The organism is Spirosoma lacussanchae, from assembly GCF_005870035.1.
In the GTDB taxonomy this organism is placed as follows: domain Bacteria; phylum Bacteroidota; class Bacteroidia; order Cytophagales; family Spirosomataceae; genus Spirosoma; species Spirosoma lacussanchae.
This window is the reverse complement of sequence record NZ_SWJG01000003.1, coordinates 403,701-461,371: the sequence shown is the minus strand read 5'-3', so window position 1 is coordinate 461,371 and position 57,671 is coordinate 403,701. Positions and strand designations below refer to the sequence as shown.

The following is a 57,671-nucleotide window of genomic DNA, read 5'->3' as shown; positions in this document are numbered from 1 at the left end:
AGAAACTCGCCAATGAATCCGTTGGTCAGCGGCAACGCTACGCTTCCCAGCAGCATGATCATGAAGTAAACGGTCAGTTTCGGCGTTGTGCGGGTAATGCCGCCCAGCTGATCGAGCTGGCGGGTATTGGTCCGCGAGAAAATGACATCGGCCACGAAGAACATGCCCACTACGTTGACGCCGTGAGCCAGCATCTGAATCAGGGCACCCTGCATCCCGGTTTCGGTCTGCGAGAAAACACCAGCTGCCATCAGACCAACGTGCGAGAACGACGAGTAAGCAATGAGCCGTTTCATGTCGCGCTGGCGGATGGCGATAATCGATCCGTAAACGATACCGATCACAGACAGAATGATGGCCGTTTTCCCCCAGGTTTCGACGCCAAGCGGCACGATGGGCAGAATGAACCGAATCAGGCCATAAACGCCCATTTTCAGCATGATCCCGGCCAGCAGCATCGTAGCTGGCGTTGGCGACTCCACGTACGTATCGGGCTGCCAGGTATGAAACGGGAAAACCGGCATCTTGATAGCGAACGCAATAAAGAACGCCCAGAATACCCAGCCCTGGGCTGCGGGGGTTAATTTAAGCTGGTAGAAATCAGCAATGGCCGAGCTGTGGTGCCCATCGGTTACGGGTGTCTGATAATACAGGTACACCAGCGCAACAAGCATGAACAGACTGCCAAAGATTGTATAGACGAAGAACTTGAAGGTGACCGGCACGCGGTTCTCCCCACCCCACATAGCGGCCAGGAAGTAAATTGGAATCAGGGCCACTTCAAAGAAGAAGTAGAACAGGAAGCCATCGCGGGCCGTAAATACGCCCATCAGCGCAGCCTGCATAAACAGCATCAACGCGTAGAACAGCGCTGGACGGTCGTACTGCCGATTAAAGGTCGACAGTATAATAAACGGAACCAGCAACCCGGTCAGCAACACCAGCAAAACGCTGATGCCGTCGATACCGGCGCTGAAACGGATACCGAGTGAGTTGATCCAGGCATAGTCAAAACCAAACTGCGAACTGGCATCGGGCTGAAACTGCGCAAAAGCGGCAACGGCGCCAACCAGTTCAACCAGCGCGGCTACCAGCGCGACCTGTTTCACCCGTTCGCCTTTCACGATCAGAAGTAACGCAGCAGCAACGGCAGGGTAGAGAATCAGGAATAATGTGAGCATATCTCAGATTAGAATCGAACGAAAAAACGCAGCGCGAAGATGGCAACGATACTGACAACCATCGCCAGCACATAAAACCCGATCGAACCACTTTGCATCAGCCGCAACTGGGCCGAACTCTGCCGGACCAGCCAGGCCACTCCGTTGACAACACCATCGACCAGGCCTTCGCCGAAGCTGTAGAGCGCATCGCCCAGGCCACGAATGGGCCGAACGATGATGGTATCGTACAGCTCATCGATGTAGTATTTGTTGTAGACCACCTGCTCGGGCAATGAGCGCTCGGCCGTTTCGGGAGCCGGAACGGCCCGCCGGCTGACGTACATCACATACGCCACAACCAGCGCCAGCAACGCCACCCCCGCCGATACCGCCATGAGCGTATACTCGGTCGAGTGATCGAGTTCCAGCGTCAGCGCCGTTGGGTTTACCTCCCGCGAGAACATGAATACAGGATCGAGGAAACGGCTCAGCCAGCCCCCGCCCGGCAGGTTAAGCAACCCGCCCGCTGCCGATAGTATAGCCAGAAAAACAAGCGGAGCCGTCATTGTTGCCGGTGATTCGTGCAGATGATGCCGTTGCTCTTCGGTACCGCGGAATTCTCCGAAGAAGGTCAGGAACAGCAGGCGGAACATGTAGAACGACGTCAGTCCCGAACCCAGCACGCCCAGCGCCCACAGCACCTTGTTGTGTACGAACACGTGCGCTAGGATTTCATCTTTCGAGAAGAAGCCGGCAAACGGCGGTAAACCCGAAATAGCAATAGTCCCGATCAGGAAGGTGATGAACGTTATGGGCAGCGCTTTCCGCAGGCCACCCATTTTCCGGATATCCTGCTCATCAGACATGGCGTGGATAACACTCCCTGCACCCAGGAACAGCAGCGCTTTGAAGAAAGCATGGGTTACAACGTGGAACATGCCCGCCGTATAGGCCGTAGCACTCAGGCCCAGGAACATATAGCCCAGCTGCGATACCGTTGAGTAGGCCAGCACCTTTTTGATGTCGTTCTGCAACAGACCAATCGAAGCGGCCAGCAGAGCCGTAGCGATGGCGATACCGCCGATGATCTCGAGCGTCAGGGGGGCCAGCGTGTAGAGCACGTTCGAGCGAACGACCATGTAGATACCCGCCGTTACCATGGTTGCTGCGTGGATCAGAGCCGACACCGGCGTTGGACCAGCCATAGCATCGGGCAGCCAGGTGTAGAGCGGAATCTGTGCCGACTTACCCATGGCCCCCACGAACAGCAGGAGCGTGATGATCAGAATCGTGCTGTCGCCCACGGGTAGGCTCGTAGCCTGTTTGAAAATATCGATATACTCAACCGTACCGAAGGTGTTGATGAGCATGAAAATGCCCAGCAAAAAGCCCAGATCACCAATTCGGTTCATTACGAAGGCTTTGCGGGCTGCGTTATTGTAGCTCGTGTTGGTGTTCCAGAAGCCGATGAGCAGGTACGAGCACAACCCAACCCCTTCCCAGCCAATGAACATGATGACGTAGTTGGAACCCATCACCAGCAACAGCATGAAAAATACGAACAGGTTCAGGAAAGCCATGAACTTACCGAATCCTTCGTCGTGCTTCATGTAGCCGATGCTGTAGAGGTGAATCAGCGTACCAACTCCCGTTACGACCAGCAGCATCAGCAGGCTGAGCTGATCGATCTGGAACGAGAAGTTGATCTGAAGATCGCCCACGCTGATCCAGTTGAAGAGCGTAGCAACGAGCGGTCCGGCGTCATCGCGGAAGGCCGCCTGCCCTATAAAGGCACCGAACAGATAACCGGCGGTCAGGAACGAGGCCAGCGCGGCTCCAACCGCAATGGCCCCGGCAGCCCCTTTCGGAATATGCCGAAAACCGATACCGTTGATCAGAAAACCAATCAGCGGAAAGAGAGGTATTAACGCACAGAGTAGTTCAGGCTTCATAATGTAGTCAATAGTCAACAGGGGTCAGGCGTCGGGTAGTGAACCGGGTAGCCACGAAGGATCACCGGCGACGCCAGCCTTTTTCACCACTTTAACTTGTTCAGCAGCCCCACGTCGATAGAGCGGGTGTTGCGGTAAATCATGACAATAATAGCGAGCCCCACCGAGACCTCGGCGGCCGCAACAGCCATGATAAAAAAGACGAATACCTGCCCGGCCGAGTCGGAGCGGTACGAGGAGAAGGCGATCAGCAGCAGGTTCACTGCATTCAGCATAAGCTCGATCGACATGAAAATGATAATGGCATTGCGCCGGGTCAGCACACCGATGATACCGATCACGAACAGGGCCGTGCTGAGAATCAGATAATAGGTAAGCGGTATTTGCTGAATTACGTCCGGAATAAGTACGTCCTGCGTGGGTTGCATGGGATGCCGGTTAGTAGAAAGTGCCGCAAAGGTAAAGATTATTCGATATTGGTGGAACTCCCAATGAAGCAGTGAAACAGAAGTTTATACGCTATTCGTCGAACCTGACGGGCCGGGGGGCCTCTGCCGGTCTGTGATCAGCTACCGTTTCCCGTTCACATTGCTGAACATCCTGAGTTTTATTTCGGTCAGGCGTCGTTTGGTATCAAGCGGAAATTCGCCCTTCAGCATCCAGTCGTAGAAAGCTGGTTCTTTCTGCAAAACGTCCAGAACGGGCCGATCTTTGTGCTTGCCGAAGTTGAATACTTCAATGCCTTCGCTGTTGAGGACAATCCGTCCGGCCAGGTCTACGTTTCGGTTGGCGGTCAGGCTGTGAAGCATATCCATGTCATTGTCGAACACGACATCCTGCCCGCTATCGGTCCGGGCCACCCGTCCCGAGTACCGCTGTACCTGCGCGTTGAGCACCTCGAGCGTGGCGATGGTGTCTGCTTCGGCACCATGCGCGCCGATCAGGTCCTTGTCGCAATAGAATTTGTAGGCAGCCGTAAGATTACGAGGCTCCATGAGATGAAAAATCCGCTGCGCATCGACCAGCCGGCGGTTTTTGACATCGAAGTCTACACCAGCCCGCAAAAATTCTTCGACCAGCAGCGGCACATCGAACCGGTTGGAGTTGAAGCCAGCCAGGTCGCAGCCTTCCAGAAACTGGGCCAGCGTGCGCGCAACGGCTTTGAAAGGAGGGGCATCTTTGACGTCATCGTCGTAGATGCCATGAATCATACTGGTTTCGAGCGGGATCGGTATACCGGGGTTAACACGCTGCGTTTTGCTGACAACCTCGCCACCGGGTAATGCTTTAATGATGCATATGTCGATGATGCGGTCTTTGGCGGTATTGATACCGGTTGTTTCCAGATCGAAGAAAGCAAGCGGCTTACGAAGTACAAGTTGATGCGTCATAACCAAACCGATTCACGGTAAGGCTACAAAGGTAAGCCGATTGTCAGGCTTTTTTCAACTCACTGGTCCAGTTTACCCCGGCCCGGACCGACGCGACCGACGGCAACCGCCCCAGTTGCATCAGTTCCCGGATAATAGCTATATCGACGTCGCGTTTCAGCCCGGCCACGGCCAGAATCTGATCACCGGCGACGTAGAACGCCAGAAACGCGTCGTCTTTTTCGGGATCGCCGTCGTAGATGATGTCGTCAAACGAGTCGGCATGACCAATATAGTTAATTCGCTTTCCGTGTTGGTTAGTCCAAAAAAACGGGACTTGCTGGTAGGCCTGCTGTTGACCGGCCATGTTCAGACCGGCCACATACCCCTGCTGGCCCGCCACTTTCCAATGCTCGATGCGCTGTGCCCCGTCGCCGATCGGGTACACGGCCACGTCGCCGGCGGCATACAGGTCGGGCGCAATGCGGAGATACTCGTCGGTCCGTATTCCTCCATCGTCCTGCCGGTCTACGCCCCGCACAAACGCGGTCTGCGGCTTAACGCCCAGCCCTACCAACACTATGTCGGCTGCCAGCGACTCGCCCGATTTCAGCACAACCTCCCGAACCGTAGTGTCGCCGGTCAACTGCTCCACTTCAGTACCGAGGTGAAACCGGATGCCTGCCTCTTCGTGCCATCCCTGGATAACCCGGCCGATCGCTGGCCCGAGAATTTTCTGAAAAGGAATGGTATCCCGGCCAACCACATCGACTTCGCAGCCAAGTTTGCGCAGGCTCATGGCCGCTTCCAGCCCTATAAACGAACTGCCAATCACGACCACCCGTTTGCCGGGCTGCCCCGCATCCCGCAACAGCTGGCTGTCGTGCAGGCTCCGGAGGGTATAAACGCCCGCCAGCCCGGCGCCGGGTACCGGCAAGGGATTGGGAGAGCCGCCCGGGGCGAGCACTGCCTGCTGGTAAGTTAGCGTTTCGCCAGATGCCAGCTCTATGGTCTTGGTAGATGGGTCGAGCGAAACGACCCGCTGGCCGGTACGGATCTCGATATGATGCGTCTGGTAAAATTCGTCAGTCCGAAGCGGCATCCACTCGTCGGGTGCTTCGCCCTGGAGGTAATCTTTTGAGCAGTTGGGACGGTCGTAAGGGGCTTCCTCGCTGGCCGTCAGCATCACGATCCGGCCGGTGAAGCCGCCTTCGCGAAGCCCCTCGGCCGCAAACGCACCCGCTCCGCCACTACCCACAATGACGCAGGTGTCTGTCGATGCCGGATCGGGCTCAGCCATGGGGTTTTCTACGCTCTCGCTGTCGGTCGTGAGCTGAACGATGACCTGACCGTTCTCGATACGCACCGCATGTTTGGGCAGTCCGTTCAGGGCGGGGGCTTCGAGCCGGTGACCCGTACGAACGTCGAAGCAGGCGTTATGCCAGGGGCAGACCAGCCGGTTACCATGCAGCAACCCTTTCGCCAGCGGAGCCTGGTAATGAGTACATTGCGGATGCAGCGCGTGATACTCTCCATTCACACGGGCGAGTAAAACGGCTTTGTCGCCCACCTGAACTTCTCTCATGTCACCATCGGCCAGATCATCGACCCGGCATACTGCAGCTTCGGCGTAGTTGGTTGTCATATCCTGAACGTTTGCCCTAATAACTAGCTGTTAGTGCCGAATGGTTAAAAAAAAGTCGGTGCCGCTATAAGCGGCACCGACTTCAAACTATCGATTTGTGTGATTATTTTGAGGTGGCCATGACCATCCGTATATTCAGTTTAGCGCCCGTTTGCAGCACATCGACCAGATCCTGAACCGTTAGCGACTTATCGAACCGCACCACCACGGTTGGTTCGGCAATACCGGCCATGATCGTCTTCAACTCATTTTCGAGGTTGGCCGGATCAACTGGTTTTTTATCGATGTAATACTGTTTCTTGTCATCGACCGAGAGGGTTACCTGTTTCTTGCTGAGCTGCTGAGACGAAGCCGCCTTGGGCAGCATCAGCTTGATCACGTTTGGATTGGCAACCGTTGAAATGATCAGGAAGAACAACAGCAGAAAGAACATGATGTCGTTCAGCGACGAGGTTGCCACTTCGGCCGCAAACTTATTTTTTCGTCGGAGTTTCATACACGTAATGCCCGATCGGAAGAACTGGCGGTGAAAGAAGTTAGGTAGCCGCTGGTCCGTACCGAATCTGACGATTCGATGTGCCAGCCGGTGCTACGGATTAGCGCATCCGGGCGGTTTCGGCCGTAGGTTTCTGCAGAACCTCGATGAACTCGAAGGCGTTCATTTCGAGGGTGAGCGTAAACCGTTCGATCATCATGTTCAGCAGGTGATAGCCAGTGTAGGCAATTACCCCTACGATAAGACCGGCCCCCGAGGTAATCATTTTCTCGTACAGACCGCCGGCAATGATACCGACGCTGATGTTGTCGGAAAGGGAGATGTCGTAAAAAATCCGGATGATCCCCGAAATTGTTCCGATAAACCCGAGCATGGGCGCAATACCGGCAATGATACCCAGGTAGCCCATGTTCCGTTCCAGCCGGGCCAGTTCGATCTGCCCAACGGTTTCAACGGTGCTTTCGATCTCTTTGATCGGCGAGCCGATCCGGCCAATAGCTTTCTCGAACACACGCCCCATGGCAGTCCGCTGGTTACGGGCAAACGACTCGGCCGACTTCACATTCCCCTGCGCTACCATGTCGCGGATGTTGTCGATGAAATTGGAATCGGAGCGGGTCTGCGACCGAATAACGAAAAGCCGTTCGAAGATCAGGTACAACGCAGAGAAGAACAGGAACGCAATAGGAATCATGACCCAGCCGCCTTTGGCAACGAGATCGAATAATTGCAGACTTTGGGGTTGAGCAGCCGCCGAGGTGGCCGAGAGCGATGCGGCCGTGGTGTCAACAGCCGGAACCTGAAGCAGGAGCATACGGTCTTTGTGAGTAAGTGGATCAGACTGACCGGCAGTCGTTTCAGGAACAAACGCCCCGGTTTCGTCCAATATTGTTGTCAAAGATAACGAAGGCTGTAGAAAGTGGTTCAGCCTACAATAGACTTTGTCCGTTTTTCATCTATACGGACCAGAAACCGGGTCGAATAGCCACCGGTTTTACGGTGCTGCGCTGACCAGAACACCCCTGGCCGGGTTGTTGACCACGGCCAGGGTGTGCATGAGTCATTACGGCTTGATGAGTATCTTACCCCATCGCCCGGGCCGGTCGGCGTGGGCAACAGCTTCCGTAATCTGATCGAGTGAATAGGTCGCTTCGACGGGTAGCTGAATTGCACCCGATGATAGCAGCGAGATCACGTTCTGCGCCACCTCCTGCCGGGTCGCGCTGTCTACACGGCGCATCCAGTCCGTCAGCCAAAATCCTTTGATGGTCAGCTCGCGGAAGATCATTAACCCTACGCTGATAGTCGGGTCTTGCCCGCTGAGCAGGCCGTAAACCAGCATAGTTCCGCCTTTACCCAGGCAGGTCAGGGCCTGCGAGGCCGTATGACCACCGACCGCGTCGAGCACGCAGCTCACACCGGCGCCCCCGGTAATCTGTTTTACCCGGGCGGTCAGATCATCCGTTTCAGTATTGATTACTTCGGTCAGTCCCAGGGTTTTCAGCTCGTCGTTGAGGTCGTTACGCCGAACCGTACCAATGGTCTTTATACCCCGCATGGCGCAGAGCTGAATTACCATTTTACCGAACGCCGAACCGGCCGCCGTCAGCATCAGCCAGCCACCCTCGGCTACACCCGAGTCTTTTACCATAGCATAGGCCGTAAAGGGATTGACGAACAGCTGAGCCGCCACCTCGTCGGTCATGGCATCGGGCACCGGAATCAGGCTGCGCTGGTGTGCAATGGCATACTCGGCCCAGGTTCCGACGCCGGTAAAGCTAACCCGGACGCCGGTGCGCATCTGTACCCCTTCGCCGACGGCATCCACGACGCCCATCCCTTCAAAACCCGCCCCCGACGGCAGCTGTGGCCGAATGCCGTACAGGTTCTGTACGAACATGATATCGGACGGATTAATGGGGCTGGCAACGACCCGGATGCGTACTTCGTTGGGTCCAGGCTCAGGTATGGCGACGTCTGTAACGTTGAGAATATCGGCGGGCTTACCCGTTTGTTCGAATAGGATGCTTTTCATACGCCAAAAATATCACTTAATTCGCACAAACTATTCCTAAACTCAGTCGCCAGTCGGTACCAGCTCCTTGTTCATGAGTCTCCTGCTGTCGGCTCCCAACTACCGTCTGAATGACAACCTCTCCTTTTCTGGGTGAATTAATTGGCACGATGGTGCTTCTGCTGCTGGGCAACGGGGTCGTGGCCAATGTGGTTTTAAAACAAACAAAAGGAAATTCCTCGGGCTGGATCGTGATTACCGCAGGCTGGGCATTTGCCGTAACTATCGGCGTCTTTGTGGCCAAAGCCTTCGGCAGCGTCGATGCGCACCTGAACCCGGCCGTAACCGTTGCCTTTGCCGTAGCCACCAGTGATTACAGCCACGTATTGCCCTACATCTCGGCCCAGCTGATTGGTGCCTTTCTGGGCGCTACGCTGGTCTGGCTACAGTACCTGCCCCACTGGGCCACCACGCCCGACCCGTTCGACAAGCTGGCGTGTTTCGGTACGGGGCCGGCCATCCGGAGCCTGGGTGCCAACTTCTTCAGCGAAGCGCTCGGTACGCTGGTACTGATCCTCGGCCTGGCCGGTATTTCGTCCAAAAATCTGGGCGAGCTAGCTATTGGTGTCGGCCCTTATCTGGTAGGTGTACTGGTCTGGAGCCTTGGTCTGTCGCTGGGGGGTACAACGGGATACGCCATCAACCCCGCCCGCGATTTTGGGCCGCGCCTGGCGCATACCGTACTACCCGTGTCGGGAAAAGGCTCGTCAGACTGGGCCTATGCCTGGATTCCGGTGGCCGGACCGCTGGCGGGCGCTCTTCTCGGTGGCTTGCTGATCCGGTGGTACGCCCTGTAGCACCCGCATCTACCCTACCTGTCTTTTTTTTATCGTTGTAATCTCAGCCTTCTCATGCCTACCTACGTAGCCGCTATCGATCAGGGTACCACCAGCACCCGCTGCATTGTTTTCGACCGGCAGGGTCAGATCGTTTCGCTGGCCCAGAAAGAACATAAACAGATTTACCCGCAGCCTGGCTGGGTCGAACACAACCCGGAAGAAATCTGGCGAAACACGCTCGAAGTGGTGGCGCTGGCGCGGATCAAAGCTAAACTGTCGACGCAGGACATCGTGGCCGTGGGCATCACGAACCAGCGCGAAACCACCGTTGTCTGGAACCGCCGAACCGGCAAACCCTATCATAACGCCATTGTCTGGCAGGATACGCGCACCGGCGATCTGGTCAATCAGTATGCGGCTGCCAGCGAACTCGGTCAGGACCGGTTTCGTGAACAAACAGGCCTGCCACTGGCTACCTACTTCAGTGGCCTGAAGCTGAAGTGGCTGCTCGATCATGTGCCTGGTCTGCGGGACGATGCCGAGCGGGGCGACGCCCTTTTCGGCAACATGGACTCGTTTGTAGTCTGGAATCTGACGGGCGGGCCGCAGGGCGGGCTACACCTCACCGACGTTACCAACGCCAGCCGGACCCAGCTGATGAGCCTGCATACCCTGAACTGGGACGACGCCCTGCTCGACGCCTTCACGGTACCCCGCGCCATGTTACCCGACATCCGGCCCAGCAGCGCCGTGTATGGCACGGTGGCTTCGGAGGTCCTGCCGGGGGTTCCGATTGCGGGTATCCTGGGCGATCAGCAGGCGGCTCTGGTTGGGCAAACGTGCTATGAACCAGGGCAGGCCAAAAACACCTACGGCACCGGCTGCTTCCTGCTCATGAACACCGGCACCGAGCTACGCCCCTCTACCTGCGGCCTGCTGACTACGGTAGCCTATCAGTTTGAGAACCAGCCAACCCAGTACGCGCTCGAAGGTTCGGTTGCCATCACCGGCGCCCTGGTGCAGTGGCTGCGCGACAACCTCGGTATCATCAAGAAAAGTACAGATATCGAAGCCCTGGCCCGCTCGGTCGATGACAATGGCGGGGCTTATTTCGTACCGGCGTTCTCGGGCCTGTACGCTCCCCACTGGAAAGCCGATGCACGTGGCGTCATTGCCGGCCTGACGCGCTTCGTGACCAAAGGCCACCTGGCCCGGGCCGTGCTGGAAGCGACGGCCTATCAGACCGTCGACGTAGTGCGGGCTATGGAACAGGATGCGGGCGTGTCGCTCAAATCCCTGCGCGTGGATGGCGGAATGGTTGTCAACTCCCTGCTGATGCAGTTCCAGGCCGATGTCCTGAACGGCCCCGTCATCTGCCCACGCATGACCGAAACCACAGCCCTCGGAGCCGCCTATGCCGCTGGACTGGCCGTTGGGTATTGGAACGGACTCGATGATTTACGGCAGAACTGGGGCATTGCGCACACCTACGAAGCGACCATGGCCGACGACCAGCGTCGGAAACTCATGCGCGGCTGGCAGAAAGCCATCGAGCGGTCGTTCGGCTGGGAAGACCCCGCCTGACCAGCTCGCATCGGGTGCAGATACCCAGGGTATCTGCACCCGATGCGAAAAATTAATGCAGCGGCATACTTTTCACCTTTCCGTTCGACACGTCGTTGATGCCGTACTGGATCACAAAAGCGTTGGGGTCAAGTTCGTTGATGATGGCTTTGAGCCGTCCTATTTCCAGCCGGGTAATTACCGTATACAGCACGTCCTGCGCCTGTTCCCGTACGCCATGTTTGCCATAACCCTGATGGCCAGCCAGCACAGTAACCCCCCAGCCCATCTCGGCCAGCTGATCATGAATAAGCAGGTGCTGGGGCGAAACGATCATCACAGCCGTATACTCCTCGAGACCGTGCACCAGGAAATCGATCATCTTGGAAGCGGCAAAGTAGGTGATAATGGAGTAGAGCGCCTGCTCAATGGTCAGAAAGAAAGCGGCCAGGCCGAAGATTACCACGTTCATCAGCAAGATAACATCACTGATCTTCAACAAATTACTGGTTCTACTGATCAGTAAAGCCGCTATTTCGGTACCGTCCAGCACGGCCCCGCCCCGCATGGCCAGACCAATACCCAGCCCGATAAAGAAGCCGCCAAAGACAGATGTCAGCAGCAGGTCGGGGGTAACGTCGGGGTAGGGTACCACGGCCACGCACACCGCCAATCCGGCAATAGCTACGGCGCTTTTGATGGCAAAGGGACCACCGATCTGTCGGTAACCGAGCACGATAAAGGGTAAATTGATGGCTGGAATCAGCACCGCCAGCGGCAGGCTGAGTATATCGGCCAGTAACATGGAGACGCCCGTAACGCCCCCGTCAATGAAGCGGCTCGACAGCAGAAAGCCCTTGAGACCCATACCGGCACTCAAAATACCGGCTACAATCAGGATAAAATTTTTCACGGGTGCAAACCAGGCGGGGCGTTTTTTCATTGGTTAGTCAGCATTGTTCATCTTTAAAAGACCCGAACGCTTATTTAGGTTTGGGAATCAGGAGAAATAAGACAGGAACCGTAAACGTTTGTTTAGCATTGCACTTCTTATGAAACACCTTCGCTCCTGCTTATTGTTTGGGTTTCTGCTCGTACTGGCAGCCTGTGGTACCGATAGGTCTGATTCCTACGTACCCAAACCCAAAGGGTATCCCCGCATCGATCTGCCCGTTGCGCGTTATCAGCCGCTGCCGCCAGCCCACCCGTACCAGTTTGACTACAATAAAATAGCCCGGATTCTGCCCGATACGTTTGCCCGATCAGAACCACACTGGATATTTATTCATTACCCGGCTTTTCAGGCCAGTGTGCAGCTGACCTACAAACCGGTTGGCCATGACGTAAACCGCCTGCGGGCCATGCTCGAAGATTCGTACAAGCTGGCCGCGCGGCATAACATCAAAGCCTACGCCATTGAGCAGCGCAAGATCCGGCTCAAATCCGGCATGGAAGCCAGCCTGATCGATCTGTCGGGCGAGGTGCCGAGCCAGGTACAGTTTGTCGTTACCGATTCAACAACCCATTTCCTGCGGGGCGCGTTATACTTCAACACCGCTACCCAAAACGACTCGTTACAGCCCGTCATCCAGTATATTCGCAAGGACGTTCTGCACCTGCTGAATACCCTGAAATGGCGCTGACCGGGCTAACCAGCTGCGGTAATCGACACAACTATGAAACAACGGCTTGCTTTTCTTTTCTGCCTCCTCGTATCCGGGGTTATGGCCCAGACTACCAAACCAGCTTCAACGGCCAGGGTGGCTACCAAAACGCCCGGCCAACTGCTATACGAGCAACATTGCCTTACCTGCCACCAGGCCAACGGCTCAGGCGTACCGAACCTGAATCCGCCCCTGCGCAATACCGCCTGGGTCACGGGCGATAAAACCCGGCTCATCAACGTATTGCTGAACGGCTTACAGGGCCAGGAGATCGAAGGCGAGGTCTACGACAACGCGATGCCCGCCCACGATTTTCTGAGCGACCAGCAAATTGCCGATGTGCTGACTTACATCCGCAGCAGTTTCGGCAACAAGGCCGAGGCCGTAACTGCCGACCAGGTAAAAACCGTCCGGGCTAAAAAATAGGCGGCTTTTTCCGGTTGAGGGCACCTGCTCCACCGGGGTCGCTTACCGGGACTGAATCCGGGCGCGGTGCTGTATCCCCCAAATACAAAGTTCCTGAATGATACCGTCGAGCGAGCGGCCGTACTGGGTCAGCTCGTACTCGATCAGGACGGGTGTGCTGGCGTATACCTGACGTTTCACAAACTCGTTCATTTCCAGCTCTTTCAACTCTTTCGACAGCAGCTTAGGCGTAATGTCGCCGATAACTCGCTGCAGTTCACCAAATCGTTTGGGTCCCGCGTGCAGCGCAATAACGATGGGTAGCTTCCATTTTCCGCTGAGCACATACAGCGCGTCATGAACACCACCCAGCTTATGCTTGCATTCGGCCTGGCTAATCGTTTGTCCGTGTTCGGCTACCATAATCCTGGTTTTTAAGGCATGATCACTATCCCAAAGGATACCGGTATCCTTTGGGATAGTGCTATCTTTTGCATATCGGGCATACATAATTTTGCAGGCAAATAGTTTCAAACTTTTAAATATATAGATATGAATTTTGCCGATGCACTCCACTGGCGCTATGCCGTCAAGAATATGAACGGGCAGGTAGTAGCTCCGGAGAAAGTAAACGCCATTCTGGAAGCAATCCGGCTATCGGCCTCTTCGGTTGGCCTCCAGCCTTACGAAATCCTGGTGGTGTCAGACCCGGTCCTGAAAGCCAAAATACACGAACTGGCGTGTCCGCAGCCGCAGATCGTCGACGGATCGCACATCCTGATTTTTGCCTCGCAGCTGACGGTAAGCGCCGACCATATCGACACCTACATGCAGCGCATTGCGCAAACCCGCGCTATACCCGTCGAGTCGCTGAACGGCTTTTCCACGTCCATAAAAGGATCTCTGCTGACCCGAAGTGCCGATGAACTCAGGAACTGGACCGCTCGCCAGGCCTATATTGCGCTGGGCTTCGGACTGGTAGCGGCCGCCGTTGAAGAAGTGGACTCCTGCCCCATAGAAGGTTTCAACGCCACCGCCCTCGACGAATTGCTGGGCCTGCCCGGAAAGAACCTCACCAGCGTGTTGGTGATGGCACTCGGCTACCGCGACGAAGCCAAAGATTTTCTGGCTAAAGCACCGAAAGTACGTAAACCACACGAGGAGTTATTCACGGAACTGGTATAGCCTGCCCAGCCAAAACAGGTACGCTGAACGGCCGGGTGCTGGCATAGTTCGATCAGGGCACCCGGCTGTTTCAGGTTGCAGCCGACAGATAACGAAAAGTTACCTTGTAATAAATATAGTATAATAAAATCGTGGCGGTGTTGCGTTAGAGGGCTAAACGCACATCATGAAAAAAGCCCTGCTCCTTTGTTTTCTATGCCTGTGTGGTTCTTTGCAGGCTCAACAGCCATCAAAAACCGGCAACGCGTTTACGTCCGCTTACGCGAAAGGGAGCTGGTCAGTGGGTATACACGCGGGGTATTCAAAAGGTCTCATTCTGGAGAATAACAGTACAGCCCAGTTGTATGCCGGCTATTTCATTGCCAACCGGCTTCTGCTGGGACTGGGTGCGTCGGGCAGTCAGGAATGGTTCAGGTCGGTTCGCAGCCAAACCTATACGGTAGGGCCGATAGCTCGCTACCAGATCAGCCGCACCCGTTTTTCGCCATTTCTGACGGCCTCCTACCAGTTTGGGAGCCGATCGTTATCCGGGGGCGAGAGCCAGACCACAACGAGTATAGTCAACACCCCAAATGGTCCTGTAACCATAAATGGTACGGCCCGTATACGCGGAACAGGGGTATCCAGATCAGTAGGTGTTTTTTCGGGCGGAGCAGGGGTGAGTGCCGGTATAAGCGCCACACTCCGGATCGATCTGGCCCTCAGCTACCAGCAATGGCTGGATCAGCCGCTGATTCAGCCGCAACTGGGGATCAACTATCTCATCGGTAAGAAATACTAAATTCTCCTGAGAATAGCCTAGCTTGCCGGCCAACCCATCAGCCAGACACAGCGGCATAACCGTCTTGTATCGTTGACAGGTCTGAGTTTGGGATGTCTATTTACCAGCAAGCTGACATGGAAGCTCCAACTGAACAACCCGATCGGTCATCGCTGCCGCAAGAGCGGTTCGATGCAGCCAATGACTTTCTCGAAACCTGCGACCGTATGAGCACCGGCTACGAAAGCGGGTTCTACTGGGAGGATACCCAGCGAGCCCTGCGCATTGCGGCCGGTCTGGAAACCTGGCCGACTCAAACGCACTAGCCAGCCTTGGCCTATCAACGGCTTTCCTTCATAACACAGCCGCCTGGTTATCAATCAGGCGGCTGTGTTGTGAACGTAACTTCACATCGGTACCAGGCGGTTTTTACAGACGACCGAGGTCGTGCCGGAACCGCTGGATGAGTTCCAGCTCCCGCGCAGATGTGTTATTGTGCGCTTCGGCAATTTGCAGCAGGATCTTTACAAAGCGTTTTTCCATTGGCGCAGTCAGAAATTTTCGGTGGTTGACAAACCGCCGTAGCGCAAAATCATAGGCTTCCTCTACCGGAACGGCGCAGTTCTCCAGCAAAAAAAACGTGTGGAGCGCTAGCTCGCCGTAAGGTTGTTCGCCCAGCAGCTGACGGGCCAGCCTGGTTTCTTCGGGATCAATACGCCCGTCTACTTTGGCCAGCGCGTAAACAACGTTACCCAGGCCCAGGTACAGATCGGCGGGCGCAGCGGTCAGGGGCGCTGCTTTACTACCTACTTTGTTAGCTTCCATATGATTAAAGGTTTATGTGTTGTTTACTGAACGCTGCCTGCCGACAGCATCAGGGGGGAGTTACCGTTGGTGATAATCACTTTACTATTAGGCGAGGTCGACAGCTTGTTGAAGGCTTCGATGGCCTTGAACTGAATCAGCATGGGCGTTAGCCCTTCGTTGATAATCCGCTGAGCGTCGCGGGTGCCTTCGGCTTCGATGATTCGGCGCTGGGCCTCCTGCCGTTCTTTGTCCAGCACAAACTGCATGCGCTGCGCGTCCTGCTCAGCCGCGAGTTTGTCTTCAATGGCTTTGGTCAGGCCCGCGGGTAACGAAATGCTTTTGAGCAGCACCGACTCGATCAGAAAGCCCCGATCTTTGAGCTGGGTCATCATCACCTCCCGGATAGACCGTTCAATATCGGCCCGTTGTCCGGTATGCATATCCTTGGCGAAGTACCGCGACGATACATCCGCTACGGCCGAGCGAAACACGGGCAGTATGACCACTTCGGCGTAGTCGGGCCCGATCTGCTCCACGATCCGGGGCGCATAGCTCCCTTCGACGCGGTACAGAATCGACACTTCCGACTGTACCGTCAGGCCTTCTCTGGAAGGCAGCGGAGCACGCACTTCGAGATTGACGGTTCGCGTCGGAATTTTGATGACCCGCGTCAGAATCGGGTTAAAAAGCTGTACGCCTTCGGGCAGGGTTTGCGGGTTTATTTTCCCAAGCGTTCGTCTGACGCCCACTTCGCCCTGCCGGACGATGGCGCAACTGCTCAGGGTTAGTACCGCCAAGCCAATAGGCAGAATGATGGTCGGTTTCATGGCTGTTGTGATAAATTGATGGTCTGATTAGATGAATCGGCGCCTGCCGGATACACACGACCGAAAACAGCCGGTGGTCAGTCTCGGCTGGGTGCGTAGCGCACGCGGTCGGTTCGGGGCTCGAGCGACAGCCGGCGGTACACCTTGGCCAGCTGCTGATCTACTTCCAGCTTGGCGGCCAGCAACGAGTCGTACTGAATCAGCTGCGCATCGTATCGCTGCTGAATCAGCTGCGTTTCGGTACGCTGATGGGCCAGGCTGAGCAAAGAGATGCCACAGACGAGGCCGCTCAGCAGCATAAGCATCCGACGATAGACCCGATACATGCGCAACCGCGCCCGGAAATTGCGGCCAGAACGGCGCTTCGCTCTGCCTGGATTGGAGTAATCGAGAATGTATTGGTTCATGGCTACTAGCGGTCGGTTGCGGAAACAAAGGTCTCCAACCCGCTTTAGAGCCCCATTAACCCCGTGTTAGAAAGCCATTAGAAAGTAGGCAACACCCGCTTCAGGCGCGTGGGAGCATCAGCTGAAAGGTGGTGCCGCGCGCTGCGGTCGACTCGACCGTGATGCGGCCCCGGTGCAGCTGGATAATGCGCTGAGTCAGCGACAGACCAATGCCGTGGCCAGGTACAGCGCGGCCATTGGTACCCCGCCGGAAGGGTTTGAATATATCAGGCAGTTCGCTGGGGTCGATGGGAGTGCCCTGGTTCTGGACCGTCAGCTGGATCATGTGCCGGTCGGCCGTCAGCTGCACGTTCACCTCGTGGCTGGGCGAAAACTTGCCGCCGTTCTCCATCAGGTTGAACAGCGCCGTTCGGAGCAGGGGTTCGTTACCCGTTACCCAAAACCCATCGGTACCCGACGCGGCCGGCCCGGTAACGACCTGTACGCTGTAACCAGGCCGAAGCCGAAGCAACTCTTCCCTGACCTGTTCGGTCAGTTCGTCGAGTGCTACCGGGCCCGTCACCACCGCTTTTTCGTCCAGGCTGACATTAGCCAGTGCCAGCAGGCCGTTGGTCAGCTGGTTCAGATCACGCACGTCGTCTAGTACCGAGGCCACGGTTGTGCGCAACTCGGTCAGGTCATCATCGGCCAGCAGCGACACCTCAAGCTGTCCGGTAATGGCCGTCAGGGGCGTTCGCAGCTCGTGGGATGCGTGCGAGACAAAGGTACGCTGCTGCTGAAAGGCATCTTCGAGCCGGTCGAGCATCCGGTTGAAGCGATGGGCCAGTTGGGTAAGCTCATCGGGGTTGGGGCCTTCTTTCAGCCGCTGGTCCAGCTGCGAGGCCGTGATGGTATCGATGCGATCGATAATCCGGCGAATCGGCTGCAACGCCCGACCGGCATAGACCCGGCCCGCCCCAAATACGACGGCCGTGGCCAGCAGCCAGCCCACCGTCAGCAAACCGGCCAGATTCCGCTGCTTACTGACTCCGTACTTGTCTACGCCCGACGCCAGCACCACCAGCCGGTGGTAGCGGTCGTAATACCGGACACCCACCACTTCGCGCGGGCCTACCCGCCAGTAAAGGCTGTTGTGCAGCCGCACGTCGTCGAGTTGTTTTTTCGATACTGTCAGGTAGTCGGTTCCGCTTTCAAAAACGATCTGGTTCCGGTGGTTGTAAATTATAATTTCTTCATCGTTCAGAACGGTCATATGGTTCTTGTCCAGCAGCTTATACAGCTGCCGCCCCATCGTATCCGGCCCAAACAGCAGTTCGGCAGAGGTTCGTGCTTCGGCATGCAGGCGCTCGCGGAATTCGTTCTCCCGATGCCGTTCGGCAACCAGGTAGATCGTAGCGCAGAATACCAGCAGTAAGCCCGATACGATGGCCGTAAAAAGCAGCGTCAGTCGATTGCGGATGGTCATTGCGCAGTGATCATTTCTGTTTCAGCACGTAGCCCAGGCCGATTACGGTATGAATCAGTTTAACGGGGGCGTCTTTGTCGATTTTGTTGCGCAGGTAGTTGATATAGACATCGATCACGTTGGTACCCGTGTCGAAGTTGAGATCCCAGACCTGCGAGGCAATGTCGACCCGCGACACGACCCGGCCCTGGTTACGCATCAGGTACTCGAGCAGAGAAAATTCACGGGCGGTCAGATCGATACTTTGTCCCATACGACGGGCTACTTTCTCGCGCAGGTCCAGCTCAAGATCGGCCATCTTCAGTACGGCCTCGCTTTCGTCGGGGGGCGTGGCCCGGCGCAGCAAAGCCCGGATGCGGGCCAGCAACTCCAGAAAATCGAACGGTTTGACCAAATAATCGTCGGCCCCCGCTTCAAATCCCATCAGCTTGTCGGTCGTGGAGTCGAGTGCCGTCAGCATCAAAATGGGGAGCTGTGTATTTCGGGTACGGATATACTGCGCCAGTTCAACCCCGCTCAGCACCGGCAGATTGACATCCAGGATAACCAGATCAAAATGTTCGGCCCCGACCAGTCGCTTCCCCTCACGCCCATCGGCCGCCACAGTCACGCTGTACGACTGGGTTTCCAGGCCTTTTTTGAGAAAAAGCGCCACTTTCGTTTCGTCTTCGACAACGAGGATGTTGGGTTTCGACAGGCTCATAACCAATTCAGTTTGACGAGGTAAAGGTACTACCAAACCGGAATATGATAGTATTACTTTCAAAATATCCCACTTTACTCACCTGTCGCTTACCCCACCGAAAAAAATTTAACAAATATTCTACTAAATCCATGTTACATATCTCATAAATAGACGTCTTAGATAGGCAGTGACTGCAACTACCCATGTGGTAAGATTAGGCAACGCCACCAGCAGAACGCGTTTTCGGTTGCTACGAACCAGCCACGACGCATAGTTAACTGATAGTCAACTAGTCAATATCACTTTACACGGGTCATCTCCTCTCACGTACGGTTTTTACAGCCATGAATCTGCCTGTTTTCGTCATCCTCTCTATTCTGGGTCAGCTCATCATGACCGTTAGCTTCGCGCGGGAAGCGCTCACTACCGACCAGGGCACCTTTTGCCGGGTGAAGTGCGCCATTGCCGGTTTCCTGTACCTGTTCGTCGCTATTCTGCTTGCCTGGTTTCTAATTGAGACGCCCGTCCTGCCAACGGTCTGAACGGGCGCCAGGGCTGTTGGCAGGACGGGCCCAGGGTCGTAATGAGCCGGCAAAAGCCAGGGTTGAACCAGCTAGGTTTGAATAATACCCACTGAAAACGGTTTGGTGATGGGGGCCTGGTTGGCAGCCGCGATGCCTTCCGACAGAACCTGTCGGGTCTGGAGCGGGTCTATGACGGCATCGACCCAGAGCCGGGCGGCTGCGTAGTAGGGTGATAGCTGGGCATTGTACTGGTCGGTGATTTTGTCGAGTTGGGCCTGTTCCTGCTCCGGCGTGAGTGGCTGTCCTTTGGCTTTCTGCGCAGCCACCTGAATTTGCAGCAGGGTTTTGGCAGCCGATGCCCCGCTCATAACGGCCATCTGGGCGGTGGGCCAGGCTACCATCAGGCGTGGGTCATAGGCGCGCCCGCACATGGCGTAGTTACCCGCGCCGTAGCTGTTGCCGATCACTACCGTAAATTTCGGTACCACCGAGTTGGCCATAGCGCTGACCATCTTGGCCCCGTCTTTGATAATTCCGCCCTGCTCGGCCCGGCTGCCGACCATAAATCCCGACACATCCTGCAGAAACACCAGCGGAATCCGTTTCTGATTGCAGTTCATGATGAACCGGGCCGCTTTATCGGCTGCGTCGCCGTAGATAACGCCCCCCATCTGCATTTCTACGGGCTGGCTCTGCGCCCCGCCCTGACGCGGCACTTTAGCCTTCACCACCTTGCGCTGATTAGCCACAATTCCCACCGCCCAGCCATCGATACGCGCGTAGCCACACAGCAGCGACTGGCCGTAGGTTGGTTTATAAGCATCGAACTCCGACTTATCCACCAGTCTATCCACAATCTCGCGCATATCGTACGGTTTAACCCGGTCCGACGGCAGCAGCTGGTAAATATCGGCCGGCTCTTTGGCGGGCGGAGCCGATTCGATGCGATCGAAGCCGGCTGTTTCGCGCTGGCCTGTCCGGGACAGGATCCGTTTGATGGCATCGAGGCAACGCTGATCATCGGGATAGCGGTTGTCCACGACTCCCGAAATGTCGGTATGGGTTACGGCGCCACCGAGGGTTTCGGCATCCACATCTTCACCAATGCTGGCTTTTACGAGATAGGGTCCGGCCAGAAAAATAGAGCCAGTACCCTCCACGATGAGCGCTTCGTCGGACATGATCGGCAGGTAGGCGCCCCCCGCTACGCAGCTTCCCATAATGGCTGCCACCTGTAGTATCCCCATGGCCGAGAGCTGAGCATTGTTCCGGAACGTTCGGCCAAAGTGTTCTTTGTCGGCAAACACCTCGTCCTGCAGCGGCAGATAAACACCCGCACTGTCGACTAGGTAGATGATGGGTAGGTGGTTCTCCATCGCGATTTCCTGGGCGCGCAGGTTTTTCTTGGCCGTTATCGGAAACCAGGCCCCCGCCTTCACTGTAGCATCGTTGGCCACAATGACGCACTGGCGCCCCGAGATGTAGCCAATACCCACCACCACCCCTCCCGACGGGCAGCCGCCATGTTCGGCATACATGCCCTCGCCCCCAAACAAGCCGATCTCTACGAAGGGACGGTCAGAATCGGTCAGGTAATCGATGCGCTCGCGGGCGGTCAGTTTGCCCTTGCGGTGCTGGTCATCTATTTTCTTTTGTCCACCGCCCAGCTGGGTTTTGGTGGTGCGCTGCGTGAGTTCGTCGAGAAGGGTTTGCATGAATGAAGAGTAGGCCAGATCGGCTGTTAGAAAACCCTAAAGTAAGCGAGTTGTTGCCGTCTCCAACACCGGCGGTCCGTAACGATGTACGTTCAACAATAAGCCGAGCCGCCAGACCGACAAGCATCATATTTTGATTTTTGTAGATTTTTCAATATAAAATAATGAAATACAGATTAATTTCAGATTAAATTATCGACAATCAGTAAGTTTAGGAAAATTACAAAGGCCACCTCTCTGTGAGCCATTTATGACTTTTTATCCTCAATCTATACGTCCTATGAAGCCACCTTTCCTCTACGTTTTCTTATTGCTGTTTGTTAGCCAGTTTGTTTACAGTCAATCGCCAAAAACACCGGCAACGGTCTCCTTCGACCCGGCCACCTACGAGGGGCTGCGCTGGCGGGAGTTGGGTCCGTTTCGGGGTGGGCGCTCCTGTACCGTTACGGGCGTGAGCAGCAACCCTAATCTCTACTACATGGGCACCGTTGGCGGGGGCGTCTGGCGAACAACCGACGGCGGCCAAACCTGGGGAAACATCAGCGATGCCTACTTCGGCGGGAGCATTGGCGCGGTGGCCGTGGCCGAGAGCGACCCCAACGTGATCTACGTGGGCGAAGGCGAGCAGACCCTGCGCAACAACGTGGCTTCGGGTACGGGCATGTGGCGATCGACCGACGCCGGCACCAGCTGGAAACGCATCGGCCTGACTGACTCGAAACACATTGCCCGCATCCGTATTCACCCCAAAAACCCCGACCTGGTCTACGTAGCGGCTATGGGGAACCTCTGGAAACCCAATGAGATGCGGGGTATTTTCCGCAGCACCGACGGGGGGCAGACCTGGAAAAAAGTCCTGTACATCAACGATCAGGCGGGCGCTGCCGATCTGGTGCTCGACCCCAACAATCCACGCATCCTGTATGCCAGCACCTGGAATATGAAACGCAACGGCTACCGGATGGACAGTGGCGGGCCCGACTCCAAACTCTGGAAAAGTACCGACGGTGGCGAGACCTGGGAAAACCTCTCCGACAAGTCAGGTATGCCCTCGGGTATCAACGGCATCATCGGCGTAACGGTATCTCCCAAAAACTCCAGCCGGGTTTGGGCCATCATCGAAAACAAAGACGCTGGCGGGGTGTATCGGTCCGACGATGCCGGCAAAACCTGGGCCCGCATCAATCAGGACCGCGCTTTGCTACAACGGGCCTGGTACTACTGCCGTATCTATGCCGACTCGCAGAACGAGGATATTGTCTACGTCATGAACGTCAGCTACGGCGTATCGAAAGATGGCGGTAAAACCTTTGAGCTGAAAAACGCGCCCCACGGCGACCACCACGACCTCTGGATCGACCCGACCAACAACCAGCGCATGGCGATTGCCGACGACGGGGGTGCTCAGGTCTCGACCGACGGTGGCAACCACTGGACAACCTACCACAACCAGCCAACGGCGCAGTTCTACCGCGTTTCGACCGACAACCATTTCCCATACCGCATCTACGGCGCCCAGCAGGACAACTCCAGCGTCCGGATTTCGCACCGGACGGGCAGCGCTTCCGTGACCGAAAAAGACTGGGTAGCGCTGGCCATCGGCGAAAGTGCCCACCTGGCGCCCGACCCGCTCAACAGCGAGGTCGTTTTTGGGGGCGATTACAAAGGCTACATGACCATGCAGGATCTGGCTACCGGGCAGGAGCGGTCTACCAACGTACACCCCGACCTACCTGCCGGTTCGGGAGCCGACGCCATGAAATACCGCTTCAACTGGAATTACCCGGTCTTTTTCAGTCCGCACAACCCGAAGAAGCTGTACGCCGGCTCGAACCATCTGCACGTCAGCTATACGGGTGGTGAAAGCTGGGAGGTGATCAGTCCCGATCTGTCGCGGGGAGAGCCCGAGACCATCAAATCGTCGGGCGGGCCGATTACGCAGGACAACACGGGTGCCGAATACTACGCCAACGTGTTTGCCGCTACCGAGTCGCCCTATACCGAAGGCGAAATCTGGACGGGGTCCGACGACGGACTGATCCACGTCACCACAGATGGCGGCAAAACCTGGAAGAATGTTACCCCCTCCGTGTCGCCGAAGTACAACATGATGAATTCGGTGGAGGTCAATCCGTTCGTGAAAGGGGGCGCTTACGTGGCCGCTACCTCGTACAAGTTCGGCGATTACACGCCCTACATCTACAAAACGCTGGACTACGGCAAAACCTGGACGGTGATGACCAAAGGAATTCCCAAAGACGAGTTTGTTCGGGTGGTCCGGGCCGATCCGAAGCGGAAAGGATTGCTCTATGCCGGCACCGAGCGGGGCGTCTGGGTATCGTTCGACGATGGCGAGAGCTGGTCTAAACTTCAGCTCAACCTGCCTCCGGTACCCATCCATGACCTGGCCATCAAGAACGATAACCTCATTGCCGCCACCCACGGCCGTAGCTTCTGGCTGATCGATGACCTGACGCCCCTGCACCAGCTCAAGAGCGACCTGGCCACCAAAGAAGCCATTCTCTACCAGCCGATGCCTACCTACCGCATGGCCGGTACCAGCAAACGCGACGCGCAGCTCGAAGGCGAAAATCACCCCAACGGCGTCCTGATTCATTACTTCATCAAAAAAACTGACCCGGCTGCGGAGGTCAGGCTCGACATTCTCGAAAGCAACGGTACCCTGATCCGCTCGTTCAGCACGAAAGCGAAAGAAAAAGCCGACCTGCTGAAGGTCAAATCCGGGGGCGACCGTTTCGTGTGGGACATGCGCTACCCCGGCTATAAAACCTTTCCCGGCATGGTCTTCTACGGATCGCCTAACCTCGGCCCCAAAGCCGTTCCGGGCAATTATCAGGTCAGGTTAACGGTAAACGGGCAATCGCAGACCCAGCCGTTCGAGATTCTCAAAGATCCGCGCCTAAAAACGACACCAGCCGATTACCAGGCCCAGTTCGATTTCCTGATGAAAGTGCGGAACAAGGTAACGGAAGCCAACGAAGGCATCATCAACCTCCGGAAGATCAAGGAAGACCTGACTTATCTCAAAAACAAGATGGGTTCCGACGAGAAGAACAAAGACATAAACGACGTCATTAAGAAGTTTGAAGACGAGCTCAAGACCATTGAGAACGACATTCACCAGACCAAAAACATGAGTGTGCAGGACCCGCTCAACTATGGTATCAAGCTCAACAACCGGCTGGCGCACCTCATGAGTGAGCAGGCCCAGGGCGACTTCCGCCCAACCAAACAGGGCGAAGAGGTTCGTAGTCAGCTTACGCAGGAAGTAGACGCCCAGCTGGGGAAGCTCAAAATGACCATAGAAACCAACCTCATGCGCATTAACCAGATGGCAAAAGATAAGGGCGTTGTCCTGGTCAACTAACGGATTTCCGACCGTCCGCAAGACCATGGTCTTGCGGACGCTGTCATACCGTCGACCCCTACCGACGCTATATGGTAGAGATCCTGACGGGCCAAGGAATGGGCGGCATGATGGAACGGCCTTTGCTTTACTTTGTAGAATCGGCCTGGCTGGTGACGTCTGTTGTGCTGGCGGGCTGCGTCCCGGTGGCCGCGCCGGTTTTGTCTTTACGGCCGAAGAGCGAGAAATGAACGTAGCGCTTGGGGTTCTCGCGCAGGTCGGTCAGGAGTTTTTCGAGGCTGGCGGTCGTAGCGTTTACATTCCGGTAAAGTTGCTCGTCAGACGCCAGTTTACCCAGCGAACCTCGACCTTTGTTGATGTCGCCCAGAATCCGCTGCAGGTTGTCGACGGTTTTGTTCACGCTGCCGAGCGTCTGCTTTAGCTGCAGGCCCTGCAGCGAGTCGGCAAACGTATCGGCTTTAGCCAGAATAGGCTTAAGCTGGCGTTCCGTCTCGATCAGCGAAGCCGACAGCCTGTTCACATTGGCGAGTGTGGTTCGGAGGCCAGCGCGGTTTTCGGCAATGGTCAGATCGAGCGTACCAACGGCAGCATTGGCGCTGGCCAGTGTCTTGTTCAGCACAACGCCCGTCTGGTCAAACTGAGCCACTACCCGATTGAGCTGGTACGTCAGCGAGTCGACATTATTGAGCACCGGTAGGGTTTTTTCGCGAATAAGGGCTGTAAGGCCGGTTTCTTTGGTAGCAACCAGCTGACCGCCCTCTTCCAGCTGGGGCGTGCCGGGTTTAACGACCAGCCGAATCGATTTGCCGCCCAACAGCCCATCGTCGGCCAGAATAGCCTGCGAGCCCTGCGTAACCCGGATGTCGTTTTTCAGCTCCACCGTTACCAGTAGCTTATTACCCTGATCCTGAAGAATATCGATTGATTTGACCTGCCCGACCGACAACCCGTTGATCCGTACGGGATTGGAGGATGTCAGCCCGTCTACGTTGTCGTAGATAACCTGATAGGTCCGGTTATTGGAGAAGAAATCGGACCCTTTCAAGAACTCGAATCCGAAATAAAGCATCATCAGCGAGACGACAGCCAGTAAACCCACTTTTACTTCCTGCGATAGTTTCATGCGTGTGAAGAAGGTGAGCCGCCTTGCTCGGGGTACACCTGCCAATTAGACTTAACGTATAACCATCTTCGGCGCCTGTTTGTGCCCCTGAACGCCGAAAAAAGGACGAACGGCAATTTTACGCCATTCGTCCTGTGTCTTGTCAGGAGGCTTCCGCCCGGCTAACCGTTGGTTTACCCGTTCGCTTCAATTTCTTCTTTGTACTGCTCAAACGCCTTGTAGATCGCGTTGACCATGGTTTTCTGGCCTTCGTCCGACTTCAGATACAGCTCTTCGGCCGGGTTGGTCAGGTAGCCACTCTCGATCAGAACGCTGGGCATGGTGGTTTTCCAGAGTACAATAAACCCGGCCTGTTTTACGCCATTGCTTTTCCGGTCGGCATTACGCCGAAAACTGCGCTCTACCTTTTCGGCAAAGTTGATGCTGCTTTCCATGAACGCATGCTGGTAATTGGCCAGCATGATGGTGGCCAGGGGCGAGTTGGGGTTGAACCCTTTATAGGTCTGCTGGTAATTTTTTTCCTGCAGAATTACGGCGTTTTCGCGCCGGGCTACGTCGAGGTTACTCTGGGTTCGGTGCAGCCCCAGGGTGTAGGTTTCGGTGCCATAAACCCGGTTGCTGGATGGGCTGGCGTTGCAGTGAATGGAGATGAACAGGTCGGCCCGATTCCGGTTGGCAATAGCCCCCCGCTCGTATAAATCGACGAAGTGGTCCGAAACCCGGGTGTAGATAACGCGAACGTCTGGATGATTTGCTTTAATTTTCCGGCCTAATTGCAATATGAGTTCCAGGTTAATGGTTTTCTCCTTGGCATATCGGCCGTGCGTACCGGGGTCTTTACCACCATGACCGGCGTCGAGCACGATGGTGCGGAGCCGGTTGGGGGCGGCAGACTCCTCGCTGCTTTCCCGGCTGGTGCGAATGGTATCCTGATTCAGATCAGCCTGAACAACTTCCGGAGACACCACGGTCATGGCCAGAAGCGGCAGCGTTATCAGCAAACCGGTTGTCATTTTTCCGGGAGCCAGCAACAACGCCCGAACACCGGTTGATTTAATAATTTTTAACGGCTGAAAACGTTTCAAAGCGATAGTGGGATAATTGTTCGTGAATACCTTTGTAAGCCATAGGCTTAACGGCCTTTTGGCAAATGTAATTTTTTTGATAGAACTGAAAAAAGGATACTTTATTTTGCGGCCCCTTCCAGCACGTCCGGCATGGCTTCGAGCCGCACTTTGTTTACTCCTGCTCTTCGGCAGCTATGTAGCACTGGCCCAGGCAACAACCTCACCGCAGTCAACGTCGGTACAGCCCGATAAGGGTGGACTTCCGCCCGCAACGGTACCCGCCCAGCGCGTGCCGAACGCAGCCTCCGGCGTGCCGTCGGTCGCGAACCCGGCCACCCGCTCCAACAACCCGGCCTCCACCACATCGACCGGCGCGACAAACACTACGGCCACTACCCCAGCCTCCCAGACCAGCACCCGCGGACGCCTGCAACCCGGTCTTGTATCGCCCAGCACCGTTCGGCCCCAGCGCCGGGTGAGTGGTGACTCGCTGCGCGTAGCCGCCGGTGATACCGCCCTGTCCGATACGACCCAGGCCGATCAGTTCAGTACAACGGTCAAGTATCAGGCCAAAGACTCAACCATATACGCTGCCGATGGCCAGACGGTCGAGCTGTTCGGTGACGCCAGCGTTGAATACGGTGACATCTCGCTAAAAGCCGACTATATCCGTCTAAACTATCTTACTAACGAAGTATATGCCAAAGGTCGGTATGATTCGACAACAAAGAAGACAATTGGGAGACCCATTTTTCAGGATGGCGAAGGAAAATACGATACCAAAGAGATTCGCTACAACTTCAAAAGCAAGAAAGGGCGCATCCAGGGCGTCATCACGCAGCAGGGCGAGGGCAACATTCGGGGCACCACGGTAAAAAAAGACGCCGAAGATAACCTCTACATCGGCAAGGCGATCTACACCACCTGTAATCTGGCAACGCCCCACTTCCACATCAATGCCAGCAAACTGAAGGTAATTCATAACCGGCAGGTTGTGGCCGGGCCTTTCAACCTGGTCATCAACCAGATTCCGCTTCCGATCGGGCTGCCGTTCGGTTTTTTTCCGTTTCCGAAGCGAAAAGAAATCGGGGTATCGGGCGTTATCGTGCCGCAGTATGGCGAAGAACCCAACGGACGCGGTTTTTACCTGCGCGACGGCGGCTATTACTGGGCCGTGAGCGAGAACCTGGGGCTTCAGTTCAAAGGACAGATTTACTCGCGGGGAAGCTGGGGGCTGGGCGTCGCTTCGGCCTACAACAAACGGTATCGCTACAGCGGGGGCGTTGACCTGCGTTTTAACCGAAACCGCTCCGGCGACCGGGTCGATACCACCCAGACCCCGCGTAACGACTTTGCCTTTACCTGGTCACACTCGCCGGTACCACGCGGGCGGGGTAGTTTTTCGGCCAACGTAAACGTCAGCAGCAACAGCTACAACCAGTTCAACTCCTTCAACCAGCAGCAGTACATCTCCAACGTAGCGGGTTCGTCGGTCCAGTATAGCCGCACCTTCGGGCAGTTTGCACGGGCTGGGGCCAACGTCCGGGTGAACCAGCAGTTCGGACAGGTAAACCAGCGCACCGGCGTGCGCGAGAACGGCAAAACCGACGTGTCGTCAGATTTCAACTTCGGCATCAACCAGATCTCGCCCTTCGCCCTCAAAGGGGGCACAGGTCGCTGGTATGAGAGTTTCCGGGTCGGTCTCGACGTCAGCGGGTCCATCACGATCAACAACACCATCCGTCGGCAGGTCGACACTACGGGACTGGGTTTTCCGGTTATCACTGGCATCCCGACCATCAGCGCCATTGACCGGATTCTCGACAGCACCCGCCGGGCCAACAACATCCGGCTGGGCATCGTTGAGTCCGACCCGAACCTGATTGCCTTCAGTCTGGCTAACGCCGACCGAATCTGGGAAAACCGGGTTGTACAGGCCCGCTACAGCATTCCGATTTCGCTGCCTAACCTGAAGCTGTTCCGGTATATCAACCTGACGCCGGGCTTCGCCCTGCAGGGCGATATCTACAGCAAACGGCTCGATTATGTGTACGTTCAGGAAAACGATGCGGTTCGGATCGATACGGCCCGGGGCTTTTTTCCGTCGTATAACTTCTCGGTCAACGCCAGCATGAACACGCGCTTTTACGGCACGTATTTTATCCGGGGCAAACGCGTAGAGGCCATCCGCCATACGGTAGCTCCGTCTATATCGTTCAGCTACATACCCGACTTTACGAACCCTTCGTTCGGCCAGTTTCAGGTACTGCCGGCTGTAGGAAGCCTGGCCGCCCTGCCCGACTACCGCCGTACGCTTTCCCGGTTCAGGGGGCTGGGCGGCAGCGGTGGCAGCGGCAGTACCGAGTCGGCCTTTATTTCGTTCGGCATCGTGAACCAGCTGGAGATGAAAGTCAGAACGCGGGGCGATACGACGGGGCAGGACTTCAAGAAGGTACCGATCTTCGATAATATCAGCCTGACGGGCAGTTATAACATCCTGGCGCCCGACTACCAGCTTTCGCCCATTTCGGTCAACGCCAACACGCAGATTTTCAAGAACATCAGCTTCAACTTCTCGTCGACCTTCGACCCGTATGCCAACCGGGGCTATGGCGGCACTCCGCAGTATCTGCTCCAGGCCTACACGTTCGGGACCATACCCGTTCCGCCCCTGACCTATTCGCCCCTGATCCTGAACACGACCAAATACGTCGACCAGCAGTACGTCCGGGTGCCTAACCTGTATGCTTTTCAGGCCGGGCAGGGTTTACTGCGGCTCACCAACATACAGGCGTATCTGAGTGCTCGGTTCGCGCCCAAACAGGCCGACAAGCCCAAGACCAGCGCCAACGCCAGCGAGGCTCAGATGAAGGCCATCAACAACAACCCCGAGCTGTACGTCGACTTCAATATTCCGTGGTCGATCAACATGAGCTACACCTTCGGGCTTACCAAACTCACGCCGGAGCTGTCGCAGGTGGTTCAGGCGCTGACCCTGACGGGCGACCTGAGCCTGACGCCCAAGTGGAAAATAACGGTGCAGACGGGTTACGATTTCCAGTTCCGCAGCCCGACCCTTACGACCATCGGTATCAACCGCGACCTCCACTGCTGGGAAATGGCCTTCAACTGGACGCCCTACTCGGGCAGCAACATCCGGGCCGGTAACTATTCCTTCGACCTGCGCGCCCGCTCGTCCATCCTCCAGGAGCTGAAACTAAGCCGCCGTCGCAGCTTCTACGACCGGGGCGGGTTTTAACGAGTAAAACCGTACCTTTAAGAAAAAGAATGGCTATGGTACTGCTTCCCCATAAAGACCGACTGGCGGGTATTAAGCTACCGATGCGCATTATGACGCATGATGAGTTCTACCATTTTTGCCAGGACAATCCTGATTTCAAATTTGAGCGTGACGCAGATGGTACCATTATAACTATGGCATTAACCGGCGGTACAACGGGGCGTAGAAACACGGATCTTACAGTTGACCTCGGCCTTTGGAACCGATCGGCCAGGGCGGGTATTGTTTTTGACTCCTCAACCGGGTTTGCGCTACCCAACGGCGCTGACCGTTCGCCCGATGTTGCTTTTGTTTCCATAAATCGCTGGAACACGTTGACAGCCGAAGAGCAGACAAAACTTCCTCCGCTCTGTCCTGACTTTATTGTTGAACTGATGAGCGAGACAGACAATCTGCGTGAAGCCGTGGCTAAAATGCAGGAGTACATGGAAAATGGGTGCCAACTAGCCTGGCTCATTAATCCTAAAAATGAAGAAGTGCGCCTGTATCGGCCCGACGGTTCGGTACGGGTGGTTCAAGGGTTCGACAACACGCTCACCGGCGAGGACGTCCTGCCCGGCTTCTCCTTTGATCTACGTCTCCTTCGTTGACGTTACACCACGGCTTCTACAACTGGAGCGCGTTTTATCGTGAATGCGAGAAAGAGCGTTTAGGGACGCATCAATCTAGCACGCCTGTCAATCACTCAACAGAACGCCTATGTCTAGACGGCACTATTTCCAAATCGGCCGTTGACAAGCTGCTACTTTTAGATAGACTGCTTTATGAGCCGATCACTTCACCTAGTCATTTTTATTCTGGCGGTAGCCAGCCGACTATACGCTCAGCACGACACAGGTATAAACAAATCTCTTAAATCAGCTGTGGTTATTAAGATAACACCGTTACCCTTTCTGTTTGAAAGTGCTGTAGCTGGAACGCTGCAATTGACTAATGAATCCTTGTCGTTTATACCAAAAGAATGCACAGAAAGAGATAAAAAATTTTCTGCAATTTTTCCGTGTAATAACCACCTCATCAATACAATTCAGTTGAATTTCAGCGAACTATCTACTATTAGACGCCGTAATTACCTACTGATTTTCCCGAACAGAATTATAGTCAGAAAACCGAATGGAGAGACTTACCTATTTTTTACCTACAAACGAAAAAGAATAATTGATGCTTTCAAAAAGTATACGTTTGAGCATGCATCTGTTAGCATAAACGAACGATAACAAATGGCGGTAAAAAGGGTACTGACTCAGTTTATTACACAGGAGCCAGCAACTCGTCTGCAGAAACTATTTCCAAATTTCTCTACATACTATTTTTGTCATCCTGGCTACAGAAAAAATAACAAAATGCACTTATTGAGTTTACATGCCATCCATAATTCGCGGTAGGCTACATATCCATCATAGCTCGGGGACCGAAACCGGTGCGGGGACGGCACTGCTTTCGAGCAGCTTCTTAAACTGCCGGATATCTTCCTGAATCATCAGCCCAAAGGCTGGATTAAGCAGTTTGGCCACCGCTTCGCCCACAATGCCTTCGGGTGCGCGGTACTTGATAATGGCGTGTACCTGAGTGCCCTGCTGGCCGGGTGCATCCATAAACCATACCTCACCCGAATTATCGACGGTAGCACCGGGTACCGACCGCCAGACCAGACGGCTGTTTTCCTGCTCCTCCACAATTTCAGCATCCCATTCGACGGCTGGCAATGCTCGGGTTAGGGCGTTGCCGGTGCTCACTTTAGCCACCCAGTGCGACCGGAGGTTGTCGGTTTGAGTAACCGATTCGAGGTGCTGCATGAACAGCGGCAGATTCTCCAGCTGACGCCAGAAGCGGTACACTTCTGGCGGGGTTTGTTGATGGTAACGCTTTTGCTAATCTCGATCACGTCGGTTTCGGTCTTCTCGCCCGACGTATCGCGGCCAATAGCGCTGTTGACAGGGCAGTATCCGGTAGCGCCCCGATACGCTAGAACACCACCCAGCGCGGCTGTCAGCAACCCGCCCAGGCCTCCGCGTCGAAGACCTACAGTGAGCAGCAACGCACCGGCGCCGACCGACAAGTAACGCTCATTGGGTCCGACATTGATCAGGCTCGATCCGCTCGGAATCGGGTCGACAGGGGCTACATTGAGCACACCACTTCTTGCTAAATCCGTTGTTTTGGCCATGATAGTTAGGGAGCCAGTTTACTCTATTCTTCAACAAGAGTACTTAAATAATGTTAAGAAGAGCGGCTAAATATGAGCCTGAGGGATACCCAGATTACGGCGATGGGCGAAACAGCCCGGCAGGTGACACACGCTAAAATCCCGTATCTTGCCCGCCAGAGCCCTACGTAGAGACGCGATCCCTCGCGTCTCACACGCGTCAGCCACTGTTTCGCGGAAATATTGACTGGCGCACAGGAGACGCGATCGCACCGGCCCTCGCGTCTCTACGGGGGAGACAGTTTGGGGATATTTGTTCGTTACTCTAGTTGTATGAAATCCGCTTCGGTACAAACGCTTTTGATTGTGGCGGCTCTGGTAGCCGTCAATGTGCTGTCTGCTTTTGTGTTTTTCCGGCTCGATCTGACCGAAGAGAAACGGTATACCCTCTCCGACGCTACCCGCACGCTGCTGGCCGAACTCCCCGACGACATTCACGTCGACGTATACCTCACCGGCGATCTGCCACCCGCATTTAAGCGACTCGAAAACGCCGTACGCGAAACGCTGGACGAGTTTCAGGTCCAGGCGGGCAAAACCGTTACCTTCCGTTTCATCGACCCCGACGTAGTCACGAACGTCGACGAAAAGAACAAACTCATCGATCGGCTTCAGCAGCGCGGTCTTCTACCCACCAACCTGGTCGCCAACGAAGGCGGCAAGCGCACCGAGAAACTGGTTTTTCCGGGGGCCATCGTCTCCTACAAGGGTAAAGAAACGGCCGTACTGCTGCTCAAAGGCAACAAAGCGGCCTCGAAAGAAGACCAGCTGAACCAGTCGTACGAAGGGGTGGAATTTGAACTGGCGTCGGCCATCCGGAAGCTGACCCAGACCGAAGGCAACCGCCGGCGGGTGGGGCTGCTCTACAGCCATACGCAGGTGCCACCGTCACGTTTTGCCGACCTGCTGGCTTCCGTACAGCAGAGCTACGACCTGTTTTTTATCGATCTGAGCAAACCCGGCCCCATTACTGGCCTCGACGCGGTGCTGGTTCCCAAGCCCGACCGCCCCTTTTCCGACGACGAAATCTTTAAGCTTGACCAGTACGTGGTCAACGGCGGGCGGGCCTTGTTTTTTGTGGACGGCCAGCGCATCGACAGTGTCAGCAACGAAGGCAACTACGCCCAGCCGCTGAACCTCAACCTCGACGAGCTGTTTTTTCGCTGGGGTGTACGCGTCAACCGCGATGTGGTGAAAGATATGTATTGCGCCCCTATCCCGCTCAACGTGGGTAACCTCGGCGACAAACCCAATATTCAGCTGCTGCCCTGGCGATTTTTTCCGCTGCTGAACAACTTCGGCACCTCCGGCAATCCCATTGTCCGAAACCTCGATGCGGTGCTGGGCCGGTTCATCAGCACACTGGATACGGTACAGGCGCCGGGCATCCGCAAGATTCCGCTGCTGATGACCTCGCCTTACACGCAGGTGCTGAAAACCCCCGCACTGATCTCGTATAACGAAGCCCGGCAACAACCCGATCCGCAAACGTACACGGGTGGGGTTCGACTGGTGGGCTGCCTGCTCGAAGGCCGGTTCCAGTCTGTATACGCCAACCGGATTCTGCCGGGCGATGCGCGGGCGGCCGGGTTCAGGGCCAGTGGCGAGCCGAGTCGGGTGCTGATCTGCTCGGATGGCGACCTGGTCGTGAACGATGTCGACTACAAACGAAACACGCCCTATCCGCTCGGTTTCGACCGGTTCACGCGCAGCACGTTTGCCAATAAAGATTTCGCGCTCAACGCTATCGATTATCTGGTCGACCCGAACGGCGTCATCGCGGCCCGTACCCGGTCGGTGGCCCTGCGCCCACTCGATAAAATTCGGCTCAACGCGAACCGAACAGGCTGGCAGTTGCTGAACCTGCTGGGGCCGCTGGCGCTGGTCGGTCTGGTCGGCCTGGCCTGGCAGGTAGTTCGTCGACGTCGGTATACGCACTAATTCGCTATGGCAACCAACACCTTTCTGCTTTACGGCGCCAACGGCTATACGGCCCGGCTCATGCTCGACCGGCTTGCCGCCTTTGGCCTAAGGCCAGTCCTGGCAGGGCGTAGCGAAGCCAAACTCCGCCCCCTGGCCGAGCAGCATGGGCTCTCATACCGAGTAGCTGATCTCAGCGATGCCACATCCCTCGATGCGGTCTTAGCCGATATGCCGGTAGTCCTGCACTGTGCGGGGCCCTTCTCCCAAACGGCAGCTCCTATGCAGGAAGCCTGCCTGCGCACCGGAACCCATTACCTCGATATTACGGGCGAGGTGGCCGTATTCGAACACGGATTCACGCTGCACGCAGCGGCTTTAAAGCGCAATATTATGCTGATGTCGGGCGTGGGTTTCGACGTAGTACCGACCGACTGTATGGCGCGTTACCTGCACGAGCGGCTACCCGATGCTACCCACCTTCAGCTGGCTTTCGCCAATGCAGAGGGTGCCCTATCGCACGGTACGGCGCAAACGGCACTTGAAGGGCTGGGCGCGGGCGGTATGATTCGGCAAAACGGCCGACTCGTTCCGGTACCCTACGCCCACCAGACGCTGACTGTCGATTTCGGCAACGGTCAACCGCAGCCCTGCATGGCAATTCCGTGGGGCGACCTCTCGACGGCCTACCGTACGACCGGCATCCCAACTATCGAAACCTATATGGGCACCACAACCCAACAGATCCGGATAGCCCGGCTGGGGAATTACCTCGGCTGGCTCGTGCGCCTGCCGTGGGTTCAGTCGTTCCTGCGTCGGCAGATCACCAGCCGCGTCACCGGCCCCGACGAAACGGTTCGGCAGCGCGCCCGTACGCACGTCTGGGGCCGCGCTCGCAACGCACAGGGCCAGACCGTAGAAGCCCGGCAACATGGTCCCGAAGGCTATACGCTCACAGCCGATACCGCGCTGACGATTACCCGGCATGTTCTGAACGGAAACTGGCAGGCTGGCTATCAAACTCCCGCCGGGCTGTACGGAGCCGACCTGATTCTGAAAATACCCGGAACCTCACGCGAATAAGCCTACGTCTGTATGCACCACGGCCGCAGCCAGCTCCTAAACAGGATCTGGCTGCGGCCGCGCAAGTCACAAGTTCGTTTACTGAACCCGGTTCAGCTGCGGAGCGGGCTGCATGGCGTTGACAATGGGCCAGCCCACTACGGTGTCCACCGGAGCATCGGCCCCTTCGCCCTGGCTCAGGAATCCCCTGCAGGTAGCCCCCAAGGCAATACGGGTGCCAAATTCAGGCGCGAAGGTGCGGTCAGGTACATGCCGGAGTGCGGCAGCAATACAACCGTCTGATCGGAGCGACGACCGCAGGGACCAAAGTATGAATCCGCGCGAACCACAACTTGGTCCGGTTTTTAGGCCAAAGCCTCTTCTACGGTTGATTTGGCGTTGTGGTAGGCGCCTTTCACCGAATCGGTAACCGCGCCGATCGCGTTCTGCGCTGACCGGCTGGCCTTATGCGCTTTGTAACGGTACCGGGCTTTGTCGTACGAACTGACGGTTGGTACCGACAGCCGGTTACTGCGCGACAACAGCCAGATACCACCTACTACAGCGACCGCTACGCCCAGCGCAATAGCAATGGTTTGCTTCTGCTGTTGCTCGGCTTCGTCTTTCGGAGTCATGTCCCTGCGAACGCCAGCCGCCAGCAGCGGATCGGGCAATACGTGGGCCATGGCTACACGGGCCTTGTTCATCCAGCCCGCCACCACATGATCTTTACCAGCCATGAGGGCCTGATAGCCTTCTTTGGCGACCGCAGCCGGGTCGGCCGTTTTCTGCGGATCGGCGCCTTTTACATCGGCTGCGCCAGCCACGTTGAAGAAGTTGGTGTTCGTAGCACCCGGCATCAGCACCGTAACCGTTATGTTGGTGTCTTTCAGCTCATCCCGGATCGCTTCCGAGAACGACTTGATAAACGCTTTTGTGGCTCCGTAAACCGCCATCATCGGATTCGGGAAGACCGATACTTCAGACCCCAGCATCAGAATTTTGCCATCGTTGCGGCTCACCATGTCTTTCAGGTACAACTTGGTCAGGTGCATGAGCGCAATGGCGTTGACCTGCACCACGCTCAGCTCTTTCTGCAAATCGGTCTGGGTAGCAAACTGGCCATATTCACCGAATCCGGCATCGTTGACCAGCACGTCGATCTGAAGACCCTGTTCGCTGGTTTCGGCGTAGATCTCTTCCGGTGCGTTCGGATCAGCCAGGTCTTTCCGGATGATCGTAGCGGTGGTGCCGTACTGATTTTTGAAGTTGTAGGCTTGCTGCTGCAGCGTTTCTTCATCGCGCCCCACCAGCACCAGGTTATAACCATCTTTGGCAAAAAGTCGCGTCAGTTCACGGCCAATGCCGCTCGATGCGCCCGTAATCAGGACTGTTTTTCCATTTGTCTGTGTTTCCATAGTTGAGTGTAAGTAAGCGGACGCCCGGGCCACACCATTAGGACAAGCCGCCGTGACCCGAGTGATGTCCAGTCAGTATTAAGGCTTCAGAATTACTTTCGTACAGTCGTCTTCTTTCTTCTTGAAGATGTCGTAGGCGCGGGAAATCTCGGCCAGCGGCAGCACGTGCGATACGATATCGTCCAGCACCACTTTGCCCTGCACGACGAGATCGAGCAGATGATCGATATTCTTGTGCACCTGCGACTGTCCGTACCGAACCGTCAGCCCTTTGTCGAAAATACGGCCAACGGGGTAGTTATCAGTCGGCGAGCCGTATACGCCCACTACCGATACGATGCCCCCGCGCCGAACGGCCCGAAAACATTGCTCCAGCACGCTGGTCGTTCCTTTTTCGAGATTGATAACGGCTTTGGCTTTATCCAGTATCGTACGGTCGGCTTCCATACCGACGGCATCAACACAGAGGTCGGCCCCGCGGCCTTCGGTCATACTCCGAATCGCTTCGACTACGTCTACATCGCGGGGATTCAGCGTTTCTACGTTGTTGACCCGCCGGGCCCGCTCCAGCCGATAATCGACCGGATCGATGGCTATGACGCGGCCCGCGCCCTGTATCCAGGCCGATTTTTGAGCCATCAGCCCAACCGGACCCGACCCGAAAATCGCTACGGTTTCGCCCCCGCGCAGCTCGCCCCACTCGATAGAGCTCCAGCCGGTCGGGAAGATATCGGACAGAAACAGCACCTGCTCGTCTTTCAGCTCCTCGGGCACGTGGCGCAGACCATAATCAGCATACGGTACCCGAACGTATTCGGCCTGCCCGCCATTGTAGCCGCCGTAGAGGTCCGAGTAGCCGAACAGGCCGCCCCCCTTCTCGCTCAGCAGACCACCGTCGGGCCCGTAGAACTCGGGGTTCGAGTGTTCGCAGTGCATCTGCAGCTCATGCTGACAGAAATAACACTGGCCGCAGGCAATGGTGAACGGCACCACCACCCGATCGCCTTTTTTCAGGTTCGTAACCCCGGAACCAACTTCTTCAACGATACCCATGAACTCATGGCCAAGGACCTCGTTGCGAAGCTGGGGCAGAAACCCGTCGTAAATGTGAAGGTCAGAACCGCAGATGGCGGTAGACGTAACCCGCAGAATAACATCCCGCGATTCTTCGATTGTAGGGTCCTCCGTTGTTTCGTACCGGATGTCACCCATTTTGTGGAAGACTGCTGCTTTCATACCATAACGTTGTTGAATCGACCCGAACTGCTGATATCGAATCCAGGCCGGTTCATTGGCTAACAGCTCCCCTTGCTATTGGTTTATTTAATCTTTTAAGTGGACAGATATAGTAGATTAATAGCCAATTACCAACACCCCACCTGCCAATGCGCTATCGGGTATGCGAGCGGAGGAGTCCGGCGGGAACCATCAGCTCGCCGGTATGGAAATCGATCAGGCCGTTCTGCTCTTCTTCAATGTTGGTGGCCTGCGTGTACACATCGCCCGCAATGGCCCGCTGGCGTAATTCTTCCTTGAAAAGCTGGATGCGCTCGACCCGGTCGTCGGTATCGGTAGGGCCGCCGTAATTGACGAACCCAAAGCCACCCCACTCACTGACGACCAGCGGCACCTGCGTGCGATAAAAAAACGGATCGCCAACCACCAGCGGGAATGCGGCCACGCCTTCGGTATCGCCCCGGGTCAGCCGATCGAGCAGGTCGCGCCAGTGATTGATGTCGGGGGTGTACAAATGGGCCGTGAGCAGGTCTGACTTGAGCCGACCTTCACAGGAAATATGGTGCCAGCCGTCGTTGTCGATCACCAGAAACTGCGGGTGATGAATCAGCATGTAATGGTACAGATCGGTAATGTACTGCCGGGTTTCAATATTGGTCGCAATATCCTGCGCGCCCCAGTCTTCGTTGTACAGACTCCAGATAATGATTGACGGATGGGTTTCCATCAGGGCCAGCATACGCAGTAGCTCGGCCCGGTGGTTCTCGCGACTCCGGGCGGTTGAGGAGTGTGGGCTGGGCACCTCAACCCACAGCAGCAACCCCATCTGATCGGCCAGCGTGTACAGCCGCGGATCGATACCGGCAATATGTACCCGAACCAGGTTGCAGCCCAGCTCTTTCATGGCTGCAAAGTGCCGCTGCATCTCCTCAAAGGTGGCCGTGCCGGGCTGGTATAGAATCCCGTCGAGGTAGGTCGATTTGCCGTTCAGGTATACGCAGCAGCCCCGCGCTTCTACTTTCCGCAACCCGAAGTGAGTCTCGATCTGGTTGACGTAGCCACTGCTGTCGATGAGTTGCCCGACCAGCCGGTACAGGGTGGGCGACCCGGGCGACCACAATTCAGCGCCCGGCACCTCAATCACCAGCCGCTGCTGTTTCTGGCCCGCTTCGAGCCGGATCGGGAAGTCCGACGAGGCCATGGGTGGCTCGTCGGACTGCGCATCGGGACCGAACACCTGGAGCCGGATGATATAGTCGCCGGGGTCATGGATACGCGGAGTCACATTGACCCGCACGAGCTGATCTTCAATCACACTCACCACTCCCACCCGCGACCGCAGCCGGTTACGACCCACGGTTTCGATCCAGACGCTGCGTACGGCACCCGTATAGGTCTGGTACCAGATTCCCCCGCGCTTATAGACGTGCGACTCCTGCTTACCCCGCGGAATCTCGGCATCCATCGAGTCGGCAACGCGAACTGTCAGCCGGTTTACGGGCCGGAGCTGCTCGGTGCTCAGCTCGTACGAAAACGATGTGTACTCGCCATAGTGAATAGTTTCGTCTTCGATGGTCCGGAGCGGCAGGCCGTTCAGCCACACCCGCGTGTCGTATCCGCAGGCACCAAAAGTCAGCTGATAGATGGACCGGTCGGCCAATTCATCCGGAAGTTCGGGCAGGGTAAACTCGCGTTCGTACCAGACTACGACCGTATCCTGCCAGCCGGGCGATGGCATCTCTTTGGCTTCGGTCAGGTGGCTCTCCACCGATCCTGGCCAGTTCGCCGTTCGCTCATACGTATGGCCCAGGTACCAGTTGTCGGTCAGGCCCCGATCGTCGAGGTCATGTGCGAATGACCATTCGCCATCCAGCAGCAGGAAGGCATCGGACCGCTGTACGGCACGGGGCAAAACGCTGGGATCGGGCCGTACAGTAGTCTGCGACGGCGTTTCTTCCCGGCTTTCAGTCAGGCTATAGTTAAAGGGCGTTGCGTTCATAGGTCAGTAAACGACCCGACTCAGGCAGGGGTTTCGAAAATCTATCGTTTACTTTGATGGCTCGACCTATTCTGCCCTTCGTATGAACAAGCTCCGCGTCAACGGCCGTATCTGGCTCGAAACTACCTCCACCGATGGTACCGAACGGTTCATGGGTATTGGCCGACTCGAATTGCTGGGCCATATTCAACAAACCGGCTCCATCAACCAGGCCGCCAAAGCCATGCGTATGTCGTACAAACGGGCGTGGGAGCTGGTCCACTCGATGAACACCCAGGCCGATGCCCCGCTGGTTACGACCCAAACCGGTGGCGACAAAGGAGGGGGCGCCATTGTTACCACCGAAGGCGAAAAATACCTGGCTTACTACCAGGCCCTGCATGAGCGTTTCCAGCAGTTCCTGACCGACGAACTCAGCCGGCTTCCCAACGAATAGGCACAATCGGTCTTCACCGTGGTCTGTGTCCGGACTAGGACGCGTGGCCGGTCTGGACACGGACCACAACGGTAAATGCACTTTACTCTACAGCGGGCGGCTGCGGGAGACTTAGACAAAATGAATAAATCGATTGGGATGGAGGCAGCTTTGCCAGTAATCGATAATTAGTTTGAGCTGCTCCTGAAAGGCGCTGGCGCTGGGGGCTTTCTCGTAAAAACCCTGTACCATGGCAGCATAAGCCGCATTGACCGATTCTTCGCTGGCCGTTGTGGTCAGGTACACGAACGGAATCGCTTTCCGGCTCAGGTATTCGCTCTGGTTGATGCGCTGGCGCAGTTCGATGCCGTTCATGATCGGCATGTTAATATCGCACAACATCAGAAACGGCTGCTCGGTCGTAGATTCCAGGTAGTCAAGCGCTTCCTGACCATTACCGAAGAAACGAATTGGGTTGGCAACGCCCAGTTTGCGAATGGTATGTTCGATCATAAACTGATCGTCAGGGTCATCTTCAATGGAAATAATGGGGCCTTTCAGAGACATATTCGTAAATCAGGTCAACTATGACTATCTGACCAATTACAAAAATGAGTATTTGTCCTCAATTACCCAATAGCCTATAGACCCACTAATCCAAAATACCCCTACTCCTCGAAGAAAGTACCCATCACACCTGCCGTTTGCGGCTGATCGCTTTTACCCAATGAGCTGTCTCGTACAAAAACCCGCTAATTAGTCAGAAAGGCCAGCCGTACCGCATCAGCCTGAGCCATCGATGCGGAACGAACCGGCCTTCCTGAATACGACTATTTCTTCGCCGTATGCGTGACCCGCCAGACCTTACCTTTCACCGAATCGGTAATAAAGAGCGAACCATCGGGCCCCTGCGCCAGGCCGACCGGGCGGGCTTTGGCATCGCCGGGACTGGCCAGCTCGAGTTTACCGGCGTTGGCGTTCTTACCGGGTTGCCCCTGTTCGGCTACCCCGGCAAAGTTCTCGGCAAATACCTCATACGGGCCCGACGGACGACCATCTTTGCCAAACGGGATGAAAGCCACAAAGTAACCGCCCTGATTCAGCGGAGCCCGGTTCCACGACCCGTGGAAACAAACAAAGGCCCCGTTTTTGTAGCGGGCCGGGAAGGCGTTGCCAGTATAAAAAAGCAGATCATTGGGAGCCCAGTGTCCCGGAAACGCCATAATAGGCTTTTCTTTACCGGCGCAGCGGTCCTGTTTTTTGCCGTCGCCCCCGTATTCAGGAGCCAGTACTTTCTTATTCTGGTTCTGGTCGTTGTAGCAGTACGGCCAGCCGAAATCCGCCCCTTCCTTTACCATCAGAAATTCCTCGCTCGGCAGTTCGGCACTTTGCTCGTTGGTGTACATACCGGGATACAGCGTAGCCAGCATATCGCGGCCGTGCTGCAGCGCATAGAGTGTGTTGGTAGCGGTGTTCCAGTCGAGGGCTACGGCGTTGCGAATACCGGTGGCGTAGCGTTTACCGTCGGCCTGCCGCTGCCGGGGTTTGTTGGCATCGAAAACCCAGATACCGCCGTAGTTCTCCAGAATCGGGCAGGGGTCCTGCCCTTTGGAGCCCTGGGTTCGGTCTTTCTCCTGGCAGGCGTTTGAGGGTGCCCCGAAGTTGACATACAGCTTCCCGTCGGGCGATACCGCCAGTGATTTGCTGGCGTGCTGACGCTGCAGGGTCAAGCCCGTTACAATGGTTTCGGGCTGAGTAGTTGCCAGTACCCGGCCGTTGGTCAGCTTATACCGAAAAACAGCCGTATCGGCCGATGCGTAGAGGTAGCCGTTATAGATAGCGGCCCCCGTTCCCGGGTAGGTGCCGAACATGGAGGTCTGGTCGGCCTGACCGTCGCCATTGGTGTCGGAGAGCTGAACAATGCCCTTACCGTCTTTGAGCCGGTCGAGCTTCACAAATACCGTTCCGGTTGTAGGTTCTATCGCAATATGGCGGGCCTTTCCGAGGTTATCTGCATAGACCGTTGCCTGAAAACCACTCGTTAATTTTATACCTGCCGGATCGGCAGCCGCCGTTCGGGACGGAGCGGATTTTGCCGGTTTACGAGGAGAGCCGGTGTGGGCCAGCGCGGTGGTACCGACCAGCAGAGCCGCGGCCATTGTCAGTAAATAGGACGTCGTCATAGGAGTAATACGTAGTAAGCTCAGATACGTGGGGTAAACGGAGCGAGCTGGGCAAAAGTTTTCGTTGAAAGACAGGAAAAGTAGTGGTTTTTTGGCTTTTAGAGTACAATTTTGAGCATTTCCGCTTTGCTTTCCATATGACCTCATTTCCCCTATCTGTGAGTCGCCGGGTGGCGGCTCTCTTGCTGGGTGGGCTACTCTCGGGCCCGCTGTTTGCCCAGTCTGATCTGCCTGCGTTACCGATAGCTCAACTCAGCCGACCGGCGGGCTGGCAGCTGGCGGGTTCGGTAGGTACCAGCCCCGATGGCGCGTCGCTACAAACCAAATCGGGCAGCAGCCTGCTGGTAGGTTCCGGCGACCCGCTGGTACTGGCCACCCCTACCGACGATTTTCAGCTGCGCTTCGAGCTGCTGACGACCGTTGGCGCAGAGGTGTCGCTGCTGCTGCCAACCGGTCAAACGCTCGCCCTGAATCGGGTAGCCGATCTGGCCCGGCTCATGAAGGCGCCGGGGCTCTGGCAAAAAATAGAAGTCTGGTATAAAACCCCCAAAGGCAACAGCCCGGCGATTCTCGAAAAACTTATCATCAACGGCGTAACCGTACGTGAAGGCCAGACACTGGCTGGCAAAGCCGCGGGTACGGTAGCCGTTGTAAGCCCGAAAGGGTCGGTAGCCGTACGGAACGCGGGATACCGGGTGTTGTCGCCCCGCCGGGTGGCGCAGTGGAGCAGTCCGGTCAGCTATACCATCGTAGAAGGGCAGTACATCGACAACCGCGCCGAGGCCCGCACCCGAAAAGTATTTAAGCAGGATACGACCAGCACCATCAATTATGAGGTGTCGTATGGCCAGCCGCGTCAGTACACGATCTTTTTTGCCGGCAAGCTAACGGCCTTGCAGGCGGGCGACTACCAGTTTGAGCTGCATCAGGGCGGCCAGGGTGGCGTCTGGATCGATGGGAAAGAAATCATTCCCATCAGCCACCGCGAACTCGGCCAGCCCAGCGTAGGCAATGTAACCCTCAGCGCCGGTCCGCACGATGTGGAGGTATATTTCTCGCGCTCCTGGTTCCGGCCAGGGCTGGGTTTGTTTGTGTCGCAGGCCGGTACGCGTCCCCAGCCGCTCCACGCCCTGGCATCGCTCCCCGAACCGGACCCGGTTGGGGTTGTAAGTGTAAAACCCTCGACCCGCCCTGAGCTGATTCGTTCGTTCGTACAGGTACCGGGCGAGAATTACAAACGTACACACAGCCTGTCGGTAGGGTCGCCCGGTGGTTACCATTACACGCTCGATCTGAACCAGATGGCCCTGCTCCAGGCCTGGAAAGGCGATTTTGCCAACGCTACCGAAATGTGGTACGAGCGGGGCGAACCGCAACTCCTGAGTCCGCTGGGGCCCGTGGTCAGGCTACCGGCGCAAACCAGCCTGATGGTGCTGACCAACGACGCCACCCCCTGGCCCGACAGCCTGGGCGAGAACACCCTGCAATACAAAGGCTATACACTCGACAGTAACGGCTACCCAACAGTCGAGTATATGCTGGCTGGCACTACCGTGACCGACGCCGTTCGGCCCCGCCCGGAAAGCGTCGGAAGGAGCGGCCTCGACCGGACTCTGACCCTGAACGGATCGCCCGATGGCACTCCCTACTGCCGCATCGCAGCCGGGAAAACGATCGAGGAAGTCGGCAAGGGCCTGTATGCCATCGACGACTACAGCTATTACGTACAGTTCGACCCGAAAGCAAAAGCAAAGCTCCGGCAGAGCAATGGCAAACAGGAACTGCTGCTGCCGGTAGCGGTCAAAAACGGCGCCGGAACGGCCCAGTATTCGATTCTATTCTGATGAACACGTTAACCTGGGCTGATTTTGAGAAGGTAGAGATCCGCACCGGAACCGTAGTGGCGGTCGAGGCTTTTCCGCAGGCCCGCAAACCCGCCTACAAGCTAACCATCGATTTCGGCACGCTCGGCACCAAGCGGACCTCGGCGCAGCTGACCAGGCTGTATCAGCCAGCCGAGCTGATCGGTAAACAGCTCGTGGCCGTGGTGAACTTTCCGCCCAAGCAGATCGCCACCTTTATGAGCGAATGCCTGGTACTGGGTGCCGTAGCCGACGATGGCACCGTTACGCTCTTACAAACCGAACGACCTACAGAAAACGGATTACGCATTGCCTGATGTTTTGAAACAACCCCTGAACGGGACGAACCGCCCATTCAGGTCCAGAAGGCTGGCCGCTTAGCAAAACCATGAAAAAACTCATCACGCTCGTTACCCTTTCGTTGACCCTGCTCTACTCAGGCGCTTCCGGCCAGAACAGACCGGCTACGGAAGGTGACTATTACCGAATCATTACCCTCCCGATTCCGGAAGACATCAAGCTCGAAGTGGGCGGCCTGGCCCCCTTGCCCGACGGTCGGCTGGCGGCCTGTACCCGCCGGGGCGAGGTCTGGCTGATCGGCAATCCCTACATGCAGGGCAGCCGGGTGCCCACCTTCAAACGGTTTGCTACCGGCCTCCACGAGCCGCTGGGGCTGATGTGGCATCCTAAAGGCTATCTGCTCTGCACCCAGCGGGGCGAAGTCACCAAGCTGATCGATACCGATGGCGACGAGGTAGCCGACGAGTACAAGTCGTTCTACAAATGGCCCCTGTCGGGCAATTACCACGAGTACAGCTACGGCCCCGTGCTGCTGCCCGACGGCGATATGGTCATTACCCTCAACCTCGACTGGATCGGCTACGGAGCCAGCCTGGCCAAGTGGCGCGGCTGGATGCTGAAGCTGACCGAAACCGGCGAAATGACGCCCTGGGCTACGGGCATGCGCTCACCGGCTGGCTTCGGCGTCCTGCGCGACGGCAGCATTTTTTATACCGAAAACCAGGGCGACTGGGTCGGGTCGGGCCGGATGACGCACCTCACCAAGGGCGCGTTTGCGGGTAACCCGGCAGGCCTGCGCTGGACGAGCGAGCCGGGCTCTCCCCTGACGCTCAAACCAAGCGATGTACCGAGTACCGGTAAGCCCATGCACGAAGTAGCCAAGACCATCAAAGAGCTGAAAGTACCGGCCGTCTGGTTTCCGCACACGCTGATGGGCATCTCGACGTCAGATTTCAAGGAAGATACCACCAACGGAGCCTTCGGCCCGTTCAGCGGTCAGTTGTTCGTAGGTGATCAGGGCCATAGCAAGATCATGCGGGTGGCGCTGGAGAAAGTCAACGGTGAGTGGCAGGGTGCCTGTTTTCCGTTCCGCGAGGGTTTCCAGTCGGGCATTATCCGCACCGTATGGGGGCAGGATGGCTCAATGTTCGTAGGCATGACGAGCCGGGGCTGGGCCGCTACCGGCAAAGACCCGTATGGCATCCAGCGACTTGTCTGGACCGGCAAAACGCCCTTCGAGATGAAGACCATCCACTCGAAGCCCGATGGTTTTGAGGTGACGTTCACGCTGCCTGTCGACCGCAAGACCGCCGAAGACCCGGCCAGCTACAGCCTCAACAGCTTCACCTACCGCTACCATAAAACCTACGGCAGCCCCATCGAGGATGCGCGGCCCGTTCCGATCCGGGGCATCGTTGTGGCTCCGGATGGTATGAGCGCCCGCATTGTAGCCGATACGGCCCTGCGCGAAGGGTATATCCACGAAGTGAAGCTGGAAGGGGTTCGGTCGGCTTCGGGAAACCTGGCCTTACTGCACCCCACCGGCTATTATACGCTCAACGCCATTGCCCCCGGTGAGCGGGCTACGGTGGCAGCCCGCCCGGCTTCCGCCAGCCACGACCACAGCGCCATGATGGCCAGCACCGCCAAAGACGCCGGCATGGCCACCAAAGGTAAAAGTGCTAAACCCGCTGCCCCCAGCCGCACCACAGCCGGTCCGCAGCGCGTCAAACGCATCACGGAGCTACCCGCCGACTGGACCAACGGCCCCGACCAGACCCTGACGATCGGGACAAAGCCGGGCCTAAAGTTCGATACCGAGAAGCTGGAGGTAAAAGCCGGTAGCCGGGTAAAGCTGGTCTTCAACAACAACGACGACATGCTGCACAACTGCGTCATCACCAAACCCGGCGCGGCCAATGCCGTCGGCAACGCAGCCCTCCGGCTGAACCTGAACGGTCCTAAGATGAACTACGTGCCCAACTCGCCCGACGTGCTGTTCCACACGAACATTCTGCAGCCCGAGAGCAACGAAAGCATCTATTTTGTAGCGCCTACCGAGCCCGGCGATTATCAGTTCGTCTGCACCTTCCCCGGCCACTCGTCGCTGATGCAGGGCACCCTGAAAGTTGTCAAGTAGAGACGCGACCCCTCGCGTCTCATATGCGTCAGCAACGTTTCCCAACCGACAGCATCATCCGGTAGATGTGGCCTTGGCTGACGCGTATGAGACGCGAGGGGTCGCGTCTCTACCAATGGAAACGACGATCTGCCATGAACGCTCAGAAGATGACACTCACATACCGACTGATAGTAATCGCTTCCCTATTTCTCCTCGGCCACTTTACCTACGCCCAGCAACGCCGACGCGCCGATGACACGTCGCACTATCGCACGGCGCCGGTACCGGCCCACCTGATGCCGATCGAACGAGCGGCTGGGTCTTCGGCGCTGGGCAGCGTTTATTTTTACGGGGGCAAGAAACTATCGTCGCCCTACTCGCTGGAAATTCCGTTCTACGAACTCAACGACCCGACAGTTACGCATCATTTCCAGACCTTCCGGACAATGACGACGCTGGGGAGGCTGGTCGGTCTGGCCCCGCTGGTCTATGTGCTCATTCCCAAAAACCGCAATAACGGCACCTACTGGACGATATTTGGCAGTTCGGTCGTGGCGTCGCTGACGTTCAGTATTATCGGCAACAGCCAGGTCAACAAAGCCGTGACGCGGTACAATCAGATGCTCCTTCAGCCCCGGGTGGGCTTGTCAGTAGCTCCCGTTCCGCTAACGGGTCAGGGGGCCATAGGCGCAGGTATGGCCTGGTCGTTTTAACCCATTCGTGCCCTGATCCGTTATTCATCAGGAACGAACCGTGATTCTTATGGAGATTCTGATTACAGCGGCTGTTATCGGCTATATCATCTACCTCCGCTACTATGCTGATCTGCGTACCGAACCGGATAAAGAGCGGGAACGGCTGCAGCTTGGCATCCGCCTGTACGATACCGACCAGCTGGAAGCCGCTTACCAGTACTTCGACCAGGTTATTCAGGAGCGTCCGCAGTCGAGCATCGCCTACCTCTACCGCGCCCGGTGTCTGCTCAAGCTGGGCGATACCGACGCGGCTCTGCAGGATTTGAAAACCGGCAAAAGTTACGACAACACCGTAGTTGATATTCATACCGAAATTGGCCGTATTCTCTACGACCAGCAGGCCTATGCCGACGCATTCACCGAGTTTGACCAGGCCGTTTTTCACTCGCAGGGGCGCGAATCGATGCCCTACTACTGGCGCGGCCTGACCCGTCAGAAGCTGCACCAGCCTCAGGAAGCCGAACAGGATCTGGAGCAGGCTACCGCCCTCGAACAGCAACATGACCTTATGAATCCGCCCGCTTCAGCTACTTTCTTCGACAGGCGCTTGCTGATCAATGCGGCCTTTGTGCTGCTCCATAGTGTGGCGCTGCTGTATGTGATCAAAGAATCGACGGTAATTCACTGGCCCTATCTGATGGCGGCTATTTCGGCGGCCGCCATTGGCTTTGCCGAACCCCGCAAAGGCTGGTCGCTGGCGTTGCTGCAGGCGGCTTCGATCTGGCTCGGCTATACGTTCCTGACCGAAACACCCGCCAACGGGGGCGAGCGGGAGCTGGAAGCGTTCAATCTGTACGGCTCCATGGGGCTGACCTTTGTCGGGAGCTTTATCGGGAGCGTTTTAAAACGGTCGATGACACGGCGGTGAGCTATTTTTTGGTATTTTGCTTACCCAATCATCTGACCTATGAAAAACCGGTACATCGTTCTTGTTTGCCTTCTTTTCGTTTCCTTTTATCCTTCTTTTGCCCAAACTGTACTGGTCAACCGCGACCCCCAGATCGCCGACCTCATCGCCCAGGTATCGGCCGATAGCTTACGCGCGCACATCAATGGGCTGGTTAGCTTCGGCACCCGCCACACGCTGAGCACTACCTCCGACAAACAGAAAGGCATTGGTGCCGCCCGGCAGTGGATTCTGGGCAAGTTTCAGCAATACGCCAAACAATCGGGCGGACGGCTCACCGCGACGCTCGACACCTGGACGCTCCAGCCCGACGGACGACGAATCGACAAGCCAGCCGATATGGGCAATGTGATGGCTACGCTAAAAGGCACCGACCCTACCGATAACCGGGTATTTATTGTACAGGGGCATATGGACAGCCGCGTAACGGGCGTCATGAACCGAACCGCCGTAGCACCGGGTGCCAACGATGACGGCTCGGGCACAGCCGCGGTTATCGAGTTATGTCGCGTGCTGAGCCGCAGCCAGTTTCCGGCCACGATTATTTTCACCACCCTCACCGGCGAAGAACAGGGCCTCCTGGGTGCCGAACACCTGGCCGAGCGGGCCGTTCAGGAGAAGTGGAGCCTCGAAGCGGTGCTGAACAACGACATCATGGGCAGCAACCACAGCAACGAAACCAACATCATCGACAACACCCGGCTGCGCGTGTTCAGCGAAGGACTACCGGCCAGTGTGCTCAAAGACACGACCGGCCGCATTGCCCAGATCCGGAATTTCGGCAATGAGAACGACGGGCGCGCCCGAACCCTGGCCCGCTACGTGAAAGAACTCGGCGAGCGCTACGTAGAAAACCTGGAAGTCGTGCTGGTCTATCGCAACGACCGCTACCTGCGCGGGGGCGACCATACGCCTTACGTACAGCGTGGTTTTGCGGCCGTTCGCCTGACGGAAATGAACGAAAACTACAACCACCAGCATCAGGACCTACGCACCGAAAATGGGGTTGAGTTCGGCGACTACGCCAAGTTCATGGATTTCGACTACCTCCGGAAGAATACCGCTGTTAACCTGGCCACCCTGGCCAACCTCGCCAAAGCCCCCGCCGTTCCACAGGCCGTAACGATCGACGTACGCAATCTGACCAACAGCACGGCCCTGTACTGGCAGGCCCCTAAAATTGGCAAACCCAAAGGCTACTATGTCCTGATGCGCGAAACCTACTGGCCGTTCTGGCAGAAGAAGTTTTTCACGACCAAACTGGGCATGACCCTGCCTTACTCGAAAGACAACTACTACTTTGCGGTTCAGTCGGTTAGCGAAGACGGCAACGAAAGTCTGCCCGTTTTGCCCGTTCCAAACCTGCGGTAGTTTTTCCACCGTACGCCTATGTCTACCCTCTCCAAGCGACAGTTTCTGAAAACGATGGTTGGCGCAACGACGCTGATGGCCGGGCAATGGTCGGGTCTGACCGAAGCACTCGCATCAGCAGGGCAACAGTCCGCGGCTGAGCTGGCCCGCGACGACGATTTCTGGCTGAAGATCCGGTCGCTATATCCGGTTACGAACGAGTTTACCCAGCTCGAGAATGGCTATTACTCGCTGGCCGCCCGGCCCGTACTGGAGGGGTACCTGCAACACATCCAGCAGGTAAACGCGGTGTCGTCTTACTACATGCGGACGCGGCAGTTCAGCGATAAACGACTGGCTCAGGAACAGCTGGCTCAGCTGCTGGGCTGCTCGACCGATGAATTAATCATTACGCGCAACACCACCGAGTCGCTCGATACGGTTATTTCGGGGCTGACCTGGAAAGCCGGCGATGAGGTCGTCATGGCTCAGCAGGATTACGGCGCCATGCTCGATATGTTTCGGCAGCAGGCCCGGCGCTACGGCATGGTGAACCGGTTGGTTTCACTACCCAACCATCCTCAGTCTGACGACGAGCTGGTGCGTCTCTACGAACAGGCCATAACGCCCAAAACCCGGATGCTGATGGTTTGCCACCTGGTCAACATTACGGGGCAGATTCTGCCTGTCCGGAAAATTACCGAGATGGCCCATAAACACGGCGTTGAGGTTCTAGTCGACGGGGCGCATGCGTTCGCGCACCTGGCCTTCTCGATCGCCGATCTGGGTGGCTGCGATTATTACGCCAGCAGCCTGCACAAATGGCTCGGCACCCCCCTCGGCGCCGGTATTCTCTACGTGCGCCGGGATAAAATCGCCCCCGTATGGCCACTCTTCGCCGACAGCAGCGTACCCGATACCGACATTCGGAAACTCAACCATACCGGTACGCACCCCGTAGCCACTGACCTCGCCATTCAGGACGCGATTCGCTTTCATACCAGCATCGGTATCGACCGCAAGGAAGCCAGGCTCCGCTACCTGCAACGCTACTGGACCGATCAGGTACGCAAGCACCCAAACATCACCCTCAACACGCCCGAAGCCCCGGCCCGCTCCTGCGCCATTGCCAACGTGGGTATAGCCGGAAAAACGCCGGCCGAACTGGCGAAAGTACTTTTCGATCGGTACAGGATTTTTACCGTTGCCATCGATAACGCCAACGTACGGGGGGTTCGGGTAACGCCCCACCTCTATACCACGACTGCCGAGCTGGATACGTTTGTCCGGGCGCTGACCGAACTGGCGGGCTGATCGGGCTAGTGGTCACCAGCTCCCGTACTTCGCTCCCGGATCGTGCCGCACTCCTCCTCCAGCTTTTTTGTCTTCAGCAAACCAAACTGCTTCCGCTGGGCCTCGGTCAGGGTCGGGTATACGTTCTGACATAGGTAGGCCGACCTGTTTTTATCCTGGTCAATAAAGAAACACCAGTATTCGGGGTCGGTTCCGGCCTTCAGAATGCGATCGCCCAGCCTGATCCGGACCAGATCGCCCAGTATCGACATGCGTCCAAACGGCTTCGGCGCTCCTTGCTGAGCCAGCGTCGACAACTGCCCGGTCTGAAGGTCAATGACCCGAAGACTATCCCGGTACAGAACCAGCAGGTGAGAATCGGTTCGCCCGTCGGCGGCATAAAACAAGACATCGGAACGAGACGGGACCGATGGCAGCGACAGACTGACCAGACTGTCGGCCCGCATGTCGCGCAGCACGAGCTGACCATTTCGCTGCCGGAACAGGCCGTGCGATGCACCGATCAACACCGGCGAGACCAGCTCGGGCCAGGGCGTAAGCGTCCGCTGCCCCGCCAGATCGTAGCGCACGGGCTTCCCCGGAAACGAACGGGTCGTATAGATCAGCTGGCCCACTTCCGGATAAACCCAGTGCTGAGCCGCCTGAGGCACCCATAACGTACGCTGGTTCAGACGCAGGCTGATGACATGCAGGGCGCTGTTCATACCCTCCTTGCCGGGCTGCTGCGTATGAATCAGTACCGCCGACTCGTCGGGAGAAAAGGCCTGGATCGTGATAAGCTCGAACTGCCCCAGCCGCGGCCCCGCCGTACGCACTGTTCCCGGACCCAGGTCGTATACCACCAGCTGATCGTTTGTGACGACAGCCAGCCGATTGCCCCACATAGACAGCTGATAGGCCGCCACGCCGGTGAGCCGGTACCGCATGGCGTTATTATGAAGGTCATAGACCCACAAGCGATCCTGGCTACTGACCACCACCGACGGAGCGGCTCCGTTGACGAAGCTGACGCTGAACTCGGCCCGCGAAAAATCGGGCGAATCGACCGACAGGGCTTCCAGAAACTGACATACCTCATCGGTGGGCTTGCCGGTCAGCTGGTACAGATGCGCCTGCTGGTAGTTGTCGACCACCACGGCGTATCGACCATCGTCCGACAGGGCCGTAGCCGATGTGTGCGCAACCGCCATCGGAGCCAGCAGATTATCCTGTCCGGTTTTCAGATCGATAATCCGAAGCCGGTAGCCGGGCAACGTATCTTTCTGATAAACCGCCAGCGAGTGGCCAGCCAGCCGAAACGCAGCGGCCCGGGCCTTGTAAACGATCGTGTCGGGCCGACCGGGCCGCCGTTGTCGTACGTCGAGCGTTTCGTCGGCATAGAGCGTACCCACGTAAGCCCGACTGGCACTCATGCGCACATCCCGCCCTACATAAGCCGCAAACGGCCGCTGGCCGACACTATCGATTTCGTTCCAGAGCCGGAAGGCAACCCCATGACGCCCGCGTTCGTACTGCGGCAGGGCCGATGCATGGATAGCGCTGGCAAACAGACGCTTGTTTTCTTTCGAGGTCTTGTACCAGTACAGAAACGAAACCAACGCCCCTACCGACACCAGCGCGAAGAAATACGTCAGCCGTTTGTAGCGCCGACGGCTTAGGTTGGCCTGGCTGAGCAGGTCAGCATTGGCGGCCTGCAGGGCCATGATCCGGGTAAGCTGGGCGTCTTTTTCCCGCTCCAGCTGAATAGCCAGCTCTTTGGCCCGGGTTTCCCGTTGCAGCTTGATGGCCTGCTCGCGCAGTTCGCGGTCTTTACGGGCGCTTTCTTCGCGCAACTGCCGACGCTTAACGAGTGCTTCGCGCAGGCTGCGTACCTTCTCGACCGGTTCGACCAGCGAGTCGTGGCTGAGCTCGTAGGTTTCGCCAAGGTGGGTCGTTTCGCAGCGAATGAGCCGGGCCAGTTGCAGCTTCTGAATGATCTGTTTCTTGTGATCATCCGGAAAATCACCCAGCAAACGGAGCATTTTGGCTTTCGACAGCCCAACGCGCCGACCACCTTCTACCAGCTCGTTCTCGATGATGTGGCTGGCGGCAGCGCGTTCCGGGCCGTCGCCCACCGTACGGAGCTGGGTTCGGTAAAACTTGTCCAGGATTCGGTTGATCTCTTTCTCGCCCGAAATAACCGACCGGTCAACCAGGGCGGTGAAGGGTTCATTACGGGCCGCGCTTTCCCGAAACTCCTCTTTCAGCCGACTCTCCACATGCTGACAGACAATCTGCAGCTGCGATCCTTCGATCTCGCAGTTTTCGTTGCTGAGCGTACGGATAATCTCTTCACGAATCACCGGATCGAACGAAAAGGCAGGCGTAGCAAATGGCCCTTCGGCCTGGTCCAGCCGGGCGGGCAGGTCGATGGCATCGCGGGCGGCTTCTTCGCGCAGCGGCCCCAGCTCGTAGCGGTTGCGCAAAATCAGGGTGATGTACGGCTTCAGGCTGTGCATCTCGGCCAGCCGATCTGACCGGATCGCCATGATGCACTTCACAGCAGGCTGGCGGCTCCAGGCAATGGCCGAGGGGGTGCGGTCGGCGGCTGGCAGATCGAGCAGCCAGTTGATCACGCGGGCCGGGGCCTGGTCGTGCATCAGCTCGGCCAGCTGCGATGCAAACGCCTGCTGGTCGGCCAGCGGATAGGCAAAGAACTCTTCAAACTGATCGAAAACCAGGATCGGAACAAGACCATTCGGAAAGGGCCGGGCCCGTAGCTGCTCCCAAAGTTTCGGATTGGCGGCATCGAAGGGTATCGTAACGGCCGGTTCGGGCAGGCCCGCCTGCTGCCAGGCTACCGACCAGGATTCGGTCAGTATATCATGCAGGACCTGGAGCGGCACGTGTCCGCCCGACTCGGCGGTGTCTTTGGCATTCTCCTGCTGAAACCGCACCCGAATCGGGTAATATCCCAGCGGTGTCAGCTTCGGAAACAGACCCGCGCTCAGCAACGAGCTTTTACCGAGGCCCGACTTCGAGAACAGCACAACCACCTGCTCGGCCCGAACCAGCTGAAGCAGCTCGGCCGTTTCGCGGCCGCGTCCGAAAAAAATTCGGTGTTCGTCGGCCTCAAATGAGCACAGGCCCGGGTAACGGTCTTTGGTAGCGGGTCGGTCGGGATTCATGGCATCGGCAGCTGCTCGTATTCGGCCTGTAAGCTCCGCAGAAAGAGTCCCAGATCATCGTCGATGAAATAGCACTTGAATTCCTCTTCGAAAAACTCCCGGTTAAACTGTTTATAATCCAGCCCTTTCGGGAATATTGAAAACGCCCTGTCTTTCTGCTTGATCAGCTTCAGAACCGTCTGGAACACGATCTTGACGTACCACTGGTCGAAGTCGAACCCCAGAAACAGGTACGACTTCGGGCTATTCTCACCGGCCGTAAACTCTTCCATCACCTGCGGGTCGAGGGCCGGGTTTCGGTTCAGGATCCGGTTCGTAAAATCGAGCAGCTGGCTCTCGGTCAGAATCATGGACGGCCGGTCGCCAAACCACCCGAAAATATTGTAGAGCAGCAGCTGACCCGGCTCGAGCGGTCGCGGGCCCGCCGGTGGCAACCCGTCCTGGGCGTTGGCTAAGCTATAGTAGCGATGCACGCAGCGGCCCGGCGTCTGCTGATTCAGGAGCGTTGCCAGTTCGTTATCGGGGTTGGTGTTGATCACGATGCGGAACGGCAGCTGCGCCAGCTGTTCGTACAGGCGCGTGTCGGGCTGGCAGGTTTCGTAAAACTCCTGCGCCAGCTTGGCCTGCATACCCGGAATGTTCTGGGTCAGGTCGCTGTAGCGCTGCGCGATATAGGCCAGGTTAGACGCTTCGCGCTCGTCGTAATAGATATTTTGCTGCTGCATATCGCTGGCCAGCGCCTTGGCAAACGCCCGGTTGAAGGTAGTCGTCTGCAACGGCCCGCCATCGGCTTCCTGCACCTCGCAGAGCAGCGTTCCCGGCCCCAGAAACAACAGACAATGTCCATCCCGGATCGACTGGGCCAGCTTCCGGAGTCGCTCCGGAATACCCGTTTCCAGCTCGCGGAGCCAGTCGGGGTATTCGGTATCGTCGGGATGCTGGGTAGCCACCTGTTTGACCAGGGGCAGGAGCCGGTTGCTCTTTTCGGCCTTCAGAATGATCTTCTCCCACAGATCGATGGGGGGCGTTCCGTTGAAGGGAATACTCAGCGTGTTGATCCCAGCCACCGTGGCTACCTGCCGGGCTGCGTCGGGCTGCTGGTACTTCTGCGCCAGAGAAATTTTCAGCCGAAACCGTTCGCGGGGAGTCAGTGGCATACCGGTGTGGTTAAGCGATCAGCTGATCAAAGGCTTCTTTGACCCGCAGGCCGTTGATCCCCTGGTTACGAACAACGGTCTGGCTCGACTCGGGATCGACCAGCTCACCACCGGCATGGTGCAGTGCCACTACCTGCCAGGCCGAGTTGAATACGGGCGAGCCCGACGAACCAGGCAACGTATCGGTCAGGTACTGCACGACCTGTTCGTCGACGCCCGTTACCACGTTATGATACAGCGCAATCTGCTTAGGGCCGCCAGCCGGGTGCTGAATGATGTTGACAAAATCTTCTTTTTTAGCCGCCGTCGGGCTGAACGTCAGCGTTCCGTATTTAGCCGCCGGATTCCCTTTCACCTTTACGATCGTATAATCGAGCACAGCGGTTTCGGGCCGGTCGGTGCTGGTCGTAAAAGCCGCGTCGGGGTCGAGGCTGAACTCTTCTACTGGTGCATCCAGCCCCTGCAATGTCTTCTGGAAGTTGAACTGAAGCACCGACTGCCGAGCCGTGTCGATGCTGTCGATGACGTGATTATTGGTGATCACGTAATTATCGCCCACCAGAAAGCCGGTTCCCAGCCCGGCGGGGGTAACTACGCGAACTACGGCGCGGGCGCAAACGAGGCCCTGTTCGAGGAAGCTGATGGGCAGCAGCGTACTCTTGCTACCCATGATTTTCTCGAGTCGTTTCTCCTCTACCGGTGGCACGGCCGCTACGGCTACGGGCTTGGGGGGTTCAACGGGTACCTGCCCTTTTTTCAGGTTCTCCAAGATACCCTTCAGCGTTTCATCTTCGGCGCCCATCTCGTTGGGGCTGGTCACGACTTCGAGCAGGGCGATGATCTTGTTCCAGTTGTTAGCCGTTGTGCGCGCGTAGTCGAGAATGTTGAACCACATAACCGCCGGGTTGCCGGAAATGTCTATCTGCAGGGTGTTGTAGTTGGCCCGCTCCACAACCGCAATGGCTGCGTTCGGCTGCCGGTAAAGCCGGGCCAGCCGGTAGTTCAGTATAGTAAGGGTCTCGTTCCAGTTCATACAAGGGTAAGGTTATGGGCGTAAAAGATCGGGTTGCTCAGTGGTCAGTTTATCAATAAGTTCTTCCATTTTGCCGGGCGTATCCACGCACCAGTCGACCAGTTGAGCAATCTGGTCAGCGGGTACTGAGCTGGCAAAGGTGCCTGTTGGAAATCCCAGTTGGGTAGCCACCATGTTAATGTTGGCCGTATTGCGATACGAGCGCGATAGCAGGCTCAGGATGTCGGCGCCCCGGGTACCACCGAAATACGTTTCCCGAATATTTTCCTTAAGTAGTTCGAGGTGGAACTGGGCTCCGCTCCGGGCCTGCCGCAGTTGCAGGGGTGAGCTGTAGGCAGCATCGAAGAGTGGACTAACCGGGTCAGGGCTGATCAGATACCGACCGTTGTAGCCAAATCTGGTCCGGTACATCTCGAAGAAATCGGCCACCTGCTGGCGGCTATCCGTGGCCTGTACCGTACAAAACACATAATCGTACAGCAGCACGCCATCTTTTACGTACTCGATCAGCGAATAGGGTTGATAGTCCGGCGCATCTCGTTTACCGACCACCTGCACCTGCGACTCATCATCGATGCAGAGATACGCACGCGGAATATCTTTGACCGAGTCGAACCGTTGTTGCCACTCTTCCGTCATACGCTGCCACCAAACCTCGGTCAGGGTCAGAACCAGGCCTGGTTCCAGACTGAGCCGACGCCAGATGCGGTTCGATATGACCACCGGAATCCCGCCCGACACGTCGGTGTCGCGAACCAGACAGGCTACCCGCTGTCCGCCCGGATCGGGTGCCAGCAGGTTCGTTCCGATGCCACCCAACACGAACTGCGACTTCCCAAACGGGTCATAGATGGGTCGCCCGTCGGCCACCCTAACCCGGATTCGGGTGGCCTGCTCGCT

General features: G+C 56.8%; 51 protein-coding genes (2 of these 51 cut by a window edge). 21 read left to right on the top strand and 30 right to left on the bottom strand.

Annotation, left to right across the window (positions count from 1 at the left end):
- From FBR45_RS15065 to FBR45_RS15030, 8 genes are all read right to left on the bottom strand, one after another.
- Positions 1-1,181 carry the 5' portion of a complex I subunit 4 family protein gene (locus FBR45_RS15065; protein ID WP_138503731.1) on the bottom strand. The gene continues 295 nt to the left of window position 1, outside the view, so 1,181 of the gene's 1,476 nt are visible here — the first part of the coding sequence; the start codon lies at positions 1,179-1,181; its stop codon lies beyond the left edge, outside the window.
- Positions 1,182-1,189: 8 nt separating this feature from the next.
- On the bottom strand, positions 1,190-3,115 hold the full coding sequence (gene nuoL, locus FBR45_RS15060; protein ID WP_138503729.1) for an NADH-quinone oxidoreductase subunit L: 1,926 nt from the start codon (positions 3,113-3,115) through the stop codon (positions 1,190-1,192).
- 83 nt (positions 3,116-3,198) lie between these two features.
- Entirely contained in the window at positions 3,199-3,543 is a 345-nt protein-coding gene (gene nuoK, locus FBR45_RS15055) for an NADH-quinone oxidoreductase subunit NuoK (protein ID WP_077919391.1), read from the bottom strand.
- A 141-nt stretch (positions 3,544-3,684) separates the two neighbouring features.
- Positions 3,685-4,506, bottom strand: a complete 822-nt coding sequence (locus FBR45_RS15050; RefSeq protein WP_138503727.1) for a 3'-5' exonuclease — start codon at positions 4,504-4,506, stop codon at positions 3,685-3,687.
- Between the two features lie 43 nt (positions 4,507-4,549).
- A complete protein-coding gene (locus FBR45_RS15045) occupies positions 4,550-6,130 on the bottom strand; it encodes an FAD-dependent oxidoreductase (RefSeq protein ID WP_138503725.1) in 1,581 nt (526 codons plus the stop codon).
- Positions 6,131-6,233: 103 nt separating this feature from the next.
- Positions 6,234-6,626: an ExbD/TolR family protein gene (locus FBR45_RS15040; RefSeq protein ID WP_077919394.1), complete on the bottom strand. Its 393-nt coding sequence runs from the start codon at positions 6,624-6,626 to the stop codon at positions 6,234-6,236.
- Positions 6,627-6,726: 100 nt separating this feature from the next.
- Positions 6,727-7,440 (bottom strand): MotA/TolQ/ExbB proton channel family protein, encoded by a 714-nt coding sequence (locus tag FBR45_RS15035; protein ID WP_077919614.1) that lies wholly within the window; start codon positions 7,438-7,440, stop codon positions 6,727-6,729.
- A gap of 249 nt (positions 7,441-7,689) precedes the next feature.
- Positions 7,690-8,661, bottom strand: a complete 972-nt coding sequence (locus FBR45_RS15030; protein ID WP_138503723.1) for a zinc-dependent alcohol dehydrogenase family protein — start codon at positions 8,659-8,661, stop codon at positions 7,690-7,692.
- A gap of 110 nt (positions 8,662-8,771) precedes the next feature.
- On the opposite strand from FBR45_RS15030, the gene FBR45_RS15025 reads away from it, so the two are divergent.
- Complete coding sequence (locus FBR45_RS15025) at positions 8,772-9,497, top strand: MIP/aquaporin family protein (RefSeq protein ID WP_138503721.1); 726 nt, start codon at positions 8,772-8,774, stop codon at positions 9,495-9,497.
- Between the two features lie 54 nt (positions 9,498-9,551).
- Positions 9,552-11,063 carry a glycerol kinase GlpK gene (glpK, locus tag FBR45_RS15020; RefSeq protein ID WP_138503719.1) on the top strand — a complete coding sequence of 504 codons (1,512 nt, stop codon included), beginning with the start codon at positions 9,552-9,554 and terminating at the stop codon, positions 11,061-11,063.
- Positions 11,064-11,115: 52 nt separating this feature from the next.
- On the opposite strand, the gene FBR45_RS15015 is transcribed toward glpK, so the two are convergent.
- Positions 11,116-11,985, bottom strand: coding sequence for a YitT family protein (locus FBR45_RS15015; RefSeq protein WP_077919398.1), 870 nt, complete (start codon positions 11,983-11,985; stop codon positions 11,116-11,118).
- Positions 11,986-12,094: 109 nt separating this feature from the next.
- Between FBR45_RS15015 and gldD the strand changes: the two genes are divergently transcribed.
- Both gldD and FBR45_RS15005 read left to right on the top strand, forming a co-directional pair.
- Entirely contained in the window at positions 12,095-12,685 is a 591-nt protein-coding gene (gene gldD / locus FBR45_RS15010; RefSeq protein WP_138503717.1) for a gliding motility lipoprotein GldD, read from the top strand.
- A 33-nt stretch (positions 12,686-12,718) separates the two neighbouring features.
- On the top strand, positions 12,719-13,132 hold the full coding sequence (locus tag FBR45_RS15005) for a c-type cytochrome (RefSeq protein ID WP_138503715.1): 414 nt from the start codon (positions 12,719-12,721) through the stop codon (positions 13,130-13,132).
- A 42-nt stretch (positions 13,133-13,174) separates the two neighbouring features.
- On the opposite strand, the gene FBR45_RS15000 is transcribed toward FBR45_RS15005, so the two are convergent.
- The gene (locus FBR45_RS15000) at positions 13,175-13,534 is read right to left on the bottom strand and encodes a winged helix-turn-helix transcriptional regulator (RefSeq protein ID WP_138503713.1); all 360 of its coding nucleotides are present in this window, start codon (positions 13,532-13,534) and stop codon (positions 13,175-13,177) included.
- A 129-nt stretch (positions 13,535-13,663) separates the two neighbouring features.
- Between FBR45_RS15000 and FBR45_RS14995 the strand changes: the two genes are divergently transcribed.
- The 3 genes from FBR45_RS14995 to FBR45_RS14985 all read left to right on the top strand — a co-directional run bounded on the left by FBR45_RS14995 (position 13,664) and on the right by FBR45_RS14985 (position 15,382).
- Entirely contained in the window at positions 13,664-14,296 is a 633-nt protein-coding gene (locus tag FBR45_RS14995) for an NAD(P)H-dependent oxidoreductase (RefSeq protein ID WP_138503711.1), read from the top strand.
- Between the two features lie 166 nt (positions 14,297-14,462).
- The gene (locus tag FBR45_RS14990) at positions 14,463-15,077 is read left to right on the top strand and encodes a hypothetical protein (RefSeq protein ID WP_138503709.1); all 615 of its coding nucleotides are present in this window, start codon (positions 14,463-14,465) and stop codon (positions 15,075-15,077) included.
- Between the two features lie 116 nt (positions 15,078-15,193).
- Complete coding sequence (locus tag FBR45_RS14985; protein ID WP_077919404.1) at positions 15,194-15,382, top strand: hypothetical protein; 189 nt, start codon at positions 15,194-15,196, stop codon at positions 15,380-15,382.
- A gap of 103 nt (positions 15,383-15,485) precedes the next feature.
- On the opposite strand, the gene FBR45_RS14980 is transcribed toward FBR45_RS14985, so the two are convergent.
- From FBR45_RS14980 to FBR45_RS14960, 5 genes are all read right to left on the bottom strand, one after another.
- Positions 15,486-15,881, bottom strand: a complete 396-nt coding sequence (locus tag FBR45_RS14980) for a tellurite resistance TerB family protein (RefSeq protein WP_138503707.1) — start codon at positions 15,879-15,881, stop codon at positions 15,486-15,488.
- Between the two features lie 23 nt (positions 15,882-15,904).
- Complete coding sequence (locus FBR45_RS14975) at positions 15,905-16,690, bottom strand: prohibitin family protein (protein WP_138503705.1); 786 nt, start codon at positions 16,688-16,690, stop codon at positions 15,905-15,907.
- A gap of 77 nt (positions 16,691-16,767) precedes the next feature.
- Positions 16,768-17,097: a hypothetical protein gene (locus FBR45_RS14970; protein ID WP_129603419.1), complete on the bottom strand. Its 330-nt coding sequence runs from the start codon at positions 17,095-17,097 to the stop codon at positions 16,768-16,770.
- A 100-nt stretch (positions 17,098-17,197) separates the two neighbouring features.
- On the bottom strand, positions 17,198-18,562 hold the full coding sequence (locus FBR45_RS14965) for a sensor histidine kinase (RefSeq protein ID WP_138503703.1): 1,365 nt from the start codon (positions 18,560-18,562) through the stop codon (positions 17,198-17,200).
- 10 nt (positions 18,563-18,572) lie between these two features.
- Positions 18,573-19,265, bottom strand: coding sequence for a response regulator (locus FBR45_RS14960; RefSeq protein ID WP_077919409.1), 693 nt, complete (start codon positions 19,263-19,265; stop codon positions 18,573-18,575).
- A gap of 326 nt (positions 19,266-19,591) precedes the next feature.
- On the opposite strand from FBR45_RS14960, the gene FBR45_RS14955 reads away from it, so the two are divergent.
- Positions 19,592-19,789: a hypothetical protein gene (locus FBR45_RS14955; RefSeq protein ID WP_138503701.1), complete on the top strand. Its 198-nt coding sequence runs from the start codon at positions 19,592-19,594 to the stop codon at positions 19,787-19,789.
- 71 nt (positions 19,790-19,860) lie between these two features.
- On the opposite strand, the gene FBR45_RS14950 is transcribed toward FBR45_RS14955, so the two are convergent.
- On the bottom strand, positions 19,861-21,486 hold the full coding sequence (locus FBR45_RS14950; RefSeq protein WP_138503699.1) for an acyl-CoA carboxylase subunit beta: 1,626 nt from the start codon (positions 21,484-21,486) through the stop codon (positions 19,861-19,863).
- Between the two features lie 280 nt (positions 21,487-21,766).
- Here FBR45_RS14950 and FBR45_RS14945 point away from each other — a divergent pair, with 280 nt between their 5' ends.
- On the top strand, positions 21,767-24,874 hold the full coding sequence (locus tag FBR45_RS14945) for a VPS10 domain-containing protein (RefSeq protein ID WP_138503696.1): 3,108 nt from the start codon (positions 21,767-21,769) through the stop codon (positions 24,872-24,874).
- Between the two features lie 127 nt (positions 24,875-25,001).
- On the opposite strand, the gene FBR45_RS14940 is transcribed toward FBR45_RS14945, so the two are convergent.
- Both FBR45_RS14940 and FBR45_RS14935 read right to left on the bottom strand, forming a co-directional pair.
- Positions 25,002-25,997: an MlaD family protein gene (locus FBR45_RS14940; protein ID WP_138503694.1), complete on the bottom strand. Its 996-nt coding sequence runs from the start codon at positions 25,995-25,997 to the stop codon at positions 25,002-25,004.
- Between the two features lie 173 nt (positions 25,998-26,170).
- Complete coding sequence (locus tag FBR45_RS14935; protein ID WP_138504038.1) at positions 26,171-27,010, bottom strand: N-acetylmuramoyl-L-alanine amidase family protein; 840 nt, start codon at positions 27,008-27,010, stop codon at positions 26,171-26,173.
- A gap of 178 nt (positions 27,011-27,188) precedes the next feature.
- On the opposite strand from FBR45_RS14935, the gene FBR45_RS14930 reads away from it, so the two are divergent.
- Positions 27,189-30,323 carry a putative LPS assembly protein LptD gene (locus FBR45_RS14930; protein ID WP_394344381.1) on the top strand — a complete coding sequence of 1,045 codons (3,135 nt, stop codon included), beginning with the start codon at positions 27,189-27,191 and terminating at the stop codon, positions 30,321-30,323.
- A gap of 35 nt (positions 30,324-30,358) precedes the next feature.
- Positions 30,359-30,955, top strand: a complete 597-nt coding sequence (locus tag FBR45_RS14925) for a Uma2 family endonuclease (protein WP_171044904.1) — start codon at positions 30,359-30,361, stop codon at positions 30,953-30,955.
- 807 nt (positions 30,956-31,762) lie between these two features.
- On the opposite strand, the gene FBR45_RS26635 is transcribed toward FBR45_RS14925, so the two are convergent.
- Together FBR45_RS26635 and FBR45_RS26630 are read right to left on the bottom strand one after the other, a co-directional pair.
- A complete protein-coding gene (locus FBR45_RS26635; RefSeq protein ID WP_246082256.1) occupies positions 31,763-32,203 on the bottom strand; it encodes an SRPBCC family protein in 441 nt (146 codons plus the stop codon).
- Positions 32,098-32,532: a YgaP family membrane protein gene (locus tag FBR45_RS26630; protein ID WP_246082255.1), complete on the bottom strand. Its 435-nt coding sequence runs from the start codon at positions 32,530-32,532 to the stop codon at positions 32,098-32,100. The genes FBR45_RS26635 and FBR45_RS26630 overlap by 106 nt, the downstream gene beginning before the upstream one ends.
- Before the next feature lie 312 nt (positions 32,533-32,844).
- Between FBR45_RS26630 and gldG the strand changes: the two genes are divergently transcribed.
- Positions 32,845-34,512 (top strand): gliding motility-associated ABC transporter substrate-binding protein GldG, encoded by a 1,668-nt coding sequence (gene gldG, locus FBR45_RS14915; protein WP_138503690.1) that lies wholly within the window; start codon positions 32,845-32,847, stop codon positions 34,510-34,512.
- 6 nt (positions 34,513-34,518) lie between these two features.
- On the top strand, positions 34,519-35,574 hold the full coding sequence (locus FBR45_RS14910) for a saccharopine dehydrogenase family protein (protein ID WP_138503688.1): 1,056 nt from the start codon (positions 34,519-34,521) through the stop codon (positions 35,572-35,574).
- Positions 35,575-35,652: 78 nt separating this feature from the next.
- Here the strand turns inward: FBR45_RS14910 and FBR45_RS26750 are convergent, their stop codons facing one another.
- The 4 genes from FBR45_RS26750 to FBR45_RS14895 form a co-directional block, all read right to left on the bottom strand.
- Positions 35,653-35,778, bottom strand: a complete 126-nt coding sequence (locus tag FBR45_RS26750; protein WP_262709530.1) for a hypothetical protein — start codon at positions 35,776-35,778, stop codon at positions 35,653-35,655.
- 140 nt (positions 35,779-35,918) lie between these two features.
- Positions 35,919-36,971: an SDR family NAD(P)-dependent oxidoreductase gene (locus tag FBR45_RS14905; protein WP_138503686.1), complete on the bottom strand. Its 1,053-nt coding sequence runs from the start codon at positions 36,969-36,971 to the stop codon at positions 35,919-35,921.
- Between the two features lie 78 nt (positions 36,972-37,049).
- Positions 37,050-38,207, bottom strand: coding sequence for a zinc-dependent alcohol dehydrogenase (locus FBR45_RS14900; protein ID WP_138503684.1), 1,158 nt, complete (start codon positions 38,205-38,207; stop codon positions 37,050-37,052).
- A 154-nt stretch (positions 38,208-38,361) separates the two neighbouring features.
- Entirely contained in the window at positions 38,362-40,206 is a 1,845-nt protein-coding gene (locus tag FBR45_RS14895) for a glycoside hydrolase family 2 protein (RefSeq protein WP_138503681.1), read from the bottom strand.
- An 82-nt stretch (positions 40,207-40,288) separates the two neighbouring features.
- On the opposite strand from FBR45_RS14895, the gene FBR45_RS14890 reads away from it, so the two are divergent.
- Positions 40,289-40,642, top strand: coding sequence for a winged helix-turn-helix domain-containing protein (locus tag FBR45_RS14890; RefSeq protein WP_138503679.1), 354 nt, complete (start codon positions 40,289-40,291; stop codon positions 40,640-40,642).
- Positions 40,643-40,753: 111 nt separating this feature from the next.
- Here the strand turns inward: FBR45_RS14890 and FBR45_RS14885 are convergent, their stop codons facing one another.
- Both FBR45_RS14885 and FBR45_RS14880 read right to left on the bottom strand, forming a co-directional pair.
- Positions 40,754-41,188 (bottom strand): response regulator, encoded by a 435-nt coding sequence (locus FBR45_RS14885; RefSeq protein ID WP_138503677.1) that lies wholly within the window; start codon positions 41,186-41,188, stop codon positions 40,754-40,756.
- A gap of 263 nt (positions 41,189-41,451) precedes the next feature.
- A complete protein-coding gene (locus FBR45_RS14880; RefSeq protein WP_171044903.1) occupies positions 41,452-42,804 on the bottom strand; it encodes a PQQ-dependent sugar dehydrogenase in 1,353 nt (450 codons plus the stop codon).
- 137 nt (positions 42,805-42,941) lie between these two features.
- On the opposite strand from FBR45_RS14880, the gene FBR45_RS14875 reads away from it, so the two are divergent.
- From FBR45_RS14875 to FBR45_RS14845, 7 genes are all read left to right on the top strand, one after another.
- The gene (locus FBR45_RS14875) at positions 42,942-44,648 is read left to right on the top strand and encodes a PA14 domain-containing protein (RefSeq protein WP_138503675.1); all 1,707 of its coding nucleotides are present in this window, start codon (positions 42,942-42,944) and stop codon (positions 44,646-44,648) included.
- Entirely contained in the window at positions 44,648-44,983 is a 336-nt protein-coding gene (locus FBR45_RS14870; RefSeq protein WP_171044902.1) for a tRNA-binding protein, read from the top strand. Before FBR45_RS14875 ends, FBR45_RS14870 begins: the two co-directional genes overlap by 1 nt.
- A 71-nt stretch (positions 44,984-45,054) precedes the next feature.
- Entirely contained in the window at positions 45,055-47,106 is a 2,052-nt protein-coding gene (locus tag FBR45_RS14865) for a plastocyanin/azurin family copper-binding protein (protein ID WP_138503670.1), read from the top strand.
- Positions 47,107-47,255: 149 nt separating this feature from the next.
- Positions 47,256-47,801 (top strand): hypothetical protein, encoded by a 546-nt coding sequence (locus FBR45_RS14860; protein WP_246082254.1) that lies wholly within the window; start codon positions 47,256-47,258, stop codon positions 47,799-47,801.
- A 49-nt stretch (positions 47,802-47,850) separates the two neighbouring features.
- Positions 47,851-48,711: a tetratricopeptide repeat protein gene (locus FBR45_RS14855; protein ID WP_138503668.1), complete on the top strand. Its 861-nt coding sequence runs from the start codon at positions 47,851-47,853 to the stop codon at positions 48,709-48,711.
- Between the two features lie 39 nt (positions 48,712-48,750).
- The gene (locus FBR45_RS14850) at positions 48,751-50,121 is read left to right on the top strand and encodes a M20/M25/M40 family metallo-hydrolase (protein ID WP_138503666.1); all 1,371 of its coding nucleotides are present in this window, start codon (positions 48,751-48,753) and stop codon (positions 50,119-50,121) included.
- A gap of 18 nt (positions 50,122-50,139) precedes the next feature.
- Positions 50,140-51,414, top strand: a complete 1,275-nt coding sequence (locus tag FBR45_RS14845) for an aminotransferase class V-fold PLP-dependent enzyme (protein WP_138503664.1) — start codon at positions 50,140-50,142, stop codon at positions 51,412-51,414.
- Positions 51,415-51,419: 5 nt separating this feature from the next.
- Here the strand turns inward: FBR45_RS14845 and FBR45_RS14840 are convergent, their stop codons facing one another.
- The 4 genes in view from FBR45_RS14840 to FBR45_RS14825 are tightly spaced (at most 12 nt apart) and all read right to left on the bottom strand, a layout consistent with a single transcriptional unit that may run on beyond the window.
- Positions 51,420-54,581, bottom strand: a complete 3,162-nt coding sequence (locus tag FBR45_RS14840) for an nSTAND1 domain-containing NTPase (protein WP_138503661.1) — start codon at positions 54,579-54,581, stop codon at positions 51,420-51,422.
- Positions 54,578-55,738 (bottom strand): SIR2 family protein, encoded by a 1,161-nt coding sequence (locus tag FBR45_RS14835; protein WP_138503659.1) that lies wholly within the window; start codon positions 55,736-55,738, stop codon positions 54,578-54,580. The genes FBR45_RS14840 and FBR45_RS14835 overlap by 4 nt, the downstream gene beginning before the upstream one ends.
- Before the next feature lie 10 nt (positions 55,739-55,748).
- Positions 55,749-56,771, bottom strand: a complete 1,023-nt coding sequence (locus tag FBR45_RS14830; RefSeq protein ID WP_138503657.1) for a trypsin-like serine peptidase — start codon at positions 56,769-56,771, stop codon at positions 55,749-55,751.
- A gap of 12 nt (positions 56,772-56,783) precedes the next feature.
- A protein-coding gene (locus tag FBR45_RS14825) for a hypothetical protein (RefSeq protein ID WP_138503655.1) crosses the window boundary here: on the bottom strand, positions 56,784-57,671 show its 3' portion. Its footprint extends 267 nt past the window's final position; only the last 888 of its 1,155 coding nucleotides appear in the window; its start codon lies off the right edge, out of view; its stop codon occupies positions 56,784-56,786.

Coding starts and splice junctions, on each gene's coding strand:
- nuoL (WP_138503729.1), bottom strand. CDS start 3,115: ATGAAGCCTGAACTACTCTGTGCGTTAATACCTCTCTTTCCGCTGATT.
- nuoK (WP_077919391.1), bottom strand. CDS start 3,543: ATGCAACCCACGCAGGACGTACTTATTCCGGACGTAATTCAGCAAATA.
- FBR45_RS15050 (WP_138503727.1), bottom strand. CDS start 4,506: ATGACGCATCAACTTGTACTTCGTAAGCCGCTTGCTTTCTTCGATCTG.
- FBR45_RS15045 (WP_138503725.1), bottom strand. CDS start 6,130: ATGACAACCAACTACGCCGAAGCTGCAGTATGCCGGGTCGATGATCTG.
- FBR45_RS15040 (WP_077919394.1), bottom strand. CDS start 6,626: ATGAAACTCCGACGAAAAAATAAGTTTGCGGCCGAAGTGGCAACCTCG.
- FBR45_RS15035 (WP_077919614.1), bottom strand. CDS start 7,440: ATGCTCCTGCTTCAGGTTCCGGCTGTTGACACCACGGCCGCATCGCTC.
- FBR45_RS15030 (WP_138503723.1), bottom strand. CDS start 8,661: ATGAAAAGCATCCTATTCGAACAAACGGGTAAGCCCGCCGATATTCTC.
- FBR45_RS15025 (WP_138503721.1), top strand. CDS start 8,772: ATGACAACCTCTCCTTTTCTGGGTGAATTAATTGGCACGATGGTGCTT.
- glpK (WP_138503719.1), top strand. CDS start 9,552: ATGCCTACCTACGTAGCCGCTATCGATCAGGGTACCACCAGCACCCGC.
- FBR45_RS15015 (WP_077919398.1), bottom strand. CDS start 11,985: ATGAAAAAACGCCCCGCCTGGTTTGCACCCGTGAAAAATTTTATCCTG.
- gldD (WP_138503717.1), top strand. CDS start 12,095: ATGAAACACCTTCGCTCCTGCTTATTGTTTGGGTTTCTGCTCGTACTG.
- FBR45_RS15005 (WP_138503715.1), top strand. CDS start 12,719: ATGAAACAACGGCTTGCTTTTCTTTTCTGCCTCCTCGTATCCGGGGTT.
- FBR45_RS15000 (WP_138503713.1), bottom strand. CDS start 13,534: ATGGTAGCCGAACACGGACAAACGATTAGCCAGGCCGAATGCAAGCAT.
- FBR45_RS14995 (WP_138503711.1), top strand. CDS start 13,664: ATGAATTTTGCCGATGCACTCCACTGGCGCTATGCCGTCAAGAATATG.
- FBR45_RS14990 (WP_138503709.1), top strand. CDS start 14,463: ATGAAAAAAGCCCTGCTCCTTTGTTTTCTATGCCTGTGTGGTTCTTTG.
- FBR45_RS14985 (WP_077919404.1), top strand. CDS start 15,194: ATGGAAGCTCCAACTGAACAACCCGATCGGTCATCGCTGCCGCAAGAG.
- FBR45_RS14980 (WP_138503707.1), bottom strand. CDS start 15,881: ATGGAAGCTAACAAAGTAGGTAGTAAAGCAGCGCCCCTGACCGCTGCG.
- FBR45_RS14975 (WP_138503705.1), bottom strand. CDS start 16,690: ATGAAACCGACCATCATTCTGCCTATTGGCTTGGCGGTACTAACCCTG.
- FBR45_RS14970 (WP_129603419.1), bottom strand. CDS start 17,097: ATGAACCAATACATTCTCGATTACTCCAATCCAGGCAGAGCGAAGCGC.
- FBR45_RS14965 (WP_138503703.1), bottom strand. CDS start 18,562: ATGACCATCCGCAATCGACTGACGCTGCTTTTTACGGCCATCGTATCG.
- FBR45_RS14960 (WP_077919409.1), bottom strand. CDS start 19,265: ATGAGCCTGTCGAAACCCAACATCCTCGTTGTCGAAGACGAAACGAAA.
- FBR45_RS14955 (WP_138503701.1), top strand. CDS start 19,592: ATGAATCTGCCTGTTTTCGTCATCCTCTCTATTCTGGGTCAGCTCATC.
- FBR45_RS14950 (WP_138503699.1), bottom strand. CDS start 21,486: ATGCAAACCCTTCTCGACGAACTCACGCAGCGCACCACCAAAACCCAG.
- FBR45_RS14945 (WP_138503696.1), top strand. CDS start 21,767: ATGAAGCCACCTTTCCTCTACGTTTTCTTATTGCTGTTTGTTAGCCAG.
- FBR45_RS14940 (WP_138503694.1), bottom strand. CDS start 25,997: ATGAAACTATCGCAGGAAGTAAAAGTGGGTTTACTGGCTGTCGTCTCG.
- FBR45_RS14935 (WP_138504038.1), bottom strand. CDS start 27,010: ATGACAACCGGTTTGCTGATAACGCTGCCGCTTCTGGCCATGACCGTG.
- FBR45_RS14925 (WP_171044904.1), top strand. CDS start 30,359: ATGGTACTGCTTCCCCATAAAGACCGACTGGCGGGTATTAAGCTACCG.
- FBR45_RS26630 (WP_246082255.1), bottom strand. CDS start 32,532: ATGGCCAAAACAACGGATTTAGCAAGAAGTGGTGTGCTCAATGTAGCC.
- gldG (WP_138503690.1), top strand. CDS start 32,845: ATGAAATCCGCTTCGGTACAAACGCTTTTGATTGTGGCGGCTCTGGTA.
- FBR45_RS14910 (WP_138503688.1), top strand. CDS start 34,519: ATGGCAACCAACACCTTTCTGCTTTACGGCGCCAACGGCTATACGGCC.
- FBR45_RS14905 (WP_138503686.1), bottom strand. CDS start 36,971: ATGGAAACACAGACAAATGGAAAAACAGTCCTGATTACGGGCGCATCG.
- FBR45_RS14900 (WP_138503684.1), bottom strand. CDS start 38,207: ATGAAAGCAGCAGTCTTCCACAAAATGGGTGACATCCGGTACGAAACA.
- FBR45_RS14895 (WP_138503681.1), bottom strand. CDS start 40,206: ATGAACGCAACGCCCTTTAACTATAGCCTGACTGAAAGCCGGGAAGAA.
- FBR45_RS14890 (WP_138503679.1), top strand. CDS start 40,289: ATGAACAAGCTCCGCGTCAACGGCCGTATCTGGCTCGAAACTACCTCC.
- FBR45_RS14885 (WP_138503677.1), bottom strand. CDS start 41,188: ATGTCTCTGAAAGGCCCCATTATTTCCATTGAAGATGACCCTGACGAT.
- FBR45_RS14880 (WP_171044903.1), bottom strand. CDS start 42,804: ATGACGACGTCCTATTTACTGACAATGGCCGCGGCTCTGCTGGTCGGT.
- FBR45_RS14875 (WP_138503675.1), top strand. CDS start 42,942: ATGACCTCATTTCCCCTATCTGTGAGTCGCCGGGTGGCGGCTCTCTTG.
- FBR45_RS14870 (WP_171044902.1), top strand. CDS start 44,648: ATGAACACGTTAACCTGGGCTGATTTTGAGAAGGTAGAGATCCGCACC.
- FBR45_RS14865 (WP_138503670.1), top strand. CDS start 45,055: ATGAAAAAACTCATCACGCTCGTTACCCTTTCGTTGACCCTGCTCTAC.
- FBR45_RS14860 (WP_246082254.1), top strand. CDS start 47,256: ATGACACTCACATACCGACTGATAGTAATCGCTTCCCTATTTCTCCTC.
- FBR45_RS14855 (WP_138503668.1), top strand. CDS start 47,851: ATGGAGATTCTGATTACAGCGGCTGTTATCGGCTATATCATCTACCTC.
- FBR45_RS14850 (WP_138503666.1), top strand. CDS start 48,751: ATGAAAAACCGGTACATCGTTCTTGTTTGCCTTCTTTTCGTTTCCTTT.
- FBR45_RS14845 (WP_138503664.1), top strand. CDS start 50,140: ATGTCTACCCTCTCCAAGCGACAGTTTCTGAAAACGATGGTTGGCGCA.
- FBR45_RS14840 (WP_138503661.1), bottom strand. CDS start 54,581: ATGAATCCCGACCGACCCGCTACCAAAGACCGTTACCCGGGCCTGTGC.
- FBR45_RS14835 (WP_138503659.1), bottom strand. CDS start 55,738: ATGCCACTGACTCCCCGCGAACGGTTTCGGCTGAAAATTTCTCTGGCG.
- FBR45_RS14830 (WP_138503657.1), bottom strand. CDS start 56,771: ATGAACTGGAACGAGACCCTTACTATACTGAACTACCGGCTGGCCCGG.